General features: G+C 70.9%; 46 protein-coding genes, 3 tRNA genes and 1 pseudogene (2 of these 50 only partly in view). 23 read left to right on the plus strand and 27 right to left on the minus strand.

The features are described from left to right. Together O7632_RS22900 and O7632_RS22905 are read left to right on the plus strand one after the other, a co-directional pair. On the plus strand, positions 1-3145 hold the 3' portion of the coding sequence (locus tag O7632_RS22900) for a type I polyketide synthase (RefSeq protein ID WP_278117110.1). Its footprint begins 2219 nt before the window's first position; the window shows 3145 of its 5364 coding nt (coding positions 2220-5364); its start codon lies beyond the left edge, outside the window; the stop codon is at positions 3143-3145. Further along, the gene (locus tag O7632_RS22905; RefSeq protein WP_278117111.1) at positions 3142-4806 is read left to right on the plus strand and encodes an AMP-binding protein; all 1665 of its coding nucleotides are present in this window, start codon (positions 3142-3144) and stop codon (positions 4804-4806) included. The genes O7632_RS22900 and O7632_RS22905 overlap by 4 nt, the downstream gene beginning before the upstream one ends. Before the next feature lie 263 nt (positions 4807-5069). Here O7632_RS22905 and O7632_RS22910 read toward each other — a convergent pair whose 3' ends face one another. The 5 genes from O7632_RS22910 to O7632_RS22930 all read right to left on the minus strand — a co-directional run bounded on the left by O7632_RS22910 (position 5070) and on the right by O7632_RS22930 (position 8378). Then, on the minus strand, positions 5070-5549 hold the full coding sequence (locus tag O7632_RS22910; RefSeq protein WP_278117112.1) for an SgcJ/EcaC family oxidoreductase: 480 nt from the start codon (positions 5547-5549) through the stop codon (positions 5070-5072). 83 nt (positions 5550-5632) lie between these two features. After that, a complete protein-coding gene (locus O7632_RS22915; RefSeq protein WP_278117113.1) occupies positions 5633-6088 on the minus strand; it encodes an SgcJ/EcaC family oxidoreductase in 456 nt (151 codons plus the stop codon). A 44-nt stretch (positions 6089-6132) separates the two neighbouring features. Next, a complete protein-coding gene (locus O7632_RS22920; protein ID WP_278117115.1) occupies positions 6133-6588 on the minus strand; it encodes an SgcJ/EcaC family oxidoreductase in 456 nt (151 codons plus the stop codon). 126 nt (positions 6589-6714) lie between these two features. Next, positions 6715-7185: a peroxiredoxin gene (locus tag O7632_RS22925; protein ID WP_278117116.1), complete on the minus strand. Its 471-nt coding sequence runs from the start codon at positions 7183-7185 to the stop codon at positions 6715-6717. Between the two features lie 35 nt (positions 7186-7220). Then, entirely contained in the window at positions 7221-8378 is a 1158-nt protein-coding gene (locus tag O7632_RS22930; RefSeq protein WP_278117118.1) for an epoxide hydrolase family protein, read from the minus strand. Between the two features lie 670 nt (positions 8379-9048). On the opposite strand from O7632_RS22930, the gene O7632_RS22935 reads away from it, so the two are divergent. Further along, the gene (locus O7632_RS22935) at positions 9049-9834 is read left to right on the plus strand and encodes a helix-turn-helix transcriptional regulator (RefSeq protein WP_278117120.1); all 786 of its coding nucleotides are present in this window, start codon (positions 9049-9051) and stop codon (positions 9832-9834) included. 35 nt (positions 9835-9869) lie between these two features. Here O7632_RS22935 and O7632_RS22940 read toward each other — a convergent pair whose 3' ends face one another. Together O7632_RS22940 and O7632_RS22945 are read right to left on the minus strand one after the other, a co-directional pair. Beyond that, positions 9870-10862: a DUF1702 family protein gene (locus tag O7632_RS22940; RefSeq protein ID WP_278117122.1), complete on the minus strand. Its 993-nt coding sequence runs from the start codon at positions 10860-10862 to the stop codon at positions 9870-9872. A 120-nt stretch (positions 10863-10982) separates the two neighbouring features. Continuing rightward, a complete protein-coding gene (locus O7632_RS22945; RefSeq protein ID WP_278117123.1) occupies positions 10983-11432 on the minus strand; it encodes an SCP2 sterol-binding domain-containing protein in 450 nt (149 codons plus the stop codon). 393 nt (positions 11433-11825) lie between these two features. Here O7632_RS22945 and O7632_RS22950 point away from each other — a divergent pair, with 393 nt between their 5' ends. Beyond that, positions 11826-12479, plus strand: coding sequence for a MerR family transcriptional regulator (locus O7632_RS22950; RefSeq protein WP_278117125.1), 654 nt, complete (start codon positions 11826-11828; stop codon positions 12477-12479). A gap of 208 nt (positions 12480-12687) precedes the next feature. Here O7632_RS22950 and O7632_RS22955 read toward each other — a convergent pair whose 3' ends face one another. Next, on the minus strand, positions 12688-14004 hold the full coding sequence (locus O7632_RS22955) for an MFS transporter (RefSeq protein ID WP_278117126.1): 1317 nt from the start codon (positions 14002-14004) through the stop codon (positions 12688-12690). A 147-nt stretch (positions 14005-14151) separates the two neighbouring features. Between O7632_RS22955 and O7632_RS22960 the strand changes: the two genes are divergently transcribed. Genes O7632_RS22960 through O7632_RS22970 form a run of 3 tightly spaced genes read left to right on the plus strand, consistent with a single transcriptional unit; the run spans position 14152 to position 16936 of the window. Next, positions 14152-15402 (plus strand): YcaO-like family protein, encoded by a 1251-nt coding sequence (locus tag O7632_RS22960; protein ID WP_278117128.1) that lies wholly within the window; start codon positions 14152-14154, stop codon positions 15400-15402. Then, positions 15399-16766, plus strand: a complete 1368-nt coding sequence (locus O7632_RS22965) for a TfuA-like protein (RefSeq protein ID WP_278117130.1) — start codon at positions 15399-15401, stop codon at positions 16764-16766. The genes O7632_RS22960 and O7632_RS22965 overlap by 4 nt, the downstream gene beginning before the upstream one ends. Next, positions 16763-16936, plus strand: coding sequence for a hypothetical protein (locus O7632_RS22970; protein WP_278117132.1), 174 nt, complete (start codon positions 16763-16765; stop codon positions 16934-16936). Before O7632_RS22965 ends, O7632_RS22970 begins: the two co-directional genes overlap by 4 nt. Positions 16937-17218: 282 nt before the next feature. Here O7632_RS22970 and O7632_RS22975 read toward each other — a convergent pair whose 3' ends face one another. The 4 genes from O7632_RS22975 to O7632_RS22990 all read right to left on the minus strand — a co-directional run bounded on the left by O7632_RS22975 (position 17219) and on the right by O7632_RS22990 (position 17824). After that, the gene (locus O7632_RS22975; RefSeq protein ID WP_278117134.1) at positions 17219-17347 is read right to left on the minus strand and encodes a hypothetical protein; all 129 of its coding nucleotides are present in this window, start codon (positions 17345-17347) and stop codon (positions 17219-17221) included. A 214-nt stretch (positions 17348-17561) separates the two neighbouring features. Further along, positions 17562-17636: transfer RNA gene (locus O7632_RS22980), tRNA-Val, on the minus strand. Between the two features lie 9 nt (positions 17637-17645). After that, positions 17646-17716, minus strand: a tRNA-Cys gene (locus O7632_RS22985). A gap of 35 nt (positions 17717-17751) precedes the next feature. Continuing rightward, positions 17752-17824 (minus strand) — tRNA-Gly (locus O7632_RS22990). 256 nt (positions 17825-18080) lie between these two features. Between O7632_RS22990 and O7632_RS22995 the strand changes: the two genes are divergently transcribed. Further along, on the plus strand, positions 18081-18683 hold the full coding sequence (locus O7632_RS22995) for a TetR/AcrR family transcriptional regulator (protein ID WP_278117136.1): 603 nt from the start codon (positions 18081-18083) through the stop codon (positions 18681-18683). Between the two features lie 58 nt (positions 18684-18741). On the opposite strand, the gene O7632_RS23000 is transcribed toward O7632_RS22995, so the two are convergent. Then, complete coding sequence (locus O7632_RS23000; RefSeq protein ID WP_278117138.1) at positions 18742-19617, minus strand: PmoA family protein; 876 nt, start codon at positions 19615-19617, stop codon at positions 18742-18744. A 278-nt stretch (positions 19618-19895) separates the two neighbouring features. Here O7632_RS23000 and O7632_RS23005 point away from each other — a divergent pair, with 278 nt between their 5' ends. Next, positions 19896-21068, plus strand: coding sequence for an FUSC family protein (locus O7632_RS23005; protein WP_278117139.1), 1173 nt, complete (start codon positions 19896-19898; stop codon positions 21066-21068). Here the strand turns inward: O7632_RS23005 and O7632_RS23010 are convergent. Continuing rightward, positions 21039-22028, minus strand: a complete 990-nt coding sequence (locus tag O7632_RS23010; RefSeq protein WP_278117141.1) for a hypothetical protein — start codon at positions 22026-22028, stop codon at positions 21039-21041. The genes O7632_RS23005 and O7632_RS23010 overlap by 30 nt on opposite strands. A 218-nt stretch (positions 22029-22246) precedes the next feature. On the opposite strand from O7632_RS23010, the gene O7632_RS23015 reads away from it, so the two are divergent. Beyond that, positions 22247-22918: a 50S ribosomal protein L11 methyltransferase gene (locus tag O7632_RS23015; protein ID WP_278117143.1), complete on the plus strand. Its 672-nt coding sequence runs from the start codon at positions 22247-22249 to the stop codon at positions 22916-22918. A gap of 30 nt (positions 22919-22948) precedes the next feature. Continuing rightward, positions 22949-24082 (plus strand): annotated as a pseudogene (locus tag O7632_RS23020) (cytochrome P450); the annotation flags it as partial. An 85-nt stretch (positions 24083-24167) separates the two neighbouring features. On the opposite strand, the gene bioD reads toward O7632_RS23020, so the two are convergent. Beyond that, the gene (gene bioD / locus O7632_RS23025; RefSeq protein ID WP_278117145.1) at positions 24168-24902 is read right to left on the minus strand and encodes a dethiobiotin synthase; all 735 of its coding nucleotides are present in this window, start codon (positions 24900-24902) and stop codon (positions 24168-24170) included. Next, complete coding sequence (locus tag O7632_RS23030) at positions 24890-26029, minus strand: 8-amino-7-oxononanoate synthase (RefSeq protein ID WP_278120294.1); 1140 nt, start codon at positions 26027-26029, stop codon at positions 24890-24892. Before O7632_RS23030 ends, bioD begins: the two co-directional genes overlap by 13 nt. A gap of 40 nt (positions 26030-26069) precedes the next feature. On the opposite strand from O7632_RS23030, the gene bioB reads away from it, so the two are divergent. The 4 genes from bioB (at position 26070) to O7632_RS23050 (ending at position 29296) form a co-directional block, all read left to right on the plus strand. After that, entirely contained in the window at positions 26070-27065 is a 996-nt protein-coding gene (gene bioB, locus O7632_RS23035) for a biotin synthase BioB (RefSeq protein ID WP_278117146.1), read from the plus strand. Beyond that, positions 27062-27286, plus strand: coding sequence for a hypothetical protein (locus O7632_RS23040; protein WP_278120296.1), 225 nt, complete (start codon positions 27062-27064; stop codon positions 27284-27286). Before bioB ends, O7632_RS23040 begins: the two co-directional genes overlap by 4 nt. Beyond that, the gene (locus O7632_RS23045; RefSeq protein ID WP_278117148.1) at positions 27283-27789 is read left to right on the plus strand and encodes a GNAT family N-acetyltransferase; all 507 of its coding nucleotides are present in this window, start codon (positions 27283-27285) and stop codon (positions 27787-27789) included. The genes O7632_RS23040 and O7632_RS23045 overlap by 4 nt, the downstream gene beginning before the upstream one ends. Before the next feature lie 208 nt (positions 27790-27997). After that, positions 27998-29296 carry a hypothetical protein gene (locus O7632_RS23050; RefSeq protein WP_278117149.1) on the plus strand — a complete coding sequence of 433 codons (1299 nt, stop codon included), beginning with the start codon at positions 27998-28000 and terminating at the stop codon, positions 29294-29296. Positions 29297-29446: 150 nt separating this feature from the next. Here the strand turns inward: O7632_RS23050 and O7632_RS23055 are convergent, their stop codons facing one another. Beyond that, positions 29447-33820 carry an AAA family ATPase gene (locus O7632_RS23055; protein ID WP_278117151.1) on the minus strand — a complete coding sequence of 1458 codons (4374 nt, stop codon included), beginning with the start codon at positions 33818-33820 and terminating at the stop codon, positions 29447-29449. Between the two features lie 289 nt (positions 33821-34109). Here O7632_RS23055 and O7632_RS23060 point away from each other — a divergent pair, with 289 nt between their 5' ends. Both O7632_RS23060 and O7632_RS23065 read left to right on the plus strand, forming a co-directional pair. Beyond that, positions 34110-35330, plus strand: coding sequence for a S8 family peptidase (locus O7632_RS23060; protein ID WP_278117153.1), 1221 nt, complete (start codon positions 34110-34112; stop codon positions 35328-35330). A gap of 17 nt (positions 35331-35347) precedes the next feature. After that, on the plus strand, positions 35348-36127 hold the full coding sequence (locus tag O7632_RS23065) for a GH25 family lysozyme (RefSeq protein WP_278117155.1): 780 nt from the start codon (positions 35348-35350) through the stop codon (positions 36125-36127). 94 nt (positions 36128-36221) lie between these two features. On the opposite strand, the gene O7632_RS23070 is transcribed toward O7632_RS23065, so the two are convergent. The 10 genes from O7632_RS23070 to O7632_RS23115 form a co-directional block, all read right to left on the minus strand. Then, entirely contained in the window at positions 36222-37406 is a 1185-nt protein-coding gene (locus tag O7632_RS23070) for a low temperature requirement protein A (RefSeq protein ID WP_278117157.1), read from the minus strand. 339 nt (positions 37407-37745) lie between these two features. Further along, positions 37746-40187, minus strand: a complete 2442-nt coding sequence (locus O7632_RS23075; RefSeq protein ID WP_278117159.1) for a glycoside hydrolase family 9 protein — start codon at positions 40185-40187, stop codon at positions 37746-37748. Positions 40188-40589: 402 nt separating this feature from the next. Continuing rightward, positions 40590-41663: a GNAT family N-acetyltransferase gene (locus O7632_RS23080; RefSeq protein WP_278117161.1), complete on the minus strand. Its 1074-nt coding sequence runs from the start codon at positions 41661-41663 to the stop codon at positions 40590-40592. A 120-nt stretch (positions 41664-41783) separates the two neighbouring features. Next, the gene (locus tag O7632_RS23085) at positions 41784-42638 is read right to left on the minus strand and encodes an amino acid-binding protein (RefSeq protein WP_278117163.1); all 855 of its coding nucleotides are present in this window, start codon (positions 42636-42638) and stop codon (positions 41784-41786) included. Between the two features lie 208 nt (positions 42639-42846). Further along, the gene (locus O7632_RS23090; protein ID WP_278117165.1) at positions 42847-43893 is read right to left on the minus strand and encodes a LacI family DNA-binding transcriptional regulator; all 1047 of its coding nucleotides are present in this window, start codon (positions 43891-43893) and stop codon (positions 42847-42849) included. A gap of 85 nt (positions 43894-43978) precedes the next feature. Continuing rightward, entirely contained in the window at positions 43979-45400 is a 1422-nt protein-coding gene (locus O7632_RS23095) for a GH1 family beta-glucosidase (protein ID WP_278117167.1), read from the minus strand. Next, positions 45397-46182, minus strand: a complete 786-nt coding sequence (locus O7632_RS23100) for a carbohydrate ABC transporter permease (protein WP_278120298.1) — start codon at positions 46180-46182, stop codon at positions 45397-45399. The genes O7632_RS23095 and O7632_RS23100 overlap by 4 nt, the downstream gene beginning before the upstream one ends. Before the next feature lie 120 nt (positions 46183-46302). Then, complete coding sequence (locus O7632_RS23105) at positions 46303-47292, minus strand: sugar ABC transporter permease (protein WP_278117168.1); 990 nt, start codon at positions 47290-47292, stop codon at positions 46303-46305. Between the two features lie 139 nt (positions 47293-47431). Continuing rightward, positions 47432-48733: an extracellular solute-binding protein gene (locus O7632_RS23110; RefSeq protein WP_278117169.1), complete on the minus strand. Its 1302-nt coding sequence runs from the start codon at positions 48731-48733 to the stop codon at positions 47432-47434. Positions 48734-49128: 395 nt separating this feature from the next. Beyond that, positions 49129-49674, minus strand: a complete 546-nt coding sequence (locus O7632_RS23115) for a plasmid pRiA4b ORF-3 family protein (RefSeq protein WP_278117170.1) — start codon at positions 49672-49674, stop codon at positions 49129-49131. A gap of 147 nt (positions 49675-49821) precedes the next feature. Between O7632_RS23115 and O7632_RS23120 the strand changes: the two genes are divergently transcribed. The 6 genes from O7632_RS23120 to O7632_RS23145 form a co-directional block, all read left to right on the plus strand. Then, positions 49822-50646 (plus strand): pyrimidine reductase family protein, encoded by an 825-nt coding sequence (locus tag O7632_RS23120; protein ID WP_278117172.1) that lies wholly within the window; start codon positions 49822-49824, stop codon positions 50644-50646. A gap of 160 nt (positions 50647-50806) precedes the next feature. After that, positions 50807-52618, plus strand: coding sequence for an ATP-binding protein (locus O7632_RS23125; RefSeq protein ID WP_278117174.1), 1812 nt, complete (start codon positions 50807-50809; stop codon positions 52616-52618). 38 nt (positions 52619-52656) lie between these two features. Next, entirely contained in the window at positions 52657-53856 is a 1200-nt protein-coding gene (locus tag O7632_RS23130) for an exonuclease SbcCD subunit D C-terminal domain-containing protein (protein WP_278117176.1), read from the plus strand. Further along, positions 53853-56369 carry an SMC family ATPase gene (locus O7632_RS23135; RefSeq protein ID WP_278117178.1) on the plus strand — a complete coding sequence of 839 codons (2517 nt, stop codon included), beginning with the start codon at positions 53853-53855 and terminating at the stop codon, positions 56367-56369. Before O7632_RS23130 ends, O7632_RS23135 begins: the two co-directional genes overlap by 4 nt. Then, a complete protein-coding gene (locus O7632_RS23140; protein ID WP_278117179.1) occupies positions 56366-57436 on the plus strand; it encodes a hypothetical protein in 1071 nt (356 codons plus the stop codon). Before O7632_RS23135 ends, O7632_RS23140 begins: the two co-directional genes overlap by 4 nt. 33 nt (positions 57437-57469) lie before the next feature. Then, a protein-coding gene (locus O7632_RS23145; RefSeq protein WP_278117181.1) for a fused MFS/spermidine synthase crosses the window boundary here: on the plus strand, positions 57470-57671 show its 5' portion. 656 nt of this gene lie beyond the right edge of the window; only the first 202 of its 858 coding nucleotides appear in the window; its start codon is at positions 57470-57472; its stop codon lies beyond the right edge, outside the window.

Genomic DNA, 57671 nt, shown 5'->3' on the forward strand with positions numbered 1-57671 from the left:
CGAGTCGCTCCGGGCGACCGGCCACGAGGTCCGCCGGATCGACTCCGACGTGGCGTTCCACAGTCCACAGATGGATCCGCTGCTGGAGCCGTTGGCAGCCGCCGCGCACGATCTGCCCCCCGCCGCGCCCGCGATTCCGCTCTACACCACGGCGCTGGCCGATCCACGCTCCCCCGCCGCCCGCGACGGCGGGTACTGGGCGGCCAACCTGCGCCAACCCGTACGGCTGGCGCAGGCGGTCACCGCCGCGCTGGACGACGGACACCGGCTGTTCCTCGAAGTCGCGCCGCACCCGGTGGTCAGCCATTCGATCACCGACACCATCGACCAGCTCGCGATCACCGACGCCCACGTCGCCCACACGCTGCGCCGGCACCGCCCGGAGCGGGAGACGCTGCTGACCGCCGTCGGCCGGCTGTTCTGTCACGGTGCGCCGATCGACTGGACGGCGGTCTGGCCCGACGGCGGCCTCACCGGGCTGCCGACCACGGTGTGGCAGCATCGCCCGCACTGGTACGAGGAGCCGGTCGGCCGGTCGTTCCTCACCGAGCAGCACGACCCGCAGAGCCACACGCTGCTCGGCGGGCGGATCAACGTACACGGCACCACCGTCGCCCAGGCCTGGTTGACCTACCTGGACCGCGACTCCCGCCCCTACCCCGGCGACCATCCGGTCCGGTCGGTGGAGATCGTTCCGGCGGCGGTGCTGCTGAACACCTTCCGGAGCGCGGCGGCGTCCGACTCGGGCGCGCCGGACCTGACCGACGTCGCGCTGCGCGTACCGGTCAGCGTGACCAACCCGCGCTACCTGCAGACCGTCCTGCAGGACGGCACGATCCGGCTCTCCTCCCGGATCGCCGACGACCAGGCCAACGACGACCTGGGCTGGCTGACCCACACCACCGCGACCATCGAACCGCCGTCGAACCCGCAGATCGAGCCGCCGTGGGCGGTGAACGTCGACGAGGAACTACCCGACGGGTACGTGATCGACCGGCTGGCGACCCTCGGCGTGGCCGCGATGGGTTTCGCCTGGACCATCGACCAGATCAGTCGGGGCGCCGGCACACTGCTCGCCACGGCCCGTACCGCGGCCCCGCCGCCGGGTGCCCCGGCCAGCTGGGCCCCGATGCTCGACGCGGCACTGTCGACCGCGTCGGTGGTCTTCGCCGGCGCGCCGATCCTGCGGATGCCGGCCGGGATCGACCGGGTCTCACTCAGCGCGCGACCGCCGGACCAGGCACGGATCGCGGTCCGGGTCAGCGGCGAGGACACCGTCGAGGTACAGATCGTCGACGTCAACGGCGAGGTCCGTGGGCGACTGCGCGGGCTGCGGTACGGCACCCTCGACTCCGACAGCGACGGTGTCGCCGATCCCCGCCGCCTGGTTCACCACATCCGGTGGCGGCCCTGGACGGCACCGGATCCGACCCCGCCCCGCGCGGTGCTGCTGGTCGGGCCCGAATCACCACTGGCCGATCGGATCACCTCCGAGCTGCGCCACCGTGGTCTGCCGTACCGCCAGGTCGCCGACGCCGACGACCTGCGCGACGTCACCGTGGCGGGCGGCCACCGCGTCGTCGTGGTGCCACCGGCGACCGGGGCACCGGCCGAGACGGCGGTCGCGGCCGGGCTGCTGTTGGTCCGGGTCGCCCAGTGGCTCGGCGCGACCGCCCGGGACGGGACTGACCCGGTGGACCGGCCCCGGCTGTGGTGCGTCACCGAAGGCGTCCGGGAAGGTCGCGCCGGCTCCGCGCTCGGCCACAGCCCCCTGTGGGGTCTGAGCCGGATCATCCGAGGCGAGCACCCCGACCTGTGGGGCGCACTGCTCGACATCGGCGACGCGCCGTCCGACCTCGCGACGGTGGTCGACATCGTCGGCGCGGGTGGCGGCGGCGAGGACGTGCTGGTGATCCGCGACGGCGAGCCGACCGTACCTCGACTGCACCGCCTCACCGGTCCGGCGACCCGACCGACACTGGCCTGTGAACCCGACGGAACCTACCTGGTCACCGGCGGACTCGGCGCCCTCGGGCTGGAAATCGCCCAGTGGCTGACCGGGCGGGGCGCCCGGCGGATCGTGCTCGCCGGACGTCGGACCCTGCCGCCCCGGGACACCTGGGACGACCTGTCAGACCCCCACGACCGGGCGCGCGTCCGCACCATCCGGGCGCTGGAACGGCTCGGCGTCACAGTGGCCACCGTCCAGGTCGACGTCGCCGACGCCGACGCCGTGGCGAAGCTGCTGTCCCCGGCCGCGCTGGGTCTACCGCCGATCCGGGGCGTGGTCCACGCCGCCGGGGTACTCGACAACCGTACGGTGGCCGACCTGGACGAGGAGTCGCTGCGTACCGTGCTGCGTCCGAAGGTGGACGGGGCGATGGCGCTGCACGAGGCGTTCCCGCCGGGCAGTGTCGACTTCTTCGTCCTCTTCTCCTCCTGCGGCGGGCTGCTCGGCCTGCCCGGACAGGCCGCCTACGCGGCCGGCAACGCGTTCCTGGACACCCTGGCCGCTCATCGGCGGGCGCGAGGTGACCAGACAGCGGTCAGTTTCGGCTGGACCTCGTGGCGCGGACTCGGAATGTCCACCTCGTCGGAGATCATCGACCTGGAGTTGGCCGCCCGGGGCACCGGCGACATCACGGTGGCGGAGGCGTTCGGCGCCTGGGAACTGGCCACCCGCCACGGGCTGGCGTACGCAGCCGTGCTGCGGACCCTGCCGCCCGCGCCGGGCGCGTTGCGCCTGCCGCTGCTCAGCGAACTGCCCCGGGACGCGCAGGCCGAGTCGGCACCGCCGACGCCGGCCGTGTCGCCGTGGGCCGGGTTGTCCGGACCGGGACTTCGGACGGCGGTCGCCGCCGAGGTACGCCGCGAGGTGGCGGCCGTCGCCGGGCTGCCGGCCGACGAGGTGGACCCGCTTCGCCCGCTCAGCGAGATGGGCCTGGACTCGGTGATGACGGTACGGATCCGTCGGGGCCTGGAGCGCCGCTTCGACCTGCCGTTGCCGGCGACCCTGTTCTGGGACCGGCCGACGATCGACGCCGTCGCCGCGCTGCTCGCCGGAGAACTGCCCGACGCGGCCACCGCCCCGACAGCCGAACCCACCAGTCCCACCACAGGTCGACCCGAGGAGGCCGGCGCATGACAGCGGACCAGTTCGTTCCCTGGCCGGCCGACCTGGCGCACGCCTACCGGGTGGCCGGAGTGTGGCGTGGTCGCCCGCTCGGTTCCTACCTGTGGGAGTGGGCCGACCAGCACGGCGACTGGATCGCGGTCCGCGACGGCGCGCACCGGCTGACCTACCGGGAACTGGCCACCGCCACCGATCTGCTCGCCGAGCGGGTGGCCCGGCTGGGCCTGGGACGCGGCGACACCATCCTGGTGCAGTTGCCCAACTGCTGGCAGTTCGTCGTACTGACCCTGGCCTGCTTCCGACTCGGGGTCCGGCCGGTGATGATGCTGCCGCCGCACCGTGAGTACGAGATGGGGTCCATCGCCGCGCACGTGCGGGCCAAGGCACTGGTCGTGCCGAGTGTGTGGCGCGGCTTCGACCACCAACGGATGGCTCACCAGATCGCCGCCGGCCTCGCCGAGCCCGCACGGGTGCTGGTCGTCGGGGACGACGTACGCCCGGACAGCGTCGACCTGCTCGGCCTGCTGGATTCGCCGGCGGACGGCGACGACGACGGACAGCGGCGGCGACGCTGGCTCGACGAACGGGCGCCGGACGGTGCCGACATCGCCCTGTTCCTGCTCTCCGGCGGTACGACCGGAGTGCCGAAGCTGATCGGTCGGACCCACGACGACTACGAGTACAACATCCGTCAGGTCGTGGCCGCCTGCGGCTTCGGGCCGGACACCCGATACCTCGCGGTGCTACCGGCCGGGCACAACTTCCCCCTGGCCAACCCCGGAATCCTCGGGGCGCTGTTCGCCGGTGGACAGGCCGTCCTGGTGCCGTCGCCGAGACCGGACGTCGTGTTCGAGGCGATCGAGACAGCCCGGGTGACCGCCACCTCGGCGGTGCCCGCGGTCGCGCTCAAGTGGATGGAGACCGCCGCCACCTGCGGTCGGGACCTGTCCAGCCTACGATTCGTCCACGTCGGCGGCTCCATGCTCGCCCCGGAGGTCGCGGCGCGGATCGGTCCGGCGCTCGGTTGCCGCCTCCAGCAGGTGTACGGAATGGCCGAGGGCCTGATCTGCTACACGCCGATCGACGCGTCGGACGAGGTGGCGCACGGCACCCAGGGCATGCCGATCAGCGCCTACGACGAACTGCTCATCGTCGACGACGACGGACGGCCGGTGCCCCCGGGAGCGGTGGGCGAGTTGCTCACCCGTGGCCCGTACACCCCACGCGGCTACTACGGCTCACCGGCGCAGAACAGTCTGTCGTTCACCACGGACGGCTGGTATCGCACCGGGGACCTGGTCCGACGTACCGCCGAGGGCGCCGTCGTGGTCTGCGGCCGGGTCAAGGACCTGATCAACCGGGCCGGGGAGAAGATCTCCGCCGGCGAGGTGGAGGCGTTGGTCCAGGAGTTGCCGCAGGTCGCCGAGGCGGCGGCGGTGCCACAGCCCGATCCCGAGGTCGGCGAGCGGGTGTGTCTGTTCGTCCGGCTGCACGCGCCGGGTCAACTCACCCTGGCCGACGTCGCGGCGGCCTTCGCCCGCCGCGGGGTGGCCGCGTTCAAGGTTCCGGAACGGCTGGTGGTGCTGCCGGAGCTGCCGCAGACCGCGGTCGGCAAACCGGACAAGAAGGTGCTGCGGGAGCTGCTGCGTACCGAGGTGCCGGTCGCTGGCTGACCGTCGCTCGCCGACCGTGGTCCGCTGACCGCCCCTCGCTCGCCACCGCGCTGATAGGCCGGGTCGTCCCGACGACCCGGCCTCGCGCGTGTCCGTGGATCCGTACGGGGTGGATCCATCCGTACGAGCAGGTGGCCGACGACCGAAGATCCCACGACCGGTCGCACCGGTCGCACCGGTCGTCGGTTCCGGCGGGGCCGGACCCGACGACGCCGCTGCGCCCTCAGGCGGCAGCGGCGTCGATCGGTCGGCACGATACCGGTTCAGTTCTTGATCGGGCTGCTCTGGTGCGACATCAGTTCCAGCCGGCCGTCGGGCCGTTTGGCGATCACCCAGCAGGCCCGGATCAGGTTCTCCGGGGCGATGTCCGACTCCCCGGCATGGATGATCCCGCCCTCGGTCACCACCATCACCGCCTCGTCGGAGAGGAAGGTGATCTCGATGGGCCAGCCCTTGACGCGCGCGCCACGGTGTGGGCCCGCGAACGCCTTCGACATGAACTCCCGGATCTCTTCCCGGCTGGTCAGTTGGTCGTCGCGCATGAGCAGGCTGCCGTTTTCGGCGAACAGGTCGGCGAAGGCGTCGGCGTCGTTCGCCGCCCACGCGGCCTGGATACGCATCGGTACGGTGAGCGCGGCCCGCTCGTCCGGGTCCTCGTAGTTCCGGTAGTAGCTGGTGTCCTCCTCGATCCCGGCTTCCGCGAGAATCGTCGAGGCGTCACCCCACCCGGTCTTCGTCGTCATGGTTCTCTCCCTGGTTGCCGAGATGGTCCGGACCTGCCGGGCACCGGTCGGTGTCGCGGCAGGTCCGGTCGGGTCGTGCCGAATCAGTTGCGGATCGGGCTGGTCTGCTGGCTGGCGACCATCCACACGCCGTCGCGCAGCACGAGCACCCACATGGCCCGGGCCTCGCGCTGCGGCGGCGGCTCACTCTCCCCCGCGAGCACGACGGCGCTCTGGGTGATCACCGTGGCGACCTCCGGAGTCACGAACCGGACGTCGACCGGCTCCTCGACCAGGCGCGCGCCCTTGTAGACACCCTGGAACTGCTCGGCCATGAAGGTCCTGATGGCCTCGCGCCCGTCGAGCTGCTCGTCGCCGACGAGCAGGCTGCCGTTTTCGATGAAGACGTCAGCGAACGCGTCGGCGTCGTTGTCGTCCCACGCCGCCCGCAACCGTAGTGGGGCGCTGAGGGCGGCGCCTTCCGCGCCGTTGGGGAAGGCACCGTAGTGCCCTGCCCACTTCTTGGCCTGATCGACCAATGATGCCGCCGTTCCGGACATCCTTGTCTCCTCCTGTTCGTGACGTGTCTCGCCGGGGCGCCGGTTCACCAGCGCAGGGTCGCGCCCGCACCACGCGGGCTGTTCTGGTAGCCGGCGAGCTGCCACTCGCCGTCGCGCTTGACGACCACCCAGGTCGACCGGACCGCGAGCTCCGGCGCGATCTCGGTCTCGCCGGGCGCGAGGATCCCGCCGTGGGTGCGCAGCAAGGCGACGTCGTCGGAGATGAACCGGACGTCCACCGGGGCACCGGTGACGCCGGTGCCCTTGAACGGTCCGGCGTAGGCGGCGGCCATGAAGTTGCGAATCTCGCCGCGGCCCTTCTTGTAGACGTCACCGGGCAGGATCAGGGTGCCGTCCTCGGTGAAGGTGTTCGCGACGCCGTCGGCGTCGTTCTTCGCCCAGGCGGCCACGAGCCGCAGCGGGACGCTGAGGGCTTCCTTCTCCCGATCGCTGGTGAACGGTCCGTAGTAGGCATCCAGGGTGGAGGTTGCGGTGGACATGGGGTCTCCTTGTCGCGAAAGGGGTGGTGCATTCTTGCCTCGGATCCGGGTGCCGGGCGCGATCGGCGGCGGTGGCGAGCCGCGCCCCGGTGACCTGGTCGGGTGCCGTCGGTCGGGTGCCGTCGGTCAGCCGGCGCCGCCGATCTCCGCCAGCGCCTTGCGCCAGCCCTGCTGGTCACGGGGCTGCCGTGGGCTGTTCATCTCGACGAAGCGGACGACGCCGATACGGTCGATGAGAAAGGTGCCGCGGTTGGCGATCCCGGCGTCGTCGTTGAAGACACCGTAGGAACGGGCCACGGCTCCGTGTGGCCAGAAATCCGACAGCAGCGGAAAGGTGAACTTCTCCCGTTCGGACCATGCTTTGTGTGTCGGCCCGGCATCGACGCTGACGGCCACCAGCTGCGCCTCGTCGTTGACGAAGTCACCGATGTTGTCCCGGACCTCGCACAGTTCGCCCTGGCATATCCCGGTGAACGCCAAGGGAAAGAAGACCAGCAACACCGATCGCTTGCCCCGGAAGTCACTGAGCCGGACCTCCGCGTTGTTCTGGTCCCGCAGGACGAAATCTGGCGCTTGGGCGCCTACCTCGATCGGCATTGCCGCTCCTCTTGTCAGACGTTGTCAATGAATGGTCAGCCGGTCAGGACGTGCCGGAAACGACGAAGGTCCGCGACGACGAGGTCGGGTTCCTCGACGGCCGGGAAGTGGCCGCCCCGGTCGTGTTCGGTCCACTGGGCGATGGTCGGAAACATCTGCTCCGCCCAGGACCGGATCGGGCGTGCCGGGTCAGCGGGAAACACCGCCACTCCCAGCGGCACCGCGACCGGCGGCGGGGCGGGCGGCGAGGCAGCCAGCGGCAACAGATCAGCCGTTTCGAAGTAGAGCTGCGCCGCGGTGCCCGCGGTAGCGGTGAACCAGTAGATCGAGGCGTTGGTGAGCAACCAGTCCCGGGCGATGGCGTCCTCGGGGAGCTTGTCGGTGTCGGTCCATTCCTTGAACTTCTCGATGATCCAGGCCAGCTGGCCGACCGGCGAGTCGGCCAGCCCGTAGGAGACGGTCACCGGCCTGGTGGCCTGGACCTTCATGTAGCCCGACTCGTCGGCCATGAACCGGGAGAGCCGGCCGAGCCGACGGAGATCGTCTGGATCGAGGATGGACATCGCCTGCGGGTCCGACGGCGGTGGGGTGATCAGGAAATTGACGTGGGCGCCCGATACCCGGTCTGCGTCGAGTGCGGCGAGGGCCAGGGTGATCATGGCCCCGAAGTCGGTGCCCTGGGGCACGTACCGCTGGTAACCGAGGCGCCGCATCAGTTCGGACCACGCAGCCGCTATCCGGGCCACTCCCCACCCCGGCCCCGGGGGCGGCCCGGAGAAGCCGTAGCCGGGCAGCGAGGGAATCACGACATGGAACGCGTCGGCCTGTTCACCACCGTACGCGACCGGGTCGGTCAATGGCCCGATCACGTCGATGAATTCGACGAAGGAGCTTGGCCAGCCGTGTGTCAACAGCAACGGCGTCGCGTCCGGGTACGCCGAACGGACATGCAGGAAGTGCAGGGTGGTCCCGTCGATTTCCGTGGTGAACTGAGGTATCTGGTTGATCCGTGATTCCGCCGCCCGCCAGTCGAACTCGTGCTGCCAGTAATCGACCAACTCGCGCAGATAGGACGCTGGTACGCCGCGCTCCCAGCCGACATCCGGCACCTGGAGCGGCCAGCGTACTCGCGCGAGCCGACGCCGGAGGTCGACCAGGTCGTCCTGCGGAACGTCAATGCGGAACGGCTTCATTCGCTGCGCCTCCATACGGGCGGTGGCATTCAATGACATCGTGTCTCGGCCGGAGAGCTGGGACATCTCCTACGTTGCGGTCCCGGAACGGATTCGACGGACGTGACGACAACCGATGGCGGAAATGGACGGTGCGCGAGCCGCGCGGACGGGGCGACGGCGGCTGCCGGCCGACGGCGGTTGCCGGCCCGGACGGCGGTTGCCGGCGCGGGCGGGCGGGCGGGCGACGGCAGGATCCGGACCGCCGCCGGCAGCCGAAGAGCCCACACGCACGCCAGAACCCGGGCGGGCCGGAGACGACGGGTCCGCGCGTGTCCGACCAGGTCGTCCCGATGACCGGAAATGATCATGGTTGCCAGCGAACATCGGCCGCACCGCCGGCGCGACGGACATGTCCGACGAACCGATGGACCGCGCGGCGGCCACGAGCATCACGGTCAAAAGGAGCGCTTCGGCCGACCGTATCCCCGGAAATGGGACTGGGTCTTATCGATCAGCGATCACACCCGCCCTATTGCCCATCCCCCGAGCAGGCGCTAGCATCGACACCGTTCGTCCGGTGATCGTGTCCGAAATGCTTACCCATTCCACAACAACGCACCCACCAACATTTCCTTCACGTGACGATCGACCGACGGATCCCAGCACAGCGGAAGCCACGGGGGGAGACATGGCGGCGGATCCGATCGAACGCGCTGTCGAACGCTCCATTGTCACCATGTACGAGAACATGACCTCATCGGTGACAATAGATGTCATGGCGCGGGCGGCGATGTTCAGTAAGTTCCACTTCGCCCGGGTCTTCCACCGGACCACCGGTGTGTCACCCGGCAGGTTCCTCTCCGCCATACGACTACAGCAGGCCAAGCATCTGCTCGTGACCACCTCCCTGAACGTGACCGAAGTCAGCATGCGGGTCGGATACAACAGCGTCGGCACCTTCAGTTCGCGGTTCACCAGCAACGTCGGCCTGTGTCCCAGCAGCTTCCGCCGGCAGGGCGGCTTCACCCCGCAGATCGCCCCGGCGACCCCGATCGAGACCCGCCACCCCGTCGGCGGACAGGTGACCGGCAGCGTCTGCACTCCCACTGGTCGGCCAGGGCTGATCTACCTCGGACTGTTTCCCGATCGACTGCCGGCCGGCCGGCCGATCCGTTGCACGATCCTGGACCGGCCCGGACATTTCAGCCTCGACGACGTGCCCGACGGCCAGTGGCACCTGCTGGCCCATTTCGTCGGAACGACCCGGCTCGTGGACGCCGCCAGCCGCCCGTTCGGCGACGACGACGGGTTGGCGGTCGCCGCACACGGCCCGATCACCGTACGGGCGGGTGCGGTGTGCGTGGTCGATCTGCCGCTGCGGCCGATCACGCTGTTGGACCCGCCAGTCCTGATGGCACTGCTCGACCAGCGCAAGTTCGCGCTGGAGCTGGTGGCCGGACGACACGCCGCCTGAGCCGTCGCGGATCCGATGACCGCCGAGCACGCCGTTCACTGGGGCGCGTCCAGCCGATCGAGGCAGCGCGTGCGGACCCGGTCGCGCCAGATCTCGTACGCGGGCAGCCGGCCGGCGGCGGACTCGTCCACGGCGACGTCGTCGGCCAGTCGCGCGGCGGCGGCGACCGACATCGCGGCCAGGGCCGAGACCGCGGCCTCGGTGTACGCCGGTACGACCCCCGAGAACGACCGCGCCTTGGCCGCGAAGACCGAGCCCTGGGCGAGGTCACCCCGATGCCGCCCGGCCCGGTCGACCAGGATGGCCAGGCCTGACGGTTCGCATCCCCCGGCGAAGGTGGCCGCGAGGCCGACGCCGCTCCACAGGTCGGCCTGCCGATCACCGGCGAAGCGGTCCACCGCGTCGGCGGCCTGACCAGGATTTCCACCGTGGATGAACCAGAGGGCGCGCCCGATGCCTTGATCGATCGCGCGCGGGAAGTAGTCCTCGGCGCCGGCCCACGGGTAGCTGGGTATCCGTTCCTGGCGGTCCACCCAGCGCGCGGTCTCGAAGTACGCACGATCGAACCCGTAGCCGTCGACCGCGAGCCAACTCATCGTCGGGTAGTACGGTGTGCCGGTCAGGTCCGGCAGCACCTTCTTCCACAGCACGCGCGGCAGCCGGGCCATGGCGAAGCCGATGCCGATGTAGGTGAGGAACGTGTGCGGCACACCTGGTCCCCGCAGCAGATCCCGGGACCAGTGCCGGTATCCACCGGGCATCGCGTCGCGGACGGTGAAGGCCATCGTCGCGCCTTCGTACGCGAAGCCGCGCAGCTCGGGCTCGACGAGCTCGAGCCGCCGTTCGACCTCCCAGAGGTCACGCCCCTCGATGCCCCACTCGAAACCGCAGATGACGGCCTGAGGAATGGCTTCCAAACGACGGGTCGCGTCACTCGATGCAACAGGGAAACCACGTGCAGCGAAGGAAACCTCGGACAGGGACGGCGTCAACATCATCCGGCGCATCGCACCGAGTGCGCTCGACATCGCGTGCTCCTTGCTGTCGGTGTCCACTGTGATTCGGCAACGGGGTCGCCCCGGAGAGGTGACTGGCGACGGCGCCCGATCGCGCCGGACGATCAGGGTTTCGGCACCTCCGCCGGACGATCAGGGTTTCGGCACGTCGAACAGGCTCGGGAACTTGGCGGTCAAGGCCATGTCGCCCTTCGTCTTGAGTTTTCCCTTCATCACCAGCATCACCGCGCGGGCGTTCCCGGTCACCAGGTGCAGGAAGTCGACGGCGCCGAGCGACAGGGTGAGCTTCGGTTCCCTGTCTGGCTGGTCGGACAGCTGACATACACCATCGGCGATGACCAGTTCATAGACGTCCGTCCCCCCGTCCGGACGATCACCGATGTTCCAGTGGATGACGGCGTTCATCGCGCCGGCCCGGTCCGGTCGAAAGACACCGGGCATCCGGCGTACCAGTTCGTCCAGAACGTGACCGCGTCGATCGCCGTGCATCACGGCTCTGAGTTCGTCGACCGGGGTCCTTTTGACCAGGCGCGAGAACTCGCGGGGTTCCATGATGACCGGGTCGATCTGGTTGCCGGACATACGGCTCCTCACGCAGCAGCGGACTGGTTCGATGGTCCCAGTCCCGGTCTGCCGGCTGCCACTTCCACAGTGCCCCACACGGTCGGGTGCCCGCGCCGTACCGTGGGTTCGTCGACGGTGCCGGGTGAGCGGCCAGACAGGAAACGGCCTAGACTCACGTGATGATCATCTTGCCCCGTCGACGGCGTCGACGGCGTCGACGGCTGGTCGTCGACGGCGGACCAGAGGCTGATCACGTGTGGTCCACGCTCCGCCCGGGCGGGTACGGTGTGGTCCGGGGCGACGAGCGGCGCTCTGCCGTGGATGACCCATCAACAGCTGCAACGGCCTCGGACGGCACCGGTCCGTCCTCGCCCTCCAACCAGGCCGGCGCAGGGACGGCAAGGGGATTCGATGCGCATTTCAGACCTCAGTCGGCATACCGGCGTGCCCGTCGCCACGATAAAGTTCTATCTACGGGAACGCTTGTTACCACCCGGCACTCCGACCGGCCGCAACCAGGCCACATACAGCGACATGCATCTTCGACAGCTCCTCCTCATTCGGGCATTTACTAATATTGCCGATCTGGATCTGTCCACGGTCCGTGAGTTGCTGGACGCCATCGACAATCCCGCGCTCTCCCTGCCGGATCTCTACGACGTGACGGACCGCGCGTTGTTCGCCGACTGCTCGGCCAGTCGGGATCCCGACGGCGTGCAGCAGGCCCGGGGAGACGTCGACCAGCTGGTCGGCCTGATGGGATGGACCGTCGGCGACGACGCCCCCGGCCGGGATCGGTTGGCGGTGGTGCTAGCGGCGCTGCGCCGGCTCGGCTGCGACAACAAGATCACCTTCTTCGTTCCCTTCGCCAACGCCGCCGAGGGCCTGGCCGAGCAGGAGCTGGATCTGCTGCCCAGCGAGTGCGCCGACGACGACCGGGCCGCCGCGGTGATCCGCAGCGTGCTGTTCGGAGTGGTCTTGGCGACGATCCGCCGGCTGGCCCAGGAGCACGTGGTGGCGCAACGGTTCGGTGCGGCACAGTCCGCCGCCGCCCAGCCCAGCTGACCGCGACAGGATGCTGGCACTGGCACTGGCACTGGCACTGGCACTGGCACTGGCACCGAAAGCTCCGCGACGAGCCGCCAACCGTACGCCGATCCATCGCCTCGGCGCCCGTATCTGATCAGGCTCTCGGCCGAAGAAGCCCGAAGGCCGTCCCGCTGCTCCCACCGCCGAGACCCTCCCCCATCACCGCACACCTGCCCCAGCCACGTCACACCTGCGCGGCCTGCTTCGCCGGCCGCTGCGGATCATCCACCGTCGGCAACTCGCGCATCGTGCGCAGCGGAGACAAGAAGGTCGGCAGGAACACCAGGGTCTGACAAATCGCCGCCACCACCAGGGTGGTCCGGGCACCGAGATACTGTCCGAGCACCCCGCCAGCGAGCGCACCCAGCGGCATCGTCCCCCAGACGAGAAATCGCATGCTGGCGTTGACCCGTCCGAGCAGCCGGTCCGGGGTCAACCGTTGCCGGAAGCTCAGCTGCGTGATGTTGTAGATGACCGAGCCGAACCAGGCGATCGCGGCACCGGTCGCGGCGAGCCAGAGCAGCCAGCCGCGCTGCGCCAACGGGATCAGCAACTCGAACGGCGAACTGGCGGCCATCGCGATCCAGATCGTCCGCCCGTGGCCCAGCCGATCGGCGACGCGCTGGGCGGCGAGCGCCCCGACCAGAGCTCCGGCGCTGCAGAGGGAGAAGAACACCCCGATCGTACCCGCCGACAACCCGAGGTCCCGGGCGAGTAGCACGATCAGCATCGCGTTCGTCATGGCGGCGAGGAAGTTCGCCGCACCGCTGCACGCCGCGATCGGCCGGAGCAGCCGGCTGCGAAGGACGAACCGCAGACCCTCCATGATCTCGCGCCGCAGGTTCGCGTCCGGGGCCGGAGCCGGTTGCTGCTCGACCTGCCGGATCCTGGTGACGACGAACGCCGACGCGAGGTAACCCACGACGTTCACGACGACGGCGAAGGGAGCGGTGATCCACTGCACCAGCAGACCGGCGACGGTCGGACCGGCGATCTGGTTGACGCCTCGGGCTCCCTCCAACTTGGCGTTGCCCTCGAGAAGGTGATCGGCGCCCACCAGGTACGGCAGGTAGGTCTGGTGCGCCACGTCGAAAAAGACCGTCAACCCACCGGCCAGCAGGGCCACCACGTAGAGCTGGGGCATCGTGAGCAGCCCGGTCCACCACGCCAGCGGCACGCTGGCCAGGATCACCGCTCGGCCGAGGTCGGCGGCCACCAGGACGCGACGGCGGCGCAGCCGGTCGACCCAGGCCCCGGCGGGCAGACCGATGAGCAGAAACGCCGCGGTCTCGAACGCGGCCAGCAGACCGACCTCGAACCTGCTGGCCTCCAGTGACAGCACCGCGACCAACGGAAGCGCCAGACTGCTCACCTGCACGCCCAACTGACTGATGACGTCGGCCATCCACAGCTGCCGATAGTCGAACTGCCGCAACAGACCGAGGCGCATCTTCACGAAAGCAGCCTCGCCACTGATCAGCCAGACGTCAAGTATGTCCACTCAGCACCATTCAGCGCGTCGCGCTCGGGCAGCCCGCAGAGAGCAACCTCGAAGATGCGAGCCGGCTGCCGCGCCATTCAGGATTGGCCGCAGGTCGATGACAGGTTGTTGACGGATCGTTGCGGCACATTGTGTCCGCTCGATTTCATGGAGGCGGTTGCCCTGGACGCAATGGTGGAGTTCGACGCCAACAAGTCCTATCGCGACGGCACCGATCGGGCAATCTCCCCAGCGGAAACCCTGCGCCGAATCACACCTCATCTGCCGGCAATGGGAATTACCCGAGTCGCCAACGTGACTGGCTTGGACCACATCGGCGTACCGGTCTACATGGCCGTACGACCCAACTCCCGCGGCCTCGCTGTCGCGCAGGGAAAAGGACTCACCACCGAGGCCGCCAAGGTTTCGGCAATCATGGAGTCGATCGAGTCCCACCACGCCGAGCGAATCAGCGCGCCGCTGGTCCTCGCGTCGTGGGACGAACTCAGTCAGGACCGACGTCTGATCGACGCCGATCTGCTGCCGACCGTGAACGGTACGCCGCTGCGACCCGACCGGCGGATCCTGTGGATCGAGGGTAGCGACCTGATGAGCGACGAGCCCGTCTGGTTGCCCTTCGACGTGGTGCACAACGACTACAGCGGTGCCTCGTTGGCCGTCCAGTCGCCGTTCCCGATCACCTCGAACGGTCTCGCCTCGGGCAACCATCTGCTGGAGGCGACCAGCCACGCGATCTGCGAGGTGATCGAACGCGACGCCGAGGCTCTGTGGCTGATCACACCGCCCGACGTCCAGGACCGCATGCGGATCGACCTGAACACCGTGGACGACCCCGCCTGCCAGCACGTACTCGCCCTGCTGCAACGGGCCGGCCTCGCCGTCTCCGTACGGGACATGACCACCGACATCGGCCTGCCGTGCTTCATCGCCGACATCGCCGAGAACCCGCGAATCGCGGTGAGTCCGGTCGCCGTGTCGCAAGGACAGGGCTGTCATCCGCGTCGCGAGATCGCGTTGCTGCGAGCCCTGACCGAGGCGGTCCAGAGCCGGCTGACGGTCATCGCCGGCTCCCGCGACGACTTCTTCCGCAGCGAGTACCTGCGGGCGACCGATCCGCGCAACCGGGAAGCCGCGTGGACGGCCTGCGCCAAGGGCGACACCCCACGGCGCTTCACCGACGTGGCGACCCGCAACAACACCAGCTTCGAAGCAGACCTCGCGCACGAGTTGGCCGCCCTTCGGGCGGCGGGGATCCAGCAGGTCGTCCGGGTACGGCTCGGCGGCGAGCAGCTCGGGATCTCGGTCGTCCGGGTGTTCATCCCCGGGGTGGAACACGCGGTGACCCCGGACTCCTACCACCCCGGCCCGCGCGCGCGACGACTGCAGGAGGTCGCATGACCGTGCACGTGTTCCTCGGCCCCACGCTCAGCGTCGACCGGGCCCGGGAACTGCTCCCCACCGCCACCTTCCTGCCCCCGGTGAGTCAAGGCGACGTACTGCGCTCGACCGCGCGCCGACCGTCCGCCATCGGCATCGTCGACGGCCGGTTCCACGACGTGCCGGCGGTCTGGCACAAGGAGATCATGTGGGCGATCAGCCGGGGCATCCCGGTGTACGGCAGTGCCAGCATGGGCGCGCTGCGCGCCGCCGAGCTGGCGCCGTTCGGGATGCGCGGCGTCGGTGAGGTCTTCGACGCCTACCACAGTGGTGCGTTGAACGACGACGACGAGGTCGCGGTGGCCCACGGCGACGCCGAGGACGGCTATCAACCGCTCAACGAGGCGATGGTCAACATCCGGGCCACCCTTGCCCTGGCGGTGACCCAGCGAGTGCTGACCGAGGCGACCGCCGCCGAGCTGGAGCGGATCGCCAAGGCGACCTACTACCTGGAACGCGGCTATCCGCAGATGCTGCTCGACGGGGCACAGGCCGGGCTGCCGACCGACGAACTCGACGCGCTGCGGGCCTGGCTACCGGGCAACCGGGTCAATCAGAAGGCCCGCGACGCCGAGGAGATGCTGCGGCTGATGGCGCGGGAAGCAGACGTCAAACCGGCACCGGCGACCTTCACCTTCGAGCACACCGCTTTCTTCGAACAGGCTCGGCAGACCGCCGGCGAACTCAGCGAGGCGGCTTCCGGCGACGGTGAGACACCGGCCGGGCCCGCCGCCGTCAACGCGTTGGAGATCCTCGACGAGCTGCGCCTGGATCCGGTGCGCTACCGGGCGGTCTGGGAGCGCGCCGGGCTCCGCGCGGTGGTGGACGGCTCCCATCCGGGCGCGCCGGACAACCTGCCGCAGGCGGCGGCACGGTTCCGGCGGGAACGCGGGCTGACCGGCACCGCCGAGACCCGGGAATGGCTGACCGCCAACGATCTCGACGTCGAGCACTTCGGCACGATCGTCGGGATCGAGCAACGGGTACGGGACGCAATGGATCAGCTCGGCGAGATCATGCCGCTGGCCGTCGTCGACCTGCTCCGCGTCGACGGCGAGTACGCCGCGATGATGCGACGGATCATCGAGAAGCGCGAGATCCTCGCCGCGCACGGCCTCGATCGGCCGGCCGACGTCACCGACGACGACACCACCCGGCGGGAACTCCGCTGGTATTTCGACGCGATCGGTCAACCGCAGCCGGAGGCGCTGGACAGCCACTGGCGCCCGCTCGGTTTCGCCGATCAGCGAGGTTTCCTGCGAGCCGTACGGCGGGAGTTCAACTACCGCCGGCTCGCCTGTTCAAACGGAGGGAGGGAATCATGAAGGACATCACCGTACCGGCGTGGGCGGAGGAGCCGGTCGCGCTCGTCGCGGCCAAGGGCAACTACGCGGTCATGGCGGGCAAGGGCCAGGCCACCCGCATGCGGGTGGCGCCGGGCGCTGCCGAGCTGGCCGCTGCCGACGCTGAGGCGCTTCTCGCGCCGCTGAGCTGACGCAACGTCTGAAGCCCGGGCGGGACGCCGCCCGGGCTTCAGCTTGCTCTCGCGTCCCCGGTACCGAGCACCGCGTCTGAGCTGCTTATCCTCGTCAAGCAGACGATCCTGGCGTCGGTGCTCGGTGCCGGGCGGGGCATCGCGACTGCCGATGATCACGGGATCGGCGGCCAGTAACCCGATCGGGTAACTCCGCCGAAAAGCTCGCCCGGCGCGGACGGCCGGTCGCCGTCGTCGTCGTCGGGGTGCCGGAACGATCGACAACGACATCCCGTACATCGATCAGAGTTCCAGGCCCATCCCACCGGTGACGACGGTACCGCTGAGCCGGCCACCGACGAACGAGCCGCCCGTCGGGTAGAGGACGCGACGACGGCCGTACGGGGGTGACACCCACATCGCGGATGGCACCGAGTTGGACGGTGACTCATAGCACGAGCCGTCCCCGCGTCGGCGACCCGTCGGCACCGGGCATCCGCTACCTCCGGCGTGCGTCGGGCCGCTGGCGGTGGCGGTGGCGGGTGCCAGCGGCTCCAGGACCGCGGCGCCCCGAGGTTGACGCAGGGGCACATGACGAAGGCCCGGTCGGGGTCACCGAATCCGGACCTTTGCCTAGTGATGTTCATGGTGGGCGATACTGGGTTTGAACCAGTGACCTCTTCCGTGTCAAGGAAGCGCGCTCCCACTGCGCCAATCGCCCTCGTCTGAGAGGTGGAGACGGGATTTGAACCCGTGTACACGGCTTTGCAGGCCGTTGCCTCGCCTCTCGGCCACTCCACCGAGGTTGCCCCCGACGTGCTGTGGCGGCATCTCCGAGCGGACGACGGGATTCGAACCCGCGACCCTCACCTTGGCAAGGTGATGCGCTACCAGCTGCGCTACGTCCGCTTGTCTTGCTCGACCGGATCACCCGGAGGTGTTCCTGCCGACGGATGAGAACTCTAGCCGAGTGCGCGGGCAAGTGCCAACTCGGGGGTCGACCCGGCACGCCAGCACCCCAAGACCCATCAAAAGGAACAAAAACCTCCAGCACCCGGCCGGCACAGGTGAGGCCGACTCACGATACCCTAAGCGATCGATTGCCTGAGTCAGGAAATTGACTGGTAACTCATCGTATCGATGATAGTGCGTTACCGTGTTCGCCGTGACAAGACGTTCGGCCGAGGTGCGCCTTGACTCGCTGCTACGGACCGCCTGCGAAGTGATCGTGGAGCGCGGTCTGGCCAACACGCGTACCGCTGACGTGGCGGAGGCGGCCGGAGTGAGTCAGGCGCTGGTCTTCTACCACTTTTCCACCAAGGATCGGCTGCTGGCGGAGGCCTTCGCCTACGCCGCCGAGCAGGATCTGGCCCGCCTCGAAACGGTGGTCAGATCCTCCGTCGCACCACTGGAGAAGCTCAAGAAGATCATCCGGCTGTACGCGCCGACCGGACGGTCGAAGTCCTGGGCGTTGTGGATCGACGGCTGGTCGGAGTCGCTACGAACGCCCGCGCTCAGCCGGGTCTGTCGCAATCTCGACCTGCGATGGAAGGAAGCGCTGACCGGCGTGATCGCCGCCGGGTGCGCCGACGGCACCTTCCAGTGCCCCGACCCGAAGGGGGCCGCTTGGCGGATCAACGCGTTGATCGACGGACTGGCCGTGCAGGCCACGATGCACGACCGGACCGTCCCCCGCCGACAGCTCGCCGAATGGATCCGGCTGGCAGTCGCCCGCGAAATCGGCTGCGAGCCACACGAACTCGGCTGAATCGGGACCCGGAGGACCTGCTGCCAACCGCCCCGGCGGCAGCCAGACGCCGTACTGGTCAGCCGAACGACGCCAGCGTCGACACCACGCCGTCACGGGTCGACCTCCCGTCGACGACCAGCACCCGGTGCCGGCGGCGCACCGTCTGCCCCGCCGGCACCGACAACGGCTCTTCGAAGGCGAGCGCGACGCACACACCGGGATAGATTCCGGTACGGACGAACCAGTGGTCCCCCGGGGACAGACCGGTGAAGATCACGCTGTACGGCTCACCGGCCGACCCTTCTCCGTTCACCGCCACCCAGGGCTCGGTGCTGCCGTTGACGGCGTCCTCCCCGTCCGCCGCGCTGGTGAACGCGAACGGACTCCCCGGGGCGAGCCGCCAGAAGAACCCGCCGTACCCCGCGCCGCCCGGACGGCCGTTCGTCGCCGGGCTGCCCAGGCTGATCTCCCGGTCCGCGCCGGCGGACAGCTCGTACGCGATGTCGAGGCACCACGCGTCAGACCGTCCCGGCACCGCACCGGCGGCGACGACACGCTCCTCGGTCAGCAAGGTGGCGCCGGTCGGGTCACACCAGCGCAGGCGCTGCCGGAACCCGGCTGGGCCACGATCGAGCCAGGCGTCGTGAGTGATTCGGCCGTGGTCGTCGCGCCAGGTGTAACCGGCGTCCCGGACATAGGTCCGCCCACCCCACAGGTTGGTGCCGGCGACGTCCTGCATGGTCACCGAGACCCCCAGATGCCAGCGGTGGTCCTCGGGAAGGGTGTCGGTGACCGGTACCCCGGCGAGGGTACGAACCGGGTGCAGGTACGGACGGGGCGAGTACCGGGGATCCACGTCGGGCCAGACCACATACTCGGCCACGGTCCGCCCATGCACCGCGAGGGTCACCGGGTCCGCCGATTCGTCCGTACCGTTTGTCGACACTGCCACGACACCACCTCCGGAAAGCGCTTGCCCAGATCGTCGAGCGTACCCGCTCAGACCAGACCTGCAGCCGGACCGCCGCCCGGACCCGCGGGCAGACCGCAGCCCGGACCCGCGGGCGGGCCGTAGCCCGCACCCGCGGGCAGACCGCAGCCCGGACCCGCGGGCGGGCCGTAGCCCGCACCCGCGGGCAGACCGTAGCCGGGCCGGCGACATCGGCCCGGACCGCTCCGGACGGGTGCTGGGTCGGCGCATGAGCGCCGCCGGGCAGGGTAGGTGGCGGGATGCGGCTACCGGACGGGGGCGAACTGGTCGCCCGGTTCCGCCGGGCCGCGCCGGACGGTGCCCGACTCGCCCGGCGACGGCTGCGGCATCTCGGCGGCCGAGCGATCATCCCGGCGCAGGCCGGGGTCGCCGCAGCGCTGGCCTGGCTGCTGGCCAACGACGTGTTGCGTAATCCGGATCCGGTGTTCGCCCCGGCGGTGGCGGTCGGCACCATCGTCTCCGCGCTCGGCCAGCGGCTACGACGCACCGTCGAGACGGTGGTCGGCGTGGCGGTCGGTATCGGTGCGGGGGACCTGTTGATCCTGGTGATCGACACCGGCCCGTGGCAGACCGGACTGATCGTGGCGCTCGCGGTGGCGGTGGCCATCCTGCTGCGGGGTGGCAGCACGCTGTTGGTACAGGCCGGCGGCACCGCCGTACTAGTCGCCACGCTGGCTCCGGCCGACGCCGACATCGAGATCCCCCGCTTCGTCAACGCGGTCGTCGGCGGCCTGGCCGGGCTCGCCGTGGTGCTCGTCCTGCTGCCCCTGAATCCGCTGCGCCTGGTGCAACGGGCGGTCGGGCCGGCTCTGGACGCCCTCGCCGGTCAGTTCGATCTGGCCGCCGAGTCGCTGGCCAGCCGGGACCGGGACCGCGCCCAGCGGGCCTTGGACCAGGTTCGCGCGATGGGACCGCAGCTGTCCCGGCTGCGAGAGGCTCTGGACGCCGCCAACGAGGTGGTGACCCTGGCACCACGCCGCTGGTCCAACCGGCACGTGCTGGAGGAGCTGACCGACGGCAGCGAACACCTCGACCGGGCGGCCCGCAACACCCGGGCGATGGTACGGCGGATCCTGTCGATGATCGACGACGACGAACCGGTACCCACCCGGCTACCCACCGCGGTACGGCAGCTGGGTGCGGCGATCCGGGCCATGCACCGGGAACTCGACCGGGGACAGGAGTTCCGGCGGACCCGGGAACGGGTGCTGCGGGCGGTCAGCGAGGCCGGCGAAGCGTACGCCGAGGGGATCGGCTACTCCGGCAACGTGGTCGTCGCTCAGATCCGGACCGCCGGCAGCGACCTGCTGCGAGCGACCGGGATTCCGCAGCGGGAGGCCAACCGGATGGTCCGGCGGGCCGCCGGCCGGAGCCGGCCGCCGTCACCGCCACCGGCTCCGCCCCGACCGTGATCCGGACAGCTGGTCGTCGAACGCGGCGGAGAGCTGGTCGTCGTACGCAGCGGTGTCGACCCGGTTCCACCCGTCGGCGGCGCGGCCGACGCCGCGTACCGGCGACCGGGTCGGCATCGGCCAGCAGGTGAGGCGGGGCTGGCCGGTGAGGCGGGGCTGGCTGGCCACTGGCAGCGGAGAGTCCGGATCGGCCGTGGCCCGCAGCAGCCGGGCGCGGACCCGCAGTAGCAGCCCGAAGCCGACGAAGACCATCGCGCCACCGGCGACGAACCACGCCACCGGAATCCCCGACGCGTCTCCGGCCGGGATCGCGTCGACCGGCTGGCCGGCGCCGCCGCCGATCCCGTCGTCAGCCGAGCCGCCGGTGGCGGACCCGCCCGCCGGTGGTTCGATCCCCGGTTCCTCGGTCGCCTCGGCCGAGGGCGACGGTGTGGCGTCGGCCGCGCCCGACTCCGCGACCACCGGCACGGTCACCCCGGTATCGGCGAGCAACCGCAGATCGACGGTGTACGCCTCGGCCGTGAAGGTGACCTTGCCGCCCGCGGTGTCCTCGGCGAAGCTGAACTGGTATTCGGCGGTGACCGTCCGGTCGCCGCAGAGGGTTCCCGGATCGAGCCGCACATCGGTCAGCCGGGCGCTGTCCCCGTCCGTGCGCACGTCGATCGCGAACGCCTGGCCCTGTTCGATCCGTGCCGCGCGGACCTGCTCGAGACCGAGCCCTTCGGTACGCAGCACCAGCGACCAGCGCACCTTCTCGCAGTCGCCGCCGAAGTCACGGCTTACCACGACGGTGAACGGGACCGGGCCGCCGCCGGCGAGCGCCTCGTCCGGCACCTCGGCGATCTCCAGGCGGTAGCCGGGCTGGGCGAGGACCGGCCCGGCGGTGGTGACCAGCAGTCCGGCGGCACCGGCCAACCCGAGGACCGCACGAGCCGCGAACCGTCCCACCGTGACCACCACGTTCGTCCCTCCGTAGCTGGAGCGATGTCCCGCCGGCACCGCCGGATCCGGTCCCGTCGGATCCTGTCCATCGGCAACGGTACGGGCGTACCGCTGTGCCGGACAGTGCCCTTTCTTCTCACCCACCGCAAAGGAAAGGGCGGGTTTTGACTACCAGTGGTGAACCGGTGACACCGACCCGGTGCCAGTGTGTTCCGGCGGGCCGGGACAATCCCTGGGTGTCCACTGATCCGGTCGATTTCGTCCGTGCCCACGCCCGCCTCGCCCCGGTCGCTCACCTGCCGGAGTTGCGGCTGTACCAGGCCGACGAGCCGATCGGGCTGTGGGAACTGACCGAGGGCGAGTTCCGCGGCGAGCAGCCGCCACCGTTCTGGGCATTCGCCTGGGCCGGCGGCCAGGCGCTGGCCCGCTACGTGCTGGACCAGCCGGACACCGTGGCCGGGCTTCGGGTGTTGGACCTCGCCACCGGCTCGGGGCTGGTCGCGATCGCGGCGGCCAGGGCCGGCGCGGCACGCGTACGGGCGGTGGACGTCGACCCGGTCGCGGTGGCCGCCGCCGAGCTCAACGCCGAGGCCAATGAGGTACGGCTGGCCGCGACGGTGGCCGACCTGCTCGACGGTGACCACGGCGACGCTCAGGTCGTGTTGGCCGGCGACGTGTTCTACAGCGAGGCGATGGCCGCGCGGATGCTGCGGTTCCTCCTGCGCGCCGCCGCCGACGGCGTACGGGTGCTGGTCGGTGACCCGGATCGGGCGTTCCTGCCCCGAGACCGCTTCACCGAACTGATCGGCTACCAGGTGCCGGTGCCGACGGCGTTGGAGAGCGTACGGGTCCGCCACGCCCGGGTCTGGCAGCTGCGCCCACCGGTCCGTCGGCCGGCGCTCCGATAGCGTGCGTCCGTGCTGTTTCGCAACTGGGAGCTGGTCGACGAGGCGCGGTGGCCGCCGGCCGCCTGGGTGACCGACCACACCGGGGTGGCGCACCTGCTGGTCACCCGGCACGCGCTGGTCCGTCGGGTGCTGGCCGACCCGGCCACCTTCCGGCCGGACAACGCGCTGGACGCGGTCACCCCGATCCCGGTGGCGGCGCTGCGGATCCTCACGTCGTACGGTTTCCGGCTGCCGCCGACGCTGGCCAACAACGGCACCGCCAGCCACCCGGCGATCCGGGCGCTGGTGGCCGACGCGCTGCATCCGGTGCGGGTCGCCGGGCAGCGGGAGTGGTTGACCGGGCTGGTCCGCGACCGGGTGGCCGCATTGTCCGCCGAGCTGTCCGCTGGCGGGTCGGTGGACCTGCACGCCGGACTCGCCGCCGACCTGCCGCTGCTGGTGCTGGCCCGGATGATCGAGTTGCCCGCCACGACGACCGCGACGGTGAAGGCGTTCGCGCGGGCCGCGCTGGAGCTGTTCTGGGCTCCGGTGGACACCGACCGGCAACGCCACCTCGCCCACGTGGTCGGGCGGTTCCACACCGTACTGCGGGACTTCGCCGCCACCGGGGGTGGTCTGGCCGCGGCGCTGCGCGCCGACGGACACCGACCGGACACCGTCGTCGGCGTGTTGTTCTTCCTCCTGGTGGCCGGGCAGGAGACCACCTCGCAGTTCCTGACCCTGTTGTTGCATCGGTTGGTCGGTGAGCGGTCGGTGATCGCCGGGCTGCTCGACGATTCGGTTGAGGTCGACGACGTGGTGGAGGAAGGGCTGCGGTTGGTGCCGCCGATCGTCACCTGGCGCCGTACCGCCGCCGTCGACACCACTGTCGACGGAGAGCCGGTGCCCCGGGGGACCAGTCTGGTGCTCTGGTTGGCGGCGGCCGGGCGGGACCCGGCGGTGGTGGCCGATCCTTGTCGGATGGTTCCGGGTCAGCGCGGATCCCGCCGGCACCTGGCCTTCGGGGCGGGCGCGCACCGCTGCGTCGGGGCGCAGTTGGCCCGGATGGAGAGCGCGGTGGTGCTGGCCGAGGCCGCGCCGCTGCTGGGACCCGCCGAGGTGGTACGGGCACCATGGTCACCGGACAACCTGTCGTTCCGGATGCCGGACACGTTCGTGATCCGTTGGCGGGCCGGCCATGGCGGACCGGTCGGTGACGCACCGACCAGCGGCGGACCGGTCGGTGACGCACCGACCAGCGGCGGACCGGTCAGCTGACGTCCTCAGCCCAGGCCCGCCAGTCGTCCAGCACACCGTAGAGCGCCGGGGTCAGCCACCCCGGGGCGGATCGGCGGAACACGCCCGGGTCGAGGCCGCCCGCGCCGTCGGGCAACGCGCCGACCATCGTCGGCACCAACTCGCTCAGGTTGGCCCAGTGCACCAGTTCGGGTTCGGCCGGCCAGGCCCCGAGCACCACCCCGGCGGGGATCGCCCGGCGGTCCAGCGCCTCCAGGGTGAGCGCCGTGTGATTGAGGGTGCCGAGACCGGCCCGGGTCACCACGACCGCGGGTGCGCCCAACGACACCGCCAGGTCGGCGATCGTCCAGGGCTCACCCGACGGACGGAGTCCCATCGGCACCAGCAGCCCACCGGCGCCCTCGACGAGAACCAGGTCGTGCTTGTCCGCGTCGGCCCGGACCGCGTCGACCGCCGCGTACAGCTCCAGCGGCTCGGCCTCGGCGACCCGCGCGGCGGCCAGCGGCGCCAGGGGTTCCGGATAGCTGGCCAGGGTCCGTACGGTGCTCGGTTCCGCCAGTCGGCCGACGATCTCGGCGTCCGGCCGTTCGCCGGTCACCGTACCGGTCTGCCCGGGTTTGATCATGGCCACCCGCAGACCGGCGGTCTGCGCCGCCGCGACGATGGCCGCGGTGACCACGGTCTTGCCGACCCCGGTGTCGGTGCCGGTGACCACCACCGGGCCGCGCCAGCCGGTCACGGCGCGCACTTCGCGATCACGTCGAGTGCCTGTTCGAAATCGGCTCGGGCGATGCCCACGTTGACTGTCAGCCGCAGCCGGGCTCGCCCGTCCGGCGTGGACGGCGGACGAAAGCAGCCGACCGCCACGCCCTCCTCCCCGCAGCGTCGCGCCCAGTCGAGCGCCGCCTGCGATCCGGGTGCCGCCACCGAGACGACGCCACCGGCGGGTGGGCCGCCGACGGTCAGACCGGCGTCGGTCAGTCGGGACACCGCGAGGTGGACCCGGGCGGCGAGTTCGGTGCGCAGCGACTCGCCGGAACGCGCCAGGTCGACCGCCACCCGCACGCCGGCTGCCACCGCCGGTGGCAGCGCCGTGTCGAAGATGAAGGTCCGGCCGGTGTCGATCACGTGCCGGATCAGTGGCTCCGGGCCGGCGAGCAGGCCGCCGGCGCCGCCGAGCGCCTTGGACAAGGTGGCCGTCACCAGCACGTCCGGCGCGCCGGACAGCCCGGCGGCGGCCACTCCGCCCGCGCCGTGCGGGCCCATCACCCCGAGCGCGTGGGCGTCGTCCACCAGCAGCAGCGCGCCGTGGCGACGGACCACCGCGTGCAGGTCGGCCAGCGGCGCGAGGTCGCCGTCGACGGAGAAGATCGACTCGGTCACCACCACCGCCGGGCGTCCGGGGTGCGCGGCCAGCACCGCCTCGACCGCCGCCGGATCGGCGTGCGCGACGACCTCGGTCCGCGCGCCGGAGAGCCGGCAGCCGTCGATCAGTGAGGCGTGGTTGTGCGCGTCGCTGATCAGCAGCGTACGGGGCTGTGTGACGGCCCGGACCGCGCCGAGGTTGGCCAGGTAGCCGGACGAGTACACCAGCGTGGCGTCCGCGCCCAGCCAGTGGGCCAGGGCGGTTTCGACGGCGGTGTGCGCAGCGGTCGAACCACGGACCAGCCGGGAGCCGGTGGCGCCGAGTCCGTACTGCCGCAGCGCGTCAGCGGCGGCGGCGGCGACCTGCGGGTGCCGGGCCAGACCCAGGTAGTCGTTGCCCGCCAGGTCGACCCCCGCGTCGGTCGCGGCGCGGGGACGCAACTCACGGGTCAGCCCCGCCTTGGCGCGCAGGGCGGCGCGCCGCCGCAGGCTGTCCAACCAGTCCGCCACGTGTCCCCCTCGTCGTCGCACCGCCTTGTAGGGTACGACCATGGCTGAGATCCTCGACCTAGCCCGCGCTCAAGTCCTGGAGCGTGGCGTCGGCCTGGACGAGGCAGGCGTACTCGCGGTGTTGCGCCTCCCCGACGACCAGTTGCCGGCCGCCCTGCAACTCGCCCACGAGGTCCGCATGCGCTGGTGCGGTCCGGACGTCGAGGTGGAGGGCATCGTCTCGGTGAAGACCGGGGGCTGCCCGGAGGACTGCCATTTCTGTTCACAGTCCGGCCTGTTCGCCTCGCCGGTACGGGCGGTGTGGCTCGACATTCCCTCCCTTGTGGAGGCAGCGAAGCAGACCGCCGCGACCGGCGCGACCGAGTTCTGCATCGTGGCCGCGGTCCGTGGTCCGGACGCGCGGTTGATGCGCCAGATGCGCGAGGGCGTCGCCGCGATCAAGGCCGAGGTGGACATCCAGGTCGCCGCGTCGCTGGGCATGCTCACCCAGCAGCAGGTCGACGATCTCGTCGAGATGGGTGTGCACCGCTACAACCACAATCTGGAGACCTGTCGGTCGTTCTTCCCCAACGTGGTCAGCACGCACACCTTCGAGGAGCGGTGGGAGACGCTGCGGATGGTGCGCGAGTCGGGCATGGAGGTGTGCTGTGGCGGCATCCTCGGGCTGGGCGAGACAATCGAGCAGCGCGCCGAGTTCGCCGCCCAACTCGCTGAACTCGACCCGCACGAGGTGCCGCTGAACTTCCTCAACCCGCGGCCGGGCACGCCGCTCGGCGACCGCCCGGTGGTCGACGCGCGGGACGCGCTGCGGGCGATCGCCGCGTTCCGGTTGGCGATGCCCCGCACCATTCTGCGGTACGCCGGCGGTCGGGAGATCACCCTCGGCGATCTCGGCACCCGGGACGGTCTGCTCGGCGGGATCAACGCCGTGATCGTGGGCAACTATCTGACCACGCTCGGTCGCCCGGCGAGCGAGGACCTCGCCCTGCTCGACGACCTGAAGATGCCGGTCAAGGCCCTGTCCGCGACGATCTGAGCGGTGCCGTGGACGTCGACGTGCTCTGGTGCGACCGGTGCGGCGAGGCCGCCGACACCGGTACGCACGATTCCTGCGCGGCCGCGCGTGCCTGGGAACCACCGCGTTTCTGTGTCCGGTGCCGGCGCCGGATGAAGGTGCAGGTACTGCCGGCCGGCTGGTCGGCCCGGTGCGTCGCCCACGGCGAGAGCCGACACGACGGCACGGGCGCCGGTCGTTGACGACCGTACGGTTGTCGATCCGGGCGGCGCGTGACGCGGACTGGCCGGGTATCTGGCGATGCCTGGCTCCGGTGATCGCCGCCGGGGAGACGCTCGCCTGTGATCCGGCGATGTCCGAGGAGGCGGCCCGCGACTATTGGCTGGTCGTGCCGGCACGTGGCCGGGTGGTGGTGGCGGTGGACGACGACGGCACCGTGCTGGGCACCGCCCGGAGTCTGCCCAACCAGGGCGGCGGCGGCGATCACGTGGCGAACGCGTCGTTCGTGGTCGGCCCGCACGCGGCCGGGCAGGGAGTGGGCCGGGCTCTCGGCCGGCGGGTGATCGATCAGGCCCGGCTCGACGGTTTCCGGGCTATGCAGTTCAACGCGGTGGTCGAGACGAACGCACGGGCGGTCCGGTTGTGGCGCTCGCTCGGGTTCCAGGTGTTGACCACCGTGCCGGAGGCGTTCCGTCATCCCCGGCATGGTCGGGTCGGACTGCACGTGATGCACCGACGCCTCTGATCTGTGCCCACCACCGGCTCCAGCCGTCGCGGCACCGGGACGGGGACGTCCCATGACGCCGACGCCGACCCGGGCAGACCCTCGACAACGACGATTACCATCGATGTTGATCTATCGCATAGCCGACACGAAGAGCCACCGACCGATAGTTTTGCGTCACCCTTCCTCTGGCGGACCGCCCGGCCCGCCAGAGCCACGAGGAGGAGACGTGACAGGTCACCGAGGCCCGACCCGCACCAGGACGCCGGGCAGCGTCCTGCGCATGCTCGGCAGTGTCGGCGCCAGCGCACTACTCGTCACCGCACTGGTCGCCGTCCCGGCCGGAGCGGCACCGTCCACCAGCGCGAAGGCACCGCTCGCCAGTGACACCGGCCGGTCCACCGACCTGACCGCCGCGATGGCACAGGCGTACCGCAACACCTACCCCGGGCTGAGCGCCGACGCCGCCGCCAGGGCCGCCACCGTCCAGTCCAGCGGCGAACAGCTCAAGGCCGAACTCGTCAAGCGCGCCGACACCTTCGGCGGTGCCTGGTTCGATCCCTTCTCGGCCACCTACCAGGTGGCGGTCACCACCGCCACGGCGGAAGCCGAGATCGCCACGATCAGCCGGGACCTGCGCGTCCCGGTCCGCACCCACCGGGTCACTCGCACCTACGCCCAACTGGAACAGCTGGCGGAATCGCTGCGGACCGGCACCGACGCGTTCAGCCGGGCCGCCGCGGGTCTGGTCGGCATCGACGTGGAGACCAACCAGGTCGTCGTCGCGATTCCATCCCGCCAGCGGGCCGCCCTGGCCGGAGCCGTCCCCGCCGGGGTCAGCCTGGTCGACGCCCAGAACCGACCGTTCGACCTCGACGTCTGCAACTCCCGCAACGACTGCAACGACAGCCTCCGGTCCGGACTGGTCATCCGACGGTCCGGCGGTTCCTGCTCGGCCGGATTCACCGCCCGGGGCAGCACCGGCATCCGGTTCCTGCTCACCTCCGGACACTGCGCCGGACTCAACGCCGCCTGGTCGACCGGCACCACCACCCCCACGACGATCGGTACGATGACCGACGCGATCGACTCCGGAGTGGTCGACGCCGGCGCCATCCAGGTCACCAACGCCAGCTACAGCGCCGACACCGTCGGCCGGATCTACATGCACAACATGGCCGGCCGCTTCGTGGGCGTCAACGGCGCCGCTCCGTCGATGTCCTTCATCCTGCAGGGCGAGACGGTCTGCCTCGCCGCCCGGATCATCGACCCGGCCAACCCGGGCAACCCGTGCGGCACCATCACCTCGGTCAGCGACCCGAACAAGCGCGGCATGGTCCGCGTCGGCGGTTACGACGCCTGCCCGGGTGACAGTGGCGGCGGCTGGTACTGGCTCAGCTCCAGCGGCAGCCGCTGGGCGTACGGGCTGCACAGCCGCAGTGAGAGCGGGTGCAACGCCGCTCCGAACAACTCCTGGTTCAGCCCGCTACCGTCGTTCTGGACCGGCCTGACCTACGAACTCGGCTGAGCTCCCGCCGGCTGACAGCCGGGCCGGCCCGGGCGGGTGAACCCCGCCCGGCCGGCCCGGCCACGTCCGGGCTCCGATCGTCGTGGCCTGCGCTCGGCCCAGCACCCGGCTGTCATCGCCGCTCGGCGACCCGTCGGCCCTGGCTGCTGCTCAGCGACACGACGCCGGCGGATGGTCCCCGACCGTCCGGGCCGCCGGGCCGACCACGTCGCACACCATCCGGACGGCCTGTCCGGCGTCGAGCCGCCACAGCGCCAGGGTGGTGTCCGTGGAGCCCGACAGCAACACGCCGTCCGGGGTGAAGGCGAGCGTGTTGATGTCGCTGGCGTGCCCGCTCAGTACGCCGGTCAGCTGGGTGCTCCCGGTGTCCCAGAGCCGCACCAGGTCGTCGGCGACCAGGCTGCCGGCCAGCACGGTACCGTCCGGGGAGAAGGTGATCCGCTCGACGGTCGCGGTCTGCGGCGCGGTGGCCCGCAGCAGCCGGAACCCGTCGACGTCCCGCAACTCGACCCGCCGGTTGGTGCCGGCCACCGCCACCAGCCGTCCGTCCGGGCTGACCACCAGAGCGGTGATTCGCTGCGCGCCGACCGACTGGGAATCCAACGGCGACAGGTCGGTCGAACGCCAGGACCAGATCTCCGCCCGCGTTTCCGTGTCGAAGCCGGCGACCGTGGTGTGGTTCACGGCGGCGAGCAGCCGGACGCCGTCCGGAGTGAAGGCCAGCGCGCCCACCGTACCGTCGCCGGTCGGCAGGAACGTCGCCACCGGCGCCCCCGGATCGGCATCGGGCTCACCCGCGGCACCGCCTGGCCCCCGCGCGCCGAGGTCCCATACCGCGACGCCGACCTGCTCCGTACCGTCCGGCCCGGTCCGGGTCACCCGCGCCGCCAGCTGCCGGCCGTCCGGGGAGTACACCGGCCACCGCGCGTCGGTCACCGGTCCGTCCGGTCCCTCCGTTTCCTCCCGACCGTCCGCGATCCGCAGCGCGTCACCGGCGGTGCCGTCGGCCGTGTAGCGCAGCACTCGTCCATCAGTGGTGGCGACCGCGACGGTGCCGTCCGGGGCGGCGGCGAGACCGGTCACCGTCGCGTCGGGGCGGACCGTCGCCACCGTCCGGCGGCCGGGGAGATCCCAGATCCGCAGCGCACCGTCCCCAGCGGCGGTGGCCAGCCGGTCCCCGGCCGGGTCGACCGCCAGATACCGCACCGACTCGGGATGCGGCAACCGGCTGGCACCCCGGCGAAACAGCATTGTCGGCGCGTCCGGGCCGGTGACGGCCACGACCCGCCCGTCGGCGGAAACGGTCAGATCCATCAGCGCCTGTCCGGCGAATCCGACGTACGCCGGGCCGACCACGTCCGCGCCGATCGACCAGCCGTCCACCCGGCCCGGTTGCCAGCCGCCAGGGGTGAGCAGTGTGCCGTCCGGGGTCATGGTCAGCGGCGCCGCCGGCCGCTGCGGTCCGGTCGTCAACGGTCGCGCCGGTTCGGCGGAGCCGATGGTCCAGACCGCCAGGTCGCCGTCCGAGCCGCCGACCACCAGGGTGCCGGCGGTGCCGAACGCCACCTGACTGACGGCGGGAATCGCCCCCACCTGCACCTGGTCGGCGAGCCGCCATACCTGGCCGCCGCCGTCGGCGGGGTTGGCGATCGCCAGGAACCTGCCATCGCCGCTGACACTCAGGTCGAACGCCAACATGCCGGTGGGTAGCGCGAGGACGAGTTCCCCGCTGGTCACGTCCCACCCGCCGACCTGGAGTTCCGGGGTGAGGTCGGCACCGACCCGGCTCGCCACCACGGTCGTGGTGCCGGGCAGCCACCCGAGCGCGCCAGCGGCGGGCAGCCGACGCAGTAGGTCACCCGTTGCCACGTCCCACACCTGCACCCCGTCGGCGGCGAACGAGCCGGACGCCAGGAACCGGCCGTCCGGGGAAAACGCCAACGACACCACCGCCGCCCGGTCCGCATGCCACAGCACGACGTCCCGCTGACGCAAGGTGGCGACCTCCCAGAGCCGTACCGTGCCGTCCGGGTGCCCGACCGCGGCCACCGATCCGTCCGGGCTCACCGCGACCGACAGCCCACCCGGTTCGGTGCCGAGCGGCCCCAGCGTGACGGCGGACTGCGCCGAGACCAGTGCGCCGTACGCCTCGATGGTCGGTGCCTGTGCCCACGCGTCGAGCGCCTTGCGCATGGCCAGCAACTCGTCGCTCTCGGCGGCGATCAGCGACTCGGCGGCGTACTGCCGGGAGGTCGCCTGCCGACGTTGCTCGTTCGCGGTCGACTGGAGGTCCAGTGCGACGAGACCGCCCGCGACGGCCAGCAGCAGCGCCACCGCCAGCCCGACCGTCAGCCGGCGCAACCGGCGGACCCCGCTACGCCGGGCCGCCTCGGCGGCGTCGGCCGCCGCGACACTGGCGTGCAGGTAGTCGGTCTCGGGGGGTCTCAGGTCGTCACGGCCCGCGGACCACTCCCGGACAGCGACCAGCCGGGTCCCCCGCAACAACAGGTCCGGGTCGCGATCGGCGGCCTGCCAGTCGTGGGCCGCGACGACGAACCGTTGCCGCAGGACCAGCTCGTCGCGGGCCTGCGCCAGCCAGCCGGTGAGCCGGGGCCAGCTCGTCAGCAGGGCCTCGTGAGTGATCTCGACCGTGTCCTCACCGGCGGTGACCAGCCGGGCCGCGACGAGCCTCGACAGCACCCCGGGTTCGATCGCGGCGCGGTCACCGCGCCGACGCAGCACCGTGCCGGTGTCCGCGACGGTCACCAGGGTGAGCAGGGCCGACCGCAGCGCCCGTCGGCCGGGCTGGTCGAGGTCGAGGTAGATCCGTTCGGCGGTCTCGGCGACCGCGCGATGAATCCCGCCAGTCGCGCGATACCCATCGACGGTCAGCCGACGGCCGTCCCGCCGCACCCAGGTGGCGCGCAGCGCGTGGCCGAGCAACGGCAGCGCGCCCGGTTCGTAGCCGGCCGGGTTCGCCGCCCCGAGATCGGCGAGGAGCAGTTCGACCAGGCCCGGGTCGATGTCGAGTCCGGCGCGCTCGGTCGGCCGGCGCACAGCTCGCCGCAGCTGGTCGATGGTCAACGGGCCGAGCACCAGGTGACCGGCGGACAGTACCCGCGCCAACGGGGCCAGTTCCGCGCAGTCGGCGTAGAAGTCGGCCCGGACCGCGATCACCACCAGGGCGGGAGCGGCGTTGGTCAACGCCGTCACGTACGCGAGCCGCTCGGCCGGGTCGGTGCAGTGGGTGAACAGTTCTTCGAACTGGTCGACGACGATCACCAGGCGGTCGGCCGCCGCCGGACCGACCATGGTGTCCGCCGCCGGCTGCTGGATCACGTCAGCCGTCTCGGCCGCGATCGCGTCAGCCGGGTCCGCCGCGATCGCGTCAGCCGCCTTCGCGGCGATCGCGTCAGCCGCCTTCGCGGCGAGTTCGCCGAATCGGGTCGGTTCGGCGCGGACCGTCTCGATGCCCGGCTCGTCGGGATCGACGCCGGCCCTGGCGACGGTCCGGGCGAGCAGCTCGTCGAGCGGGTCGGAGCCCGGTGTCACCAGGATCCAGGGCCATCCGGACGACTCGCCGAGCGCGCCGCCGGCGACGGCCGGCAGCACCCCGGCCCGCAGCAGCGAGGACTTACCGACCCCGGAAACGCCGGTCACCACCAGCGGCGGTCCGCCGGCGGCCTGTTCGGCGAGATGCCCGAGGACCTGGGCTATCTGCTCCTCACGGCCGTGGAACCAGGCCGCGTCCTCGGGCTCGAAGCTCGCCAACCCCGGGTACGGACAGACCGGTGCCAACCCGTGCGGGTCGGTGCCCGACCCGGTCGTTCCGGTCGGCTCGACGGTGCCTGCCGTACCGCCCGGGTCGTCGGCCCGATCCCGGTCGATCCGCGACGTCAGGTAGGTGATCGTAATCAGCTGTCGCCGGATTCGTTCCATCTCGGCACGTTGCTCATGGCTGCGTTCGGCGAGCTGACGCCGTACGTCACCGAGCACCCGGTGCACGTCGGTCACCATCCAGCGCAGCGCGCCGATGTCCTCGCCGAGCAGGTGGAAGGCCGCGGCCAGCTCGTCGCGCAACCCGGGATCCCCGCGTACGGCCTCGGAAAGGGCGACCTCGACCGCGTCGACGGCCCGCAGCAGCCGTCCGACGTCGGCGCGAAGGGCCTCGGACTGCTCGTCGCCAGCGTCGAGCCGGGACAGCAGCTCCTCGGCAACCGCGTCGCGCCATTGCTGCTCGGTGACCGCACGTCCCCGCATCCGGCCGGCCGTACGGGCGAGTACGTCCGAGAGGTAGCCGCCACCGACGTCGCCGAGCTGGTCAAGGGTGGCCGCGAAGACCCCCGAGGCGCCCAGGCCGGCCCCGGCCACCGGGGCGACGGCCGACGCGGCGAGAAAGGCGAGGATCCCGTACGGTGTGACGAGGCCCAGCCCTCGTCCGGTCCGACGGCCCAGCTCCCGGACCCAGCCCCGTACCCCGCGCCTGGCCCGGTCGACCGGGGCGTCACCGTCCTCGACAGACATTGCTGCTCCGTCCTGAGAGGGCATCACTCACTGGCGGTCGAACCCAGACCCTACGCAACGAAGACCGATTGGACAGCAACGACGCGCGAACCGGACGTAGTTGTCCAGCTACGATGCCGCGCGCAGGCGCGCCCGTGAGCCGGACGGCCGGGACGAGGCCTCCGCGCCGAAACGCCGCCTCGCGCCCGCGCCGGCGAGGTGGCCCCGCCGTCCGCACCGGCACCATAACACCAGGCATATATCGAAGCTGGTTGGTAGTCAGATCGCTACCAATAGCGACAATAGACGAATGACCAATTCCGCGTCACGGAGACTGCTCGCCGTCGGTCTCCTCGCCCTGCTGACCACCGTCGGCCACCCCGCCCCCGCCCAGGCCGCCGAACCGGTCGGTGAGATCCGCCGGGCCGGCGGTGCCACCGCCATAGCGGACAGCTACATCGTCGTCCTGAGGACCAACGCCGCAGCCGCCGCAGTCGGCACGACATCGCCGGCCACCGCGAACAACGCCACCGTCAACCGCCTCAGCCGGCAGTACGGCGCGACCGTCGAACGCGTCTACGACAGCGTCATCACCGGATTCTCCGCCCGCATGAGCGCGGCGACGGCCCGCCGGCTGGCCGCCCACCCGGCGGTGGCCTACGTCGAACAGGACCATGTCGTGGCACCCCTGACGGCCGGCGTACAGCTCAACCCGCCGTCCTGGGGCCTGGACCGGATCGACCAACGCAACCTGCCGCTGAACCAGCGGTACGCCTACCCGAACACCGCGCCGAACGTGCGCGCCTACGTGATCGACACCGGAATTCACCGTACCCACAGCGACTTCGGTGGCCGGGTGAGCACCGGATTCGACGTGGTCGACGGCGGCCCGGCCGACGACTGCAACGGACACGGTACCCATGTCGCCGGGACGATCGGCGGACGGGCGCACGGCGTCGCGAAGGCGGTACGACTGGTGCCGGTCCGGGTGCTCAACTGCAGCGGCTCGGGCTCGATCTCCGGAGTGATCGCCGGGATCGACTGGGTGACCGCCAACGCGGTCAAGCCCGCCGTCGCCAGCATGGCCCTCGGCGGTGGCGCCAGCGCCACGCTCGACGCGGCGGTCGTCGCCTCGATCCGGTCCGGTGTGACGTACGCGGTGGCGGCCGGCGGCTCCAACTCCAGCGCCTGCAACACCTCACCTGCCCGGGTGCCGGAGGCGTTGACCGTCGCCGGCACGACCATCACCGACGCCAGGATGAGTTCGGCCAGTTACGGCTCCTGCCTCGACCTGTTCGCCCCGGGCGCGAGCATCACCTCGACCTGGCACACCGGCAACTCCGCCGTCCGGGTGCTCAGCGGCAGTTCGATGGCCACCGCACACGTCGCCGGCTGCGCGGCGGTCGTCGCCTCGGCTCATCCGACCTGGACCCCGGCCCAGGTCAGCGCCCACATCACGAGTACGGCCACCACCGGCGTCGTCAGCAATCCCGGCACCGGCTCCCCCAACCGCCTGCTCTACTGCGCCTGACGAATCGAGGATCAGCGATGACGGAGACCTTCTCCACCGACCTGTCCGGATCCCGCCGGACCCGATGGCTCCGCCGGTTGCTGGCCAGCGGCACGGCGCTGGCCATGACGACCGCCGCCCTGGTCGCCGGGACCACGGCACCGGCGCAGGCGGCAACCGTCGCGGGGATCGACGTATCCCACTGGCAGGGCACGATCAACTGGGCCAGCGTACGCAACAGTGGGGTCGAGTTCGCCTACATCAAGGCCACCGAGGGCACCAGCTACAGGGACCCCCGGTTCAACACCAACTACGTCGGCGCCTACAACGCCGGGGTGATCCGGGGCGCCTACCACTTCGCGCTACCGGACCGCTCCTCCGGCGCTGTCCAGGCCAACTACCTGGCCAGCAACGGCGGCGCCTGGTCGGCGGACAGCCGTACCCTGCCGGCCGCCCTGGACATCGAGCACAACCCGTACGGGGCGATGTGTTACGGCAAGAGCCAGTCGGCGATGCGTACCTGGATCAACGACTTCCTGGCCACCTACCGGTCCCGGACCGGCCGGTACGCGGTCATCTACACCACGACGAGTTGGTGGACCAGCTGCACCGGCAACTGGACCGGGCCGTGGGGCAACCATCCGTTGTGGATCGCCCGCTGGGCGAGCGCTCCGGGGACCCTGCCGGCCGGCGCGCCGTACTGGTCGTTCTGGCAGTACACGGCCACCGGGCGAGTGTCCGGCGTCTCCGGTGACGTCGACCGTAACCACTGGAACGGAACCCGGGCCCGGCTGATCGCCCTGGCCAACAACACCTGACCCGACCCCCGGTCGGCACCGGATCGCACCGGCTGGGCAGCCGGTGCGATCCGGTGCCCACCAGCCCGGTGCGATCAGGTGCCCACCAGCCCGGTCACAACGGTGGGTCGGGGGGCACCGGATTGCGCCGCCCCCGCATCGACAGGTCGAAGGCGACGATCGCGACCAGCACCAGATTCGCGCCGCCGGCGACGACCAGCGGAGACGACCGGGCCAGGGCCGGCGTGGCGACCAGCAGCGACGCGACCGCGACCAGCAGCGGCCAGGCGATCCGGCCGAACACCTCGTATTCGAGCCGGCTGCGGCCGATCAGGAAGATGACCGGGCCGCCGACGATGACCACCACCCAGGCCGGCGTAGTGGTCCCGGTCGGCTGGTCGATGATCAACTTGGCGCTGGTCGCCGTGGCCACCACGCCGGCGATCATCAACAAATGGGTGTACGGGGCGGTCCGGCTGAACCGACCCGGGGTCGCGGCCGCCTCGATGGCCCGGGGAAGTTGTGCTCCGGCGCAGTGCACGTAGATCCGGAACAGCAGCGCCGCGCTGAGGAACGCGACCACGAAACCCAGCGACCGGGCGGTCGTGATCTCGTCGCGGCTGAACGCCATTCCCGCGACCAGGATGATGTCGCCGAGAGCGATGATGAAGAACTGGTGATAACGCTCGGCCAGGTGCTCGGCGGTCGGGTTGAACTGCGCCGCCGGGATCCGTCGCCGGCCGGGGAACGGGTAGCCGATCGCGAAGATCAGATAGTCGATGGCGAGGCCGAGCCCCCAGAGTGCCAGTCGAAGGTGTTCGTCCGCGAGCCCGCCGACGATCCAGGGCACCGCCGAGATGGCGAACCAGGCCCAGATGCGCAGGGCCCGCTGCCGCGCCTGTCGTTCGTGCAACGCGACGTAGAAAAACAGCCCTCGGCCCAGGTGGATCACCACGTACGTGCCCGCGAACAGCAGCGCCCGGTCACCGAATGCGTGCGGCAACGACGCCGCCATGAGCAGCGCACCGAACATGATCCCGACAGTGACCACCTGGATGGCCCGGCTGTCCGGGTTGTAGAGGTCGGTGACCAGGGTGGTGATCACCCACACCCACCAGATCGCCAGCAGCAGGATCCCGGCCTCGGCGGCACCGATCCAGGTGAGCCTGGCGACGAGGGTCTCCGACAGCAGCGCCAACGCGACGACGAAGACCACGTCGAAGAAGAGTTCCAGGAGGGTGGCCCGGCGTGGCGCCGCAGGGTCACGCAGCAGTTGCGTACCCCTGGCTACGTCGGTCATCCGGGTCCGGCGCCGGTCAGGGCGTGCCGTGCACCGGGCACGCCGTATCGGACATCCACCGCCATACACCGCACGTTACGGAGGACGGAGGCGGCCGGCACCCGATCGACCTGATTTCACCCGCGTCAGAACGCGCTCGGTCCGCGCTGCCGGGCGTCAGGCGCCCACGGCGCTGGTGGTGATCGCCGGCTGCGAACGATTAGTCGGACCCGGCGAGGAACAGCCGGGGCCGGCGAGGAGTTCCTCGCCGGCCCCGGCCCGGGTACGGCCCGGGTACGGCCCGGGTACGGCCCGGGTACGGCCCGGGTACGGCCCGGGTACGGCCCGGCCGTGGACGACTCAGCCGACCGTACAGGTCACGCCGTTGAGGGTGAACGACGTCGGCCGGGGGTTGCCGCCGGAATGCGAACCGTTGAATCCGACCCCGACGCTGGCTCCCGGTGCCAGCGCACCGTTCCAGCTCGCGTTGGTGGCGGTGACCTGATTGCCACTCTGCGTCCAGGTGGCCGACCAGCCCTGGGTTACCTGCTGGCTACCCGCGAAGGCGAACCGCAGCTGCCATCCGTTGACCGGCGACGAGCCGGTGTTGGTGATGGTCACGGTGGCGGTGAAGCCGGTCGACCAGTCGTTCGTGCTGTAGCCGACCCGGCAGCCGAGCACCGGCGGCTGTCCGGTGGGGTTCGGGCTCGGGGTGGGCGACAGCGACGGCGTCGGGGTGGGCGACGGCGACAGCGACGGCGACGGGCTGGGGCTGGGTGACAGCGACGGAGTGGGGGTGGGCGACGGCGGCGGACCGTCCGGTTCCTGACCCCAGATCAGCACCCCGTCGTCGTACAGCGGCACGCCCGGGTTCGGTCCGGCCGTGGACCGGTAGGACGGGTCGTTCGCCGGGTTCCAGGTGCCACCTTCGGCGACACCGATCTTGAGCTGTACCTCCATCCGGTGGGCCGACTGGCCGGCCGGGGCGATGGTCAGCCCGGTGCAGTCGACCTCGACATACCACAGATCGCCGACGTGCTGTCGGGCGGTGGTCGGCTTCGGACAGCCCTGGCTGTACGGGCTGGTCACCTCGATCGCGCCGGCACCGTCCCGGACGAAGTAGTAGCGGAAGGTGGCCCCGGTCAGCGCCCGGGCCGGGAAGGCCGACTTGTTGTAGATGATGACCTTGACGCCGGTGGACCGGGTCTCGTTCTGCATCACGGTGGTCTCGACGGAGATCTCGTCGATGTCCGGCGACTCGGGTTGCGGGAAGTTCGCCAGCGGGGACCCGCCGAACTCCTGGTAGAGGCGGACCACTGCGGAGGTGAAGCCGGCGTTGTAGTCGGTGGCTACTTCGTTCATGATGTAGTCGTCACGCCGGTCGGTGTAGGCGTCGTCGGGTGCCGACGGGCCGCCGACCAGGGCTCCGTACAGCACGTGCCGGGTCTCGTCGGGCACCTGGGAGCTGTCCCACCAGGAGCCGTGTGCGGTGCGGTGGTGCGGGTTCTGCGGCGGATTCGCCCCGAAGCCGATGACGTAGCTGGAGTTGCGCGGGTTGTCACCGAGTGCGTAGTTGATCTGCCGTACCGCGAAGTCGTGGTAGCGGGTCTTGCGGGTCGGGTCGGTGAGCTGATCGCTGTAGACCAGCGCGGCGAACGCCGTGTTCGCGGCGTAGCGCAGCGCGCCCCAGGTGTCGAGGACGGCCATCCCGCCCGGCGAGGTGCGGATCTTTTCCCCGTTGACGCCGACGGTCCAGTAGTCCAGCCACCGGTTGGCGTCGTCGACGTACTTCTGCTTGCCGGTCAGCTTGGCCAGCAGCACGTACGCGCCGAACTGCTTGTTGTCCCACGCGAGGGTCCACTTGTAGGCCCGGGTGGTGGTCTGCGGCTCGGTGCCGAGACTGTCGTACTCGGTCTCGGCCTTGGTCAGGTAGGACGCCTCACCGGTGGCCCGGTGCAGCCAGATCGCGCCCCAGACGAGTTCGTCCTGGTAGCCGCTCCAGGAGCGGTAGAAGCTGGTCGCGTCGGTGATGCACTCGTGGTACGCCTTGCGTACGGTGTCGGCGAAGGTGTACAGCTGGCGGGCGTGCCGGACCAGCGTGTCGGCGTACGCCGGGTCGGTCGGCCGGAACACCATCGACGAGGCGGCCATCGCCGCCGCCGTCTCCGCCGCCAGGTCCGAGCCACCACAGCTGGCGTCGATCTTGTACGCCGGACGCGCCATCGGCATCACCTCGGCCGGCCCCCACCACTTGTGGTCGTCGTCGCCGTTGCCGACCTGACCGTAGAGCACGTTGGGCGACGGGTGGGCCTTGATGAAGTAGTCGTTGACGAACCGCAGGTTGTTGAGCAGGTGCGGCAGCTGCCCTGAGGCGGCGTACCCGGCCCGGTACTCGACCGCGCCCCAGGCGAGCATCGTGGTGGAGAAGGCCATCGGGAAGCCGAACTTGACGTGGTCGCCGGCGTCGTACCACCCGCCGGTGAGGTCCAGGCCGACGTCGGCGCCGTCGGTCATCGCCGAGTCGCCGCGCCAGGAGACCCGGTTCCACTCGGGCAACGGGCCGGACTGCTGCGCCTCGTAGAAGAGCAGCGACTTCTGCAGCGCCTCACCGTAGTTGAACGGCGGTGCGGCGGCGGCACCCGGGTTGGGGACGCCCCACACCGCGACGGCGGCCGCGAGAAGGGCGGCGGTCGCGGCGGCGGCGAGCCGGCGGTGCCATCGGTTGCGGCCGGCTGGGCGGACCAGCCATGTGCCGTGGTGGTTCCGGCCGGATGGCCGGACCGACCAGGTGCCATGACGCATTACACTCGCTCCTGTCCGTGGAGCCGCGCGCGACATCGCGTAGTGGAGGACACCGAGGGGACGGATGTGGGCGCATCCGTCCCCTCACCTCGTCGTACCCGTGTCGAGAGCGGGTATCGGGCCGCGATGCCCGTACGGGACGGCGGCCTGGTCAAGGGTCGTTTTCGCAGGCAGAACCACACGTGGGAGCGCTCCCATCGATAGGGAGCGATCACCCCGTACCGATGATTTAACCGCCTCGTTTCGACTTTGTGAAGAGCTACCGAGCCAGTGGTTACGCCGCGCACGAAAGAGGCGGGGTCTCCTCCTGCCGTCCTACAGGAGGAGACCCCGCCATGCCACCAGGATCCAGCCGTCCGGCGCACCAGCCCCGCACCAGGACCGGGCCGCCAGGGCAACCGACTAGGTCGTGGTGGCGGGAGTCGGTGCCGCGACGTCGATCGGCCGATCGACCAACGGCACCGTGACGCTCATCAATTCTCCATCACGGTCCACCGAACCCGGACGGCGCAGCCGGGCCAACGTCCGCAGGATGCCGAGATCATCGGCGGCGACGTGCGCGACCAGCGCCACCTGACCGGACCGGCCAGCGTGCGCGGCCAGCCGCCGCAGCAGAGCCGTACCGACGCCTCGACGCCGCCAGACGTCTTCGACCAGCAGCGCCACCTCACCGACGGCGCCTTCGACCACCAACTGTCCGACGCCGACGATCCGGTCACCGTCGCCGGTGCCGCCGGACTCCACCGCGACGAGCAGCAACCCACGCGGCTGGTGCACCAACCGCCGCAGCCGGACCATCGTCGCCGGCACGGACCTGCCGAACGCTCCCACGGTGCCTTCCGGTGCGGAGCAGCGGTCGAGCATGGCACGCAGCGCGCCGAGGTCGTCCGCGCCGGCCGGCCGGAGCACCAACTCGGCGCCGTCGGCGAGCAGCAGCGTCGCGTGGTCACCCGAACGACGGCTGACGGCGGTGGCCAGCTCGACGAGCGCCTGCGCCCGGGCGAACTCGGCGGGCGTGAAACTCGGCTCCCGCCGGACGACGTCATAGCAACCGCCAGCGGGATCCGGCAGGCGCATGGTGTCGGCGGCCCGCCCGGCGGTCGCCGTGGTGGGTGCCGGACGCCACGTCACCGAGCTGGCACCGAGCATCGTACGTAGGACGTCACCGAGCGCCTCCGGGTCGCGGACCAGCCGGTTGGCCAGCGCCAGCGCCCGGGTCGGCTGATCCGCCAGACCTCGGGCCTCGGCCCGAGAAACCCACGAATCCCGGCCCCGGCCGCGCTCCACGGCGGCGATCAGGTCGGCTTCGGTCATCGATTCCGGCGCGTCGACCAGGAAGTCGTCCACCGCGCCAGCCTCGGTGGTGTGTACCTGTACAGCGAGGATGTTGACCGCACGCAGTGCGAGGCTCGCGGTCAACACGGCCAGGTAGCCCGGCCGGTCGTCCACCGTTGCCCTGATCCGCCACAGCGCCATCGGCTGCTCCTCTCCCCCATCGGCTCGGTGCCCGCTTCGTCAGCGCCACGCCGCGCCCAGATCCCAGCTTGCCGGCCCGCTGTTTCCCTCAGATTGCCCGGCGGTGACTTCTGGCTCGGCTCACTGCCGCAGCGGCACCGGATCGGCCGTGACCAGATCGAGCCGGTCACCCAGGATCACGGTCGCCGCCCGAACGAGCTGGGCGATCCGGTCCACCTCGGTGACGTGGAACGCCGCCGCCGGCACACCGTCGCCGCCGTCGGACCGGGCCACCATCAGCACCAGGCCGGCGCGGCCGAAGGGCACCGAGGCATACCGGACACCGTCCGGTCCGTCCATCGGACGGGCCCGCAACGGAGTGACCTCGGGCAGCCGCAGCGGCACTGGAGCCCGCCAGCTGGCATAGGCGACCGCTGGCTCGCCGCCGGTCGGCGCATCGTCGATCGGTAGCACCAAGGCACCGAGAAAGGCATCACCGACCGGCCCGGGATCGTCGAAGCGGAGCTCGGCACCGGCCGCTGGATGCTCCCCACCGACCACACCGGTCGCGGTCGGGGCACCGGCCGGCGACCGGGAACCGCTCCGGATCGCCCAGTCCGCCGGTACCACCGCGGCGGCGGCCCAGTCCGCCGCGAGCAGTCCGGGTACGGCGTCGACCAGGGTGGCCAGTCCGTCGATCGGGTTGGCCGCCACCTGGGCGAGCAGTTCGGCGTCCTGGCCACCGGTGACCGGCGTGCCGATCGCCCGCCAGACCCCGTCCACCTGCACGCCCGGAATCGCGGCCAGGCCGGCGAGCAGCCGGTCCACCCGGGCGGCTCCCGGCCAGACGACGGTGAAGTCGTCAACGGCGCGCCCGCCCAGACGTTCCAATACCGTCACCTGGACGATGTCCGCGCCCGCCACGCCCAACGTACGGGCGATCTGGCCGAGTGCACCGGGCCGGTCCGGCAGGGTCACGCGAACCCTCAGCAACATGTCAGTCCTCCCGTCGCGCAGGCCGGCCCTCCCCCGGTCGTCAATCAGCCTGCCCGATGACCATTTCATCCCTGTTGCAATGCCATGACCCGGCAGGAAACCCCCTCTGGAACAAGGTCACACGAGGGCCGCTATCACCCGTTCGGATGATCTTCGAGATCCACGTTCTGCGGCCGGGCCGGCCACCCGCGCCGGCCACCCGAACCGGTCACGCCGACGCGCGCGGCACCATGTGCGTTTGCAGCAGGACATAGGGCACCGGGAGTTCGTCGCGGCGAATTCGCGACAACAGCAGCCGGGCCATCTGCCGGCCCATCTCCTCCACCGGCTGGTAGACGGTGGTCAGCGGCGGATCCGACTGGCGGGCGATCGGCGCGTCCTCGAACCCGACCACCGCCACGTCGTCGGGGACTCGACGGCCCGCCTCCCGCAGTGCCCGTAACGCCCCGCAGGCCATCAGGTCGGAGGCGACGAAAACCGCGTCCAGGTCCGGGTTGTACTCCAGGAGCCGGCGCATCGCGGCGGTGCCGCTGCCCTCACTGAAGTCGCCGTACGCGATCAGGCTCGCGGTGGCCGGTTGACCGTTGTACCGGATCGCCTCGTGGTAGCCGGTCAACCGGGCCACCCCGACGCCCATGTCCTGCGGCCCGGCGATGGTCGCCACCCGACGACGGCCCCGGGCGAGCAGGTACTCCACCGCGAGTCGCGCGCCCCCGGCGTTGTCCACGTCGACGAAGTATGCCGGGCGGGCGTCCGGATGCAGCATCCGCGCCGGCCGCCCGCCGAGCACACTGGGCAGTCCACGCTGTTCGAGCAGGGTCGGCAACGGATCGGAGTCGTGCAGCGACAGCAGCAGGACCCCGTCCACGTGCTGATTGGTCAGGTGATGCTCGACCCGCTCCCGTTCGGCCGGCGACTGGGCCATCGCCAGCCAGAGCTGCATCGTAGTGTCGAGCAGACCGGAGCTGATCCCCCGGACGATCCCGGCGAAGAACGGCTCACCGAACACCCGTTCCTCGGACTCGGACACCACCAGCGCCACCGAGTCGGTCCGCTGGGTCACCAGCGCCCGGGCGGCCCGGTTCGGCACGTACCCCAACTCGGCGATCGCCTGCTGGACCGCGGCTCGCGCCTCCGGACTGACCTGGGGCGAACCGTTGACGACGCGGGACACCGTACCCCGTCCCACCCCCGCCCGCGCGGCGACCGCGTCGAGGGTGGGCCGCCCGAGTGACCGGGTGCGCTGGGTTGTCATCGTGTGTTCCTCCGACCCTGGACCGGCCGCGCCGGCCCCCTCGCGGGGACCGGCACCGCCGCCCGTTATTGCTGGCTGACCACGCCTATTGTGCGGCCAGACCGTTACGTCGGATCACATCGGCGTACCACCTGGCGCTCGACTTGGGGATCCGAAGCTGGCTGTCGTAGTCGACGTGGATCATGCCGAAGCGCTTCGAATAGCCCCAGGCCCATTCGAAATTATCCATCAAAGACCACGCGAAGTAGCCCCGCACCGGCACTCCGGCCGAGATCGCTTCGTGACAGGCCCGCAGATGCGCGTCGAAATACGCCAGCCTGTCCGGATCATCAACTTTGTCGTTGGTCACCTCGTCGACGTAGGCCGACCCGTTCTCGGTGATGTAGATCGGCACCTCGGGGTACTCGTCGTGCACCCGCCGCAGGACCTCGACCAGTCCCGGCGCGTCGACCTCCCAGCCCATGTCGGTGACCGGCAGCCCACGGGCCACGAACCGGACCTGTTCGCTGCCCGGCCAGTTGGACGGCTCGTCCCCGTCCGGCGATCCGGTTGGCGCGGCGACCACGTGCCGGGTGTAGTAGTTGATCCCGAGCACGTCGAGCGGGGTGGCGATGACGTCGAGATCCCCGTCGCGGACGTGCGCCAGATCGGTCACCGGACGCAGGTCCTCCACCACGTCCTGCGGGTACCGCCCGTGCAGGATCGGGTCGAGGAAGATCCGGTTGGCCAGGCCGTCGATCCGGCGGGCGGCATCCCGATCGGCGTCGGAGTCCGTCTGCGGCGACACCGCGTACAGATTCAGGGTGACGCCGAAGTCGTGGTCCGGCCGCGCCGCTCGCATCGCCTGCACGGCGAGGCCGTGGCCGAGCATCAGGTGGTGCGCGGCGCGGACCGAGTCGCCACCGTCGGTACGCCCCGGGGCGTGCACCCCGGAGCCGTACCCGAGGAACGCCGAGCACCAGGGCTCGTTCAACGTGGTCCAGTACCGCACCCGGTCGCCCAGCGCGCCGTGCACCAGTTCGGCGTAGTCGGCGAACCGGGCCGCCGTGTCCCGCTCGGGCCAGCCACCCGCGTCCTCCAACGGCTGCGGCAGATCCCAGTGGTAGAGGGTAAGCCACGGCTCGATGTCGTGCTGCAACAACTCGTCCACGAGCCGGCGGTAGAAGTCGAGCCCGGCCTGGTTGGCCGCCCCGCTGCCACCGGGCTGGACCCGCGGCCAGGACACCGAGAACCGGTAGGACTTGAGCCCGAGCTCGGCCATCAGCCCGACGTCGTCGCGGTACCGGTGGTAATGGTCGCAGGCCACGTCACCGCTGTCGCCGCCGAGCACCTTCCCCGGGGTGTGACTGAAGGTGTCCCAGATCGATGGTGTCCGGCCGTCGACGCTCGCGGCCCCCTCGATCTGGTAAGCCGCAGTGGCGGCACCCCAGAGGAATCCGGGTGGGAAGAAAAGCTGCCCGGAACCCTCCCCGAGCTCAGCTGCCTGCGGACTCGTTGCTTTTGTCACGACTTGACGGCACCTTCCATGATGCCACCGATGATCTGGCGGCCAAAGATGATGAAGACGACGAACAGCGGAAGCGTGGCGATCAGCGTTCCCGCGAAAATCTGGGAGTTGTCGGCGAAGTACGCCGAGTTCAGACTGCGCAGGGAGATCTGCACGGTCGGGTTGGTCGGATCAGCGAGCACGACGAACGGCCAGAAGAACTGGTTCCACTGCTCCATGAAGGTCAGCAGACCGAGCACGGCCGCCGCCGGCCGCAGCGCCGGAGCGACCACGTGCCAGAAGATGCGCCAGGTCGAACAGCCGTCCACCCGGGCCGCTTCGATCAGCTCGTTCGGCACCGCCTGTTCGGCGTACTGCCGCATCATGAAGATCCCGAAACCGCCGATGAGGAACGGCACGATGACCGATGGCATCCGGTTGAGCCAGCCGAGCTCGGACATCAGGATGTACAGCGGGAGCACGCCGAGCTGGATCGGGATCATCATCGACGCGAGCACGATCAGCAGCATGGCGTTCTTGCCCCGGAACCGCAGCTTGGCGAAGGCGAAGCCGGCGAGCGAGCCGAAGAAGACCGTGGCGATGGTGATCGTGCCCGACACCAGGACCGAGTTCATCAGCCCCTTGAGGATGTTGGCGTCCTGGTTGGCCAGCACCCGGCCGATGTTCTCACCGAGGTTGCCGCCGGGCAGGAACGGCGGCGGCCAGGCGTTGGCCGCGTCGTTGGTCCGCGAGGCGATGACGATCATCCAGTAGAACGGGAAGAGCGACAGGATCACGCCCATGACGAGCCCGATCCAGGTCAGCGGGCTGGCCTTGAACAGCCGCTCCGAGGTCGACGACGGGCCCTTGCCACGGCGGGGTTTGCGCGACACGGGTTGCAGGGTTGCGGTGGTCATCGTGCCTCACTTGTCCGAGCTGATTCGACGGGCCAGCAGATAGTTGACGAGCGACATGCCCGCGATCAGCAGGAACAGCAGCAGCGACACCGCCCCGGCGTAGCCCCACTGGAAGCGCTGGTTCATGACGTCGAGCAGATACATCGTGATCGTCTGGAACTGCCCCTGTGACCCACCGGAGATGCCGCCGGGCCCGCTGGTGAACAGCAAGGGTTCGGTGAACAGTTGCAGGCCACCGATCGTCGAGATGATCAGCGTGAAGATGATGGTGGGCCGCAGCTGTGGCACGGTGATCGACCAGAACTGCCGCATCCGGGTCGCGCCGTCGAGCGCGGCGGCCTCGTACATGTCCTTGGGGATGGCCTGCATTCCGGCGAGGTAGATCAGGGCGTTGTAGCCGACCCACCGCCAGTCGACCATCGTGGAGATCGCGAACCAGGAGGCGAGCTTGCTGGCCCGGAAGTCGATCGGATCGACACCGAAAATCGACAGCAGCCAGTTGACCAGGCCGAAGTCCCGGGCGTAGATCATGGAGAAGATCAGCGCGACGACCGCCGTGGAGGTGATGATCGGCATGGCGATGGCCATCCGGAAGAAGGTCTGGCCCTTGATCCGCCGGTTCAGCGCGTTGGCCAGCATCATCGCGATCACCAACTGCGGCACGGTGGCCATGACGAACATGCCGAAGGTGTTGTAGACGGCGTTCCAGAACTGGGGATCGTCGGTCAGCAGCCGGACGAAGTTGTCCAGGCCGACGAAGCTGATCTCGGCGTTGAGCGGTGACCGGTCGGTCAGCGCGATCCAGACGGTGTAGACGATCGGATAGACGCCGAAGATCGCGAAGATCACGAAGAACGGCAGGACGTAGAGGTATGGGGAGAATCTGAGGTCCAGGCGGGTGAACGAGTGGCGCCGAGCCGTCTCGCCGCCGCCGGCCGGACCCGCCCGGTGGCCGCGCCGCTGCGCCGGCGCGGGGGTGTCAAGCTCCAGGCTCATCGGGAAGTCCTTCAGTTGTACGGCGGCCGGCCGCCGTTGGCAAGGGGTTCCACGCGCCGCAGGCACCGCGACGCGGCGGGAGAGGTGGCGTCGGCAGAACCCCGCCGACGCCACCTCTCACACGGTGTGTCGCACCGCTCTATCGGCCGGCGGCCGTACCGTTCGTGACGGCGTCCTGCCAACCCGCGTCGGGCGCCTGACCCTGCTCGACCGCACGCAGCGCGTTCTCCACCGCCGTACGGACGGCCTGGTTCTTCGGGCCGAGGTAGACCGGCTTGAGCTCGCTGGCACCGGCGGCGAAGATCTCACCGGTCGGAGCGTCCGAGAAGTACTCGTTGACCGCCTCGGCGACCTTCGGGTCCGACAGCGCCTGCGGCGACGACGGCAGGTTGCCGACCGCTTCGAAGGCGGCGATGTGACCCTCCGGGCTGGTCAGGTACTTGACCAGCTCAGCGGCGGCCTCCTGGTGATCGCTGGAGGTCGGCACCGCGAGGAACGAACCACCCCAGTTGCCGCCGTTGCCCGGCGCGGTGGCGATGTCCCACTTGCCGGCGGCCTCCGGACCGGCCTGGCCCTCGATGACACCGGTCATCCAGGCGGGGCAGGCGATGGTGGCGAAGCTGGCGTTCTTGAAGCCGGCGTTCCACTCGTTGGAGAACGACTGGAGGTTGTTCGACAGGCCGGCACCGATCATGTCGGTGGTCAGGTCGAACGCCGCCTTGACGTCCGGGTTGCTCTCCAGGACGAACTCGTTGCTGGGGTCGTAGTAAGTGTGCCCGCTGTTGGCACCGGCGATCTGGCTCAGCACCAGGTTGTAGAAGCTGGTCGCCGAGTCGACGAACGCCTTGTCCGGGGTGGCGGCCTTGAACTGCTCGCCGACCTCGATGAACTCCTCCCAGCTGGACCACAGCCCGCTGACCTCGTCACGCTCGGTCGGCAGGCCGGCGGCCTCGAAGAGGTCCTTGCGGTAGCACAGCGCCATGCCACCGACGTCGGTGCCGAGTCCGAGCACCTTGCCGTCGGGCAGCACGCCGGCTTCCCACTTCCAGGGCAGGAAGTTGTCCTTCAGGTCGTTGGCGCCGTACTCACCGAGGTCGACGAACTTGTCGGCCTGGGCGAAGAACTGCGACATCGTGCCCTCTTCGATCGCCACCACGTCTCCGGCACCGGAGCCGGCGGTGATCTGCTGGGTGAGTCGGGTGTTGTAGTCGCCCAGACCGAGACCCTTGCCTCGCTGCTGCACGGTGACGTTCGGGTTGTCCTGCTGGTACTGCTCGATCAGTTCGTCATATCCGAAACCCGCGTCGCCGAAGATGTCGACAACCAGGGTGATCGGGCCGTCTGGATCCGATTCGGCGTCGTCGGAGCCGCAGGCCGCCGCCGTCAGCATGACGGCTGAGGCGAGTGCGACCGCGGCGAACCGCCGGAGCGTGACGCTCATCCTGACCCCTCTCAAGGTCGCTATTTCTGTGGTGGGGGGTGACCGTGTGGTGTCCGCTCCGGGCTCCGGGACAGCGTTGGCGAAAGGGGTCCGACAACTCGGAGCGGGCACTGCACGGCCGCGCTCCGGGAGAATGCAAGCAAGTGACGTGGGCCTCACTCACCCCGGCCGGGAGCGCTCCCATGAGATTGCCGGGAGGTTTCGGAGGTGTCAAGGGGCCACTGGGAGCGTTCCCATTTCGTTACTGCCGGAGCTGACCCCGTCCAGCGGGGCGCCGGATCGACCCACGGGTGGTCACCGGCCCGGAAACCGCTGGTCGCCTAGCGGTGAACCGACGGACGCCTGACGGTGAACCGACGGACTGGCCGCCGGCGGTCGGTCGGTCGGTCGGTCGGTCAGGCGAACCGGCGCAGGAGCGTGGTGACGCGGGCCGGATCGAAGGTGTGCGGATCGAAACGCGGACCCGCCCAGGCGATCATGTCGGCGTGGCGGGGATGGGCCGGATCGGCGACCGCGGCGAGGAACTCGGCGTACCCGTACGCCCCGCCGACGTCCTCCGGCGGACAGCCGCCCGCGCCGTCGAGGCACAGTGGATACCGTACGTCCGGCTCGGCGAGGCTGACGTCCTCGACCACGACGTCGTGCTCCCACCAGTCCCCGAAGTCGTACGTGTAGCGAAGCCGGGCGCCTTTGCCCGCCACCACGTCGAGCCGTACGTCCAACTCGTCGCGCAGCAGCAACTCCCCGTCCGGGTCGGGCACACCGTACTGTGCACCGTCGATCTCGAACGAGTGCAGGTGGCAGTCGTGCCAGCCCATCGCGTGCTGGATCACCCGGTGCACCCGGTCGAGGGTGTAGCCGCCGGGCACCAGCAACCGGCGCCAGACCGAGGGGGTGACGTCGGTCAGGGTCACCTTCAGTCGAAAGATCTGACGAGGCATGTCCACCGCTCCTCTGGCCTAGGCTCGGACCATGATCTGTGGTGCGTGCCGCGTGGGGCAGCACGGTAGGTGTCCGGGCGGTAACTGGTGCGACTGTCAGCACCGTACCCCCGCCCCCACCCCACCTGTCACGGGTCCGGCGGGCGAATGAGCCTCGACGCCGCCGGCGACCGGTCTCCGACACCCCCGGCACCAGGGATCCGACGACTGGCACCGATCCGACCCTGCCCCGTCGACCTGGACGACGAGGCGCTCGTCGACAGCTACGCCAACCCGGCTCTTCCCCATCTGCGCGTCAACTTCGTGACCAGCGCCGACGGGGCGGTCACCGTGGCGGGCCGGTCCACCGGTCTGTCGAGCCCGGCGGACAAGCGGGTCTTCGCGATCCTGCGGATGCTCTGCGACGCGTTGCTCGTCGGCGCCGGCACGCTCCGCCAGGAGCGGTACCGTCCGCTGCGGCTGGATCCCCGACGGCGGTCCTGGCGGCGGCGACACGGGCTACCCGAGCAGCCCACCCTGGTGGTCGTCTCCGGTTCACTCGACCTCGATCCGACGCATCCGGCGCTGGCCGACTCCCCGGTCCGGCCGATCGTGCTGACCACGCGCACCGCGTCTGCCGACCGCCGACGCCGATTGGCGCCGGTCGCCGACGTGATCGCGGAGGGCGACCCGTCGGTGGACCTGACCGCCGGCCTGGACCTGCTGCGGGCCCGGGGACACCGGCACCTGCTCTGCGAAGGCGGCCCGATGCTGTTCGGCGCCCTGACCGCCGCCGACCTGGTGGACGAGCTCTGCCTGAGCGTGTCGCCGCTGCTCGCCGGCGCTGGCGCCGGCCGGATCACCGCCGGTCCGCTCAGCCCCGTACGCCAACTCGACCTGCGCCAGGTGTTGGTGGCCGACGACGGTCTGCTCCTGCTGCGCTATCTGCGCCGACCCGACCCGACACCACCTCACCCCGATCACCCACAGTGATATAACGTTCACGCCAAGGCGCCGATCATCGTTGATTACCCCGCCGGACGCGGAAATCGAGCCGGCTCCCCGAGTCGGTTCGCCTCGGGGTCGTACCCGTGCGGCAGGATGCAACCCGTGGGTACGAAGCGACGCGAGATACAGCGATCAGGACATCACAATGAGTGACCTGATTGCGGAGCCCGAATGGCCGGACTACGACGGTCCGGACTACGACGGTCCCGACCCCGACGGGCCGGCTCTGGGATCGGCGGTCGGTCGGGTCCTCGGCACCGCGGACGCCACTCCCCTACAGTTCTGGACCGCCGTCGAAGCCGGCAGCTACCTGCAACTCGACGACGTCGTGGTGACCCGACGCGCGCTGCCCGGACAACCGCCGGTGACCATCGCCGGGGTGGTGACCCAGGTACGGGCCCGGCACGAAGGTGCCCAGTTCGACTCCGACGTCTTCGCCATCGCCGACGGCACCCTGCCCGCACAGGTGCAGGAAGCCGCCGAGATCACCGCCACCCGACTCGACCCCGAGATCTACGTACCGCCGCAGCCGGGCGCGCCGGTCTGGCGGGCCGAAGGTGACGCCCGGGCCCGCGCGCTGCACTTCGACCGGATGGAGCGGCAGATCCCGATGGGATTCGGCCGCGACAGCGTCCCGGTCTACCTCAACGCCGACTTCCTCGACGGCCAACGCGGCGCGCACGTGTCGATCTCCGGCATCTCCGGGGTGGCCACCAAGACCAGCTTCGCCATGTTCCTGCTCTATTCGGTGTTCCGCTCCGGCCGACTCGGCGGTGACGCGGTTAACGCCAAGGCGCTGATCTTCAACGTCAAAGGCGAGGACCTCCTCTTCCTCGACCACCCCAACGTCCGGTTGGACGAGGCGACGACGACCGCGTACGCCCGGCTCGGCCTGCCCGCCGGGGCCTTCCCCGACGTACGGGTCTACGCCCCGCCCCGGGCCGGCGACGCCTCCGGCACCCCCGATGTAAAAAGCCGACCGACCGGCGTGGACAGCTTCTACTGGACCGTCGCCGAGTTCTGCGACAAGCAACTGCTGCCGTACGTGTTCGCCGACGCCGACGACGAACGTCAGCAGTACACGATGGTCGTCCACGCGGTCACCGCGTACCTGCGCCGGCACGCGCAACCCGCCGACGGCGGCATCAGCATCGACGGCCGGCGGATCGGCTCGTACGGGGATCTGGTCGACCACGTCGTCGACCAGCTCGGCGACGAGGAGACCCGGTCGGCCTGGGCCGGCTCGGCCGTCGGCATGGGTACGGTGAACGCCTTCGCCCGCCGGCTGATCGGCAGCAAACGCGACCTGGCCCGGCTGATCCGCGGTGACCTGGCCACCCGACGACCACATCAGATCAGCACCGACGACAGCGCCCAGGTGACCGTGGTCGACCTGCACAACCTGCCGGACCGGGCGCAGCGGTTCGTGGTCGGGGTGACGCTCAAGAGCGAGTTCGACCGCAAGGAACGGGCCGGCACCGCGAAACCGCTGCTGTTCGTGGTCCTCGACGAGCTCAACAAGTACGCCCCCCGGGACGGCTCCTCGCCGATCAAGGAGGTGCTGCTCGACATCGCCGAACGCGGCCGGTCGCTCGGCGTGATCCTGATCGGCGCGCAACAGACCGCCAGTGAGGTGGAGCGGCGGATCGTCACCAACTCGGCGGTCCGGGTCGTCGGCCGACTCGACCCGGCCGAGGCGTCCCGTCCCGAGTACGGCTTCCTGCCCGCCGCAGCGCGTCAGCGGGTGCTGCTGGCCAAGCCCGGCACGATGTTCGTCAACCAACCGGACATTCCGGTGCCGCTGTGCCTGGAGTTCCCGTTCCCGGCGTGGGCCACCCGCCACTCGGAGGCCGGTGCCGCGCCGAGCGGCACGCTGCGCTCGATCACCCAGGCCGCCGATCCGTTCGCCGTGGTCGGCAGCCGGTCGGCGATCTCCGACGACGACATCCCGTTCTGACCAGGTAAGGCCCACATGGTGAGGAGGTCACCCGACAGATGAGGATCCTGCACACCTCCGACTGGCACGTCGGCAAAGTCCTCAAGGGACAGCCTCGGCTCGCCGAGCAGATCGCCGTACTGGCGCAGGTGGTGGAGATCACCCGGGCCGAACGTCCGGATCTGGTGATCGTCGCCGGCGACCTCTACGACACGGCCGCACCGACCCCGGACGCCACCCGGGTGGTGACCCGGGCGTTGACCGCGCTGCGCGGCACCGGCGCCGCCGTGGTGGCGATCGGCGGCAACCACGACAACGGTGCCGCGCTCGACGCGCTACGCCCCTGGGCGGACGCCGCCGGGATCACCCTGCGCGGTTCGGTCCGAGAGGACCCGGCCGAGCATCTGATCGAGGGGGTCACCGCCGACGGCGAGGCGTGGCGGCTCGCGGCGCTGCCGTTCCTGTCCCAGCGCTACGCCGTACGGGCCACCGAGATGTACGACCTGACCGCCGCCGAGGCCACCCAGACGTACGCCGACCACGTCGGACGGGTGATCGGCCGGTTGACCCGCGACTTCGCCTCGGCGGCCTCGGCCCCGGCCTCAGCTACCAGCACGCCCACGGTCACCGGCACGCCCACGGTCAACCTGGTCACCGCGCACCTGACCGTGGTCGGCGGCCAGACCGGCGGCGGCGAACGCGAAGTTCACACCGTCCTCGGCTACGCCGTACCGGCGACGGTCTTCCCCACCAGCGCCCACTACGTCGCCCTCGGCCACCTGCACCGGGCGCAACGCGTCGACGGGCCCTGCCCGATCCGCTACAGCGGCAGTCCGCTGGCGATCGACTTCGGCGAGCAGGACAACGTCGCGTCGGTCAGCGTCGTCGACGTCACCGCCAGCACCGCCGCCCGGGTACGGGAGGTCCCGCTGACCGCCGCCACCGCGTTGCGTACCGTCCGGGGCACCCTGGCCGAGCTCGAAGCCGGCGAGTACGGCGACGCCTGGCTGCGGGTGTTCATCCGCGAGGCACCGCGCGCCGGGCTGCGTGAGGAGGTGCAGGCGCTGCTGCCCCGGGCCCTGGAGGTGCGGATCGACCCGGACCTGCTCCCGGCCGGCGGCACCGCGACACCCGCCGCGCGCCGCGCCGGCCGGGCCCCGGCGGAGCTTTTCGCCGACTACCTGGACTCCCGGGGACACGGCGACGACGGCGTCCGGGCCCTGTTCGACACCCTCTACGAGGAGGTGACCTCGTCGTGAGGCCGCTGCGGCTGGATCTGGCCGGTTTCACCGTCTTCCGCGACGAGACCACCGTCGACTTCACCGACGCCGACTTCTTCGCCCTGGTCGGTCCGACCGGCTCCGGCAAATCCACCATCCTCGACGCGATCTGCTTCGCGCTGTACGGCGTCGTACCCCGGTGGGGTAGCAGCCGGGGTATCGCCTCGGCGCTGGCCCCGTCGGCCAACGAGGCCCGGGTGCGGCTGGTCTTCGAAAGCGCCGGCAGCCGCTATGTCGCCACCCGGGTGGTCCGCCGGGACGCCCGGGGCGCGGTGAAGACCGGAAACGCCGGCCTGCAGCTGATGCCACCGGGCTTCGACGTCACCCGGCTGGACACCGGGATGAGCCCGGACGACCTCGGCGACGTCCTCGCCGGCAGCGCCGCCGAGATGGAGCAGGCCGTGCTGGACGCGGTCGGTCTGCCGTACGAGCAGTTCACCACCTGCGTCCTGTTGCCGCAGGGCAAGTTCGCCGACTTCCTGCACGCCAAACCCGCCACCCGGCAACAGATCCTGGTCAACCTGCTGGGGTTGCACGTCTACGAGCGGGTACGGGATCGGGCCACCGCCCGCGCCGGGCAGGCCGACGCGGCGCGCGACGCCGTCGACCAGCTCCTCGGTGGCCTGGCCGATGCCGACGACGACGCGCTGGCCGCCGCGACCGAACGGGTGTCGGTGCTGCGGGACCTGTCCGGCGCGGTCACCGACGCGCTACCCGACCTGACCCGGGCACAGCAGGCGGTGGCCGCCGCGAGTGCCCGGCTGGCCGAGGTGGACGCCGACATCGACCGGCTCGGGCGGGTCCGGGCACCCGACGCGGTGGCGGCGCTCGCCGAGGCGGTGGCGACGGCCCGGACCACGGCGACCGACGCCGGTCACGCCGTGGTCACCGCCGAGGAGCACGAGGAGAAGGTCCGCGCCGAACTCGCCGCCAGTGGCGACCCGACCACGTTGCGGCTGCTGGTCCGGGCCCACGAGGAACACGACCAGGTGGCCGCCGACGCGACCAAGCTGGCGTCGGCCGTACGCGCCGCCGAAGGCGAACACGCCGCCGCGACGGCGGCGCTGCGCTCGGCCCGCACCGCCGCGGCAGCCGCGGACGACGCGCTGGAACAGGCCCGCCGGGCCTACCAGGACGCGCAGACGGCGCAACGCGCCGAGGCGCTGCGGACCCACTTGGTCGCCGGCGAACCCTGCCCGGTCTGCGAGCAGCCGGTCGACGCCGTGCCACCGATCGCACCCGGGTCCCGGCTGGCCGAGGCGGAAGCGGCCGGCCACGCCGCCCGCGCGGCGGCCGACCGGGCCCGGCAGGTGGTCACCGATTCCGAGCAGGCGGTACGGGCCGTGGAACGCGCCCTCGACCAGGCCCGCGCCCGCCACGAACACCTCGGCACCCGGTTGTCGCAGCTGGACGACCAACTGTCCACCTCACCCGGGCGCGACGCCCTGCTCACCGAGCTGACCGCCATCGGGCGGCTGCAGGAGCGCCTCGACCAGGCCGGCGGCGCGGTCCGGCGGGCGCGGGAAGCGGCCCGGCAGGCCCAGCGGGCCGCCGCCGAGGCCGAGCAGCGGTTGCAGGCCGGGTGGCGGGACTTCGACACCTGCCGGGACGCGGTCGCCGGGCTGCGTCCGCCAGCGGCCGACCGCACCGACCTGGCCGCCGCGTGGCGGGCGCTGGCCGACTGGGCGACCGGTCAGCTCGACGATCGCCGTACGGCCCGAGCGGCGGCGGAGCTCGACCTCACCACCGCGAACGAGGCCGCCGCCGGCGTCAGCGCCCGGATCGACGAGTTGTTCGACGCCGCCGGAGAGCCGCCGCCCGGTGGCCGGCCGACACCCGGCACGGGACTCCCGGTCGAACCCGCCGGCTACCAGCAGGCGGCGGTCTTGGCAGTCGAGCGGGCCGAGGGCGAGCTCCGGCGGATCGGCGACCGGGTCGACCAGGCGGCGCAGCTGCGTCAACGTCGGGCCCGCCACGACCACGACGCGCAGGTCGCCCGCGCCCTCGCCGGACACTTGCGGGCCAACAACTTCGAACGGTGGCTGCTCACCGAAGCCCTCGACCTGCTGGTGCAGGGGGCGTCGCGGATCCTGCGGGACCTGTCCAGCGGGCAGTACGAGCTCGTCCACGACAAGGGTGAGTTCTTCGTCGTCGACCACCACGACGCGGGCCTGCGCCGGGGGGTGCGGACGCTGTCCGGCGGCGAGACCTTCCAGGCCTCGCTGGCGCTGGCGCTGGCCCTGTCCGAACAACTGGCCGGCATGTCGACCACGGCCGCCAGCCTGGAGTCCATCGTGCTCGACGAAGGTTTCGGCTCCCTCGACGCGGCCACCCTGGACACCGTCGCGGCGACGTTGGAGGGGCTGGCCGCCCGGGGGGATCGGATGGTCGGCCTGGTCACCCACGTACCGGCGTTGGCCGAGCGGGTACCGGTCCGGTTCGAGGTCCGCAAGGACGCCCGGACCGCGCGGGTGCAGCGGAGCGGACTGTGACCGGGGTCGCGACCGGCCGGCCGGCCCGCCCCGCGTCGAGTCGGCCGGGCCGCGGCGTCCGGTGGTTCGTCGAAGGGTGGCAGCCGGGCTACGGCACGTCGTTCGAAGCCGCCGACTCCGCCGGCCCCGGCCCGGCTGACGACAACACGGAGGCCACCGACCTCGCGGTGGAGCTGGAACCGGCGGCGTGGCAGGCGTTGCGGCAGCCAGCCGAGGTCCGGGCCCCGGACGTGGTGCTGCTGGTGGACGGGGTACGCCGAATCGACGCCGCACTGTGGAGCGACGAACCGGACGGGGTCTCCTACCCCGCCGTGGCGGCGTCCTACGCCGCCGGAGTGGTCCGGTGCGACCTGCGGCGCGGGGCGGCGACCTTGGCCGGGGCACGTCCGGAGCGGGGACTGTTCACGCCGAACGCGGCCGCGACCGATCTGACCTTCGGCGCGATCCGCTACCCGGCCCGGCTGGTCGACCACACCGACCCGGCCACCTTGGCGCAGGCGGTGCAGCCGGCGCTGGCCGCGCTGGAGATCGCCGTGTCGGAGCAGGCCCGAGCGGACGCTGGTGCCGACGGGGAACTGCTGGTGGTCGACGGTCCGCTGCGGGGGCGACAGCTGCCGACCACCGTCGGATACGTCAAGTCGCACAGCCGCACCTATCTGCCGGCCGAGCTGACACCGGTGGTGACCGGGCTGCGCCCGGCCGAACGCAGCCCGGTGTTCAAGCACGGCACCCGGTGGCGCAACTACTCGTGGTATCTGCGGCTACCCGGTCCCCGTGGCGCGCCGTGGGCGGGCATCGTCCGGCTGGAGTGCCGACCCGACATCACCGCGCGGGCGGCGATCGCGTTGGCGGATCTGTCCCTGGCGGCGCTGCCCCGGTTCGCGTCGACTCCGTACAAGGATCCACGGGCACCGCAGAACCTGGTACCGATCGCCGGACTGGAGCGACGGCTGCGGGCCATGCTCGGTGACGCGCGACTGCTGCACCGGGCGCTGAGCCTGTCCGCCGGTGGAGCCGGTGGAGCCGGTGGATCAGCCCTGCGCCAGCCGGCCGTCCTGCCGCGCTGACGACCGGATCAGGTCGGCAGGCATACTGCACGGGTGGGTCGAGTACGCAGGTCGGAGCCGCCGGCGGTCCAGGTCGACACCGGCACGGCGCGACTGGCCCCGGATCCGGATCGACGGCGGGCGTACACCCTGTTGTTGGACGGCACCCAGCAGTCACACGTCGACCTCGACGATCCGACGCACCTGGAGTTCGAATACATCCGCCGGATCGCCGCCGCGATCGACCTGGCCGCAC

It is taken from the genome of Solwaraspora sp. WMMD406 (assembly GCF_029626025.1).
Classification (GTDB): Bacteria; Actinomycetota; Actinomycetes; order Mycobacteriales; family Micromonosporaceae; genus Micromonospora_E.

Coding starts and splice junctions, on each gene's coding strand:
- O7632_RS22905 (WP_278117111.1), top strand. CDS start 3,142: ATGACAGCGGACCAGTTCGTTCCCTGGCCGGCCGACCTGGCGCACGCC.
- O7632_RS22910 (WP_278117112.1), bottom strand. CDS start 5,549: ATGACGACGAAGACCGGGTGGGGTGACGCCTCGACGATTCTCGCGGAA.
- O7632_RS22915 (WP_278117113.1), bottom strand. CDS start 6,088: ATGTCCGGAACGGCGGCATCATTGGTCGATCAGGCCAAGAAGTGGGCA.
- O7632_RS22920 (WP_278117115.1), bottom strand. CDS start 6,588: ATGTCCACCGCAACCTCCACCCTGGATGCCTACTACGGACCGTTCACC.
- O7632_RS22925 (WP_278117116.1), bottom strand. CDS start 7,185: ATGCCGATCGAGGTAGGCGCCCAAGCGCCAGATTTCGTCCTGCGGGAC.
- O7632_RS22930 (WP_278117118.1), bottom strand. CDS start 8,378: ATGAAGCCGTTCCGCATTGACGTTCCGCAGGACGACCTGGTCGACCTC.
- O7632_RS22935 (WP_278117120.1), top strand. CDS start 9,049: ATGGCGGCGGATCCGATCGAACGCGCTGTCGAACGCTCCATTGTCACC.
- O7632_RS22940 (WP_278117122.1), bottom strand. CDS start 10,862: ATGTCGAGCGCACTCGGTGCGATGCGCCGGATGATGTTGACGCCGTCC.
- O7632_RS22945 (WP_278117123.1), bottom strand. CDS start 11,432: ATGTCCGGCAACCAGATCGACCCGGTCATCATGGAACCCCGCGAGTTC.
- O7632_RS22950 (WP_278117125.1), top strand. CDS start 11,826: ATGCGCATTTCAGACCTCAGTCGGCATACCGGCGTGCCCGTCGCCACG.
- O7632_RS22960 (WP_278117128.1), top strand. CDS start 14,152: ATGGAGGCGGTTGCCCTGGACGCAATGGTGGAGTTCGACGCCAACAAG.
- O7632_RS22965 (WP_278117130.1), top strand. CDS start 15,399: ATGACCGTGCACGTGTTCCTCGGCCCCACGCTCAGCGTCGACCGGGCC.
- O7632_RS22970 (WP_278117132.1), top strand. CDS start 16,763: ATGAAGGACATCACCGTACCGGCGTGGGCGGAGGAGCCGGTCGCGCTC.
- O7632_RS23005 (WP_278117139.1), top strand. CDS start 19,896: ATGCGGCTACCGGACGGGGGCGAACTGGTCGCCCGGTTCCGCCGGGCC.
- bioB (WP_278117146.1), top strand. CDS start 26,070: ATGGCTGAGATCCTCGACCTAGCCCGCGCTCAAGTCCTGGAGCGTGGC.
- O7632_RS23055 (WP_278117151.1), bottom strand. CDS start 33,820: ATGTCTGTCGAGGACGGTGACGCCCCGGTCGACCGGGCCAGGCGCGGG.
- O7632_RS23060 (WP_278117153.1), top strand. CDS start 34,110: ATGACCAATTCCGCGTCACGGAGACTGCTCGCCGTCGGTCTCCTCGCC.
- O7632_RS23065 (WP_278117155.1), top strand. CDS start 35,348: ATGACGGAGACCTTCTCCACCGACCTGTCCGGATCCCGCCGGACCCGA.
- O7632_RS23070 (WP_278117157.1), bottom strand. CDS start 37,406: ATGACCGACGTAGCCAGGGGTACGCAACTGCTGCGTGACCCTGCGGCG.
- O7632_RS23075 (WP_278117159.1), bottom strand. CDS start 40,187: ATGCGTCATGGCACCTGGTCGGTCCGGCCATCCGGCCGGAACCACCAC.
- O7632_RS23080 (WP_278117161.1), bottom strand. CDS start 41,663: ATGGCGCTGTGGCGGATCAGGGCAACGGTGGACGACCGGCCGGGCTAC.
- O7632_RS23085 (WP_278117163.1), bottom strand. CDS start 42,638: ATGTTGCTGAGGGTTCGCGTGACCCTGCCGGACCGGCCCGGTGCACTC.
- O7632_RS23090 (WP_278117165.1), bottom strand. CDS start 43,893: ATGACAACCCAGCGCACCCGGTCACTCGGGCGGCCCACCCTCGACGCG.
- O7632_RS23100 (WP_278120298.1), bottom strand. CDS start 46,182: ATGGGCGTGATCCTGTCGCTCTTCCCGTTCTACTGGATGATCGTCATC.
- O7632_RS23105 (WP_278117168.1), bottom strand. CDS start 47,292: ATGAGCCTGGAGCTTGACACCCCCGCGCCGGCGCAGCGGCGCGGCCAC.
- O7632_RS23110 (WP_278117169.1), bottom strand. CDS start 48,733: ATGAGCGTCACGCTCCGGCGGTTCGCCGCGGTCGCACTCGCCTCAGCC.
- O7632_RS23115 (WP_278117170.1), bottom strand. CDS start 49,674: ATGCCTCGTCAGATCTTTCGACTGAAGGTGACCCTGACCGACGTCACC.
- O7632_RS23120 (WP_278117172.1), top strand. CDS start 49,822: ATGAGCCTCGACGCCGCCGGCGACCGGTCTCCGACACCCCCGGCACCA.
- O7632_RS23125 (WP_278117174.1), top strand. CDS start 50,807: ATGAGTGACCTGATTGCGGAGCCCGAATGGCCGGACTACGACGGTCCG.
- O7632_RS23130 (WP_278117176.1), top strand. CDS start 52,657: ATGAGGATCCTGCACACCTCCGACTGGCACGTCGGCAAAGTCCTCAAG.